Below are 55,723 nucleotides of genomic sequence, written 5' to 3' on the forward strand. Positions count from 1 at the left end.
CAGTACTTCGACGACGAGGCCCGTGAGAACGTCGAGAAGTTCATCCAGGGCGACGTCGAGCGCTGATCGGGCACAGCAGCTCAGTGAGCCGCCCCCGGCGCACGGCGCATTCGGGCAATGCGGCACACCCGGGCCCTCCGGGGCCCTACCGTGGTATTGGTGGCGCGCAGATCTTGCCGTACGCGTACGTGAAGGAGCAACCGCCCATGGACCGTGGCACGCCGGAGCCCGTTCCCGCCCAGCGGCGAGCCCTCCCGGGGCGGATCCCCCTCGCGGTGGCCGTCGTCGGGATGTCCGGGCTGGTGACACACTGGAGCACCGGCGCCCGCAAGCTGTTCGGCACCACCCGGGAGGAGGCCGTCGGCACCCCCGCGGCCGACCTCATGCCCATCAGCGGCGCCCTGCTGGCGGACACCGACGGCGGCGCCCCCGCCCTCGGCTACCCCAGCTGCGGCCGGGCCCGGTTCACCCGCCCCGGTGACGGCCCCGCCGACATCGTCTGGTGGGCCTACCCGCTGGTCGGGCCCGGCGCCGAGCGGCTGCTCGTCCTGGCCTCCGACGCGGCACCGCTGCCCACCGGGGCCCAGGGCCGGGTGGCCCCCGGCTTCGCCCCGCACACTGACTTCCCCGGCGGTGACGCCCTCGCCGGGCGGCTGCCGGACATCCTGCCGGGCATGGGCCCCGCAGCGAGCGGCGCCATAGTGTCCCAGGTCCTCGAACTGGGCTACCTCGTCCTGGAGATCAGCCGGCGCGAGCGGATCCCCGTCACCCCCGACTGGGGCATGCCCAAATACGTCGAGCGCCGCGCCCGGCGGGCAGCGGCGCCGGAAGCCGCCATGGCCGTCCCGCCCGCCGGTGCGGAGAGCGACGCCCCCGACCTCGAACACGCGGCCGTACGCGAGCGCCTGGAGTTCCTCAACGAGGTCAGTGGCGGCATCGGCACCTCGCTGGATCTGGAACGCACCATCCGCGAGGTCACCAGCGCCGCCGTACCCCGCTTCGCCGACTTCGCCGGCACCCACCTGCGCGCGGCGGTCCTCGCCGGCGAGGGCTTCCCCGACGGCCCGCCGAACGTCACCACCGTCTGGCACCGCGTCTGGGTCGAGCACAACGACGAACCGGGCCGCTGGGACGACACCGTGCCCGTCGGCGAGGCCATCGCCTTCCCCGAGCACACCCCGTTCTTCCGGTGCATGGTCAGCGGCGAGCCGGTGCTGATCCCCCGCGTCAGCGAGGAGATGGGCAACCGCATCGCCGCCCAGTTCGAGAAGCGGGACCTGCGGCCCCTCATCAACGGCAGGTCCATGCTGATCGTGCCCCTCAAGGCGCGCAACGTGGTCCTCGGCTTCATGGTCCTCATGCGCCGCGACGGGCGCGAGCCCTTCAACGACATGGACCGCACCACCGGTGCCGAACTCGCCGCCCGCGCAGGTCTCGTCCTCGACAACGCCCGCATGTACACCTACCAGGAGAACGTCGCCGACACCCTCCAGGACAGCATGCTCCCGCAGCTCGCCCCGCGCACGGCCGGCTGCGACACCGCCACCCGCTACCTGCCCGGCTCCCGCCTCGGCCGGGTCGGCGGCGACTGGTTCGACACCATCAAGCTGCCGGGCTCCCGCACCGCCCTCGTCGTCGGCGACGTCATGGGCCACGGCCTGAACTCCGCCGCCATGATGGGCCAACTGCGCACTGCCGTACAGACCATGGCCGCCCTGGACCTGCCGCCCGAACGGCTCCTGCGCAACCTCGACGACCTCGCCCAGCGGCTCGGCGAGCACTACCTCGCCACCTGCCTCTACGCCGTCTACGACCCGATCCGCTCCGAGCTGCGCATCGCCAACGCCGGGCACATCCCGCCCGTCCTCGTCCGCGCCGAGGACGGCCGCAGCGTGCTGCTCGACCTGCCCACGGGCGCGCCCATAGGGGTGGGCGGAGTGGCCTTCGAGGCGGCGACGGTCGCGGTGGCGCCCGGCGACCGCATCATCCTGTGCACGGACGGCCTGGTGGAGGTCCGCGGCCAGGACATCGGCACCGGCCTCGCGGCCCTGTGCGAGTCCGCCGCCCACCCGGCCGCCTCCATGGACGACGCCTGCGACACCATCATCCGCGCCCTCAACACCGACCAGGGCCGCAAGGACGACGTGGCCCTGCTGATGGCCCGCCTCAACGGCGTCCCACCGGAGCACGTCGCCGAGTGGCACCTGCTCCGGGAGCCCGCCGAAGTGGGCCGCGCCCGCCGGCTCGTCCGCGAGCAGCTCCTGGCCTGGGGGCTCGCCGACGCCGTCGCGACCGGCGAGCTGCTCGTCAGCGAGATCGTCACCAACGCCGTGCGGCACACCGAATCCCGGCGGCTGGGCCTGCGCCTGGTCCGTACGGACACCCTGCTGTGCGAGGTCGCCGACGAGGACCACGCCCTGCCGGCGCTGCTCGGCACGGGGCACCATGACGCATCCGGCCGCGGGCTGCGGGTGGTGAGCAGCCTGGCGCAGGAGTGGGGAGCGAGCCACACGGGAAGGGGAAAAGTGGTGTGGTTCGAGCAGACCCTGGGAGCGCGCGCGTGACGGAATGCCGGCAGTACACCGAGGGCTGGGAAGGCTTCTGGCGGGAGACCTCGGACGCCCCGGGCGAGGCCATCTGGGACTCCGACCCGTCGCTGACGGCCGCCCCGCACCTGGCCCTGTTCGCGCCGTACGCCACCGCACCCCTGCCCGTCGTCGACCTCGGCTGCGGCAACGGCACCCAGACGCGCCACCTGGCGACGCGCTTCCCGCGCGCGGTCGGCGTGGACCTCTCGCACGCGGCGGTCGACCACGCCCGGCGCGCGGATCCGTCCCGGACCGCGGAGTTCGAGCAGTTGGACGTCGCGGAGGCGGCGGCGGTCCGGGCCCTGCACGAGCGCCTCGGTGACAGCCATGTGTATCTGCGCGCCGTGATCCACCAGTGCCGGCCCGAGGACAGGCCCGCGGTCGCGGCAGCGGTCGCCGAGCTGGTGGGCAGCGCGGGGCGGGCGTTCGTGGTGGAGCTGACGGGGGAGTCGAAGGAAACGCTCCGCCAGGTCGCGGAACAGCCGGGCGGACCGCCCGAGAAGCTGCGGCGCGTCCTCGCCCACGGGCTGCGGCCCGCGGAGGCGGCACCGGGCGAGGTGGCGGCCCTGCTGAGGGCCGCGGGCCTGCGGGTCCTGGCCGGGGGCGGGACCAGCTTGGCGATGACGGAGACCCACCCGGACGGCCGCCTGATCGAACTGCCGGCGGAGTGGTTCGTGGTGGAACGGGGTCAGAGGTCGGTGCCCTTGGGGGCGCGGTAGCAGCGGGAGTCGACGTCGACCGTGATCAGTTTCGGAAGGTTGCCGGACCTGGTCCTGGCCCACTCGACGCGGATCGAGTGGTGTGTCTTGCGGTTGACCGCCACGATCTCCGGATTCCGGGCCTCTGACTTCGTCAGGCCGTCCTCGGTGATGTCCCAGCCGTGCTGCGGCAGCTTCTCGCGGAGGTTCTGCATCGCTTGCTCGAACGTCCCGGACTTCAGGTCGTAGACGGACCAGGGATGGCTCACGCTGTAATGCGTCGTGAAATCGGGATCGACGGCGTCACAGGTGCCGGCCATGGCCCCGGACTCGGTGACTTTCCCCTTGACGCCCATCCAGTCGAGCAGCTGGCTGGAGATCGCGTTGACCTCCTCCTCGGCCGGTTTGACGGCGCGCACTTCGGGTTCGTAGCCGAGCTTGTCGCTGTCGCTGTTCACCGATGAGCATCCCGTCAGGATCAGTGCGGCCGCCAGGGCGGTGGCCGGCAGGGAAAACCGTCGGGCCGCGAACACCGGCCCGGAGCGCAGCTCACTCAAGTGTCACACCTTTGTAGTCGCCGACGATGACGCGTGCCTGGTTCTTCAGGCTGACGGAGGGGGTTCCCTTGTCGTCCATGTTCCAGTAGCCGCCGTGGTCGGGTGCGTCGGACTTCATCACGCGCCCACCGAACTCCTTGTCCGTGGGAATGACGTTGTCGCCGCCGAGTCCCATCTTCCGGCCGCCCTCACGGACGAACCAGTCGTCGTAATTGTCGGCCTTCTGCGCCCACATGTGGTCCGGCTTGATACCGAGGTCGGCGGCACGGTGGGCCTGCATGCCGGGGCTGCCCGCCGCGATCACGTCGTCGGCGGCCAGCGGGCCTTCCGGCCAGTGGCCGGACTTGGCCCCGTCGCCGATGACGGTGCTGCCGTAGCTGTGCCCGATCAGCGTGGTGTGCGCGGCGTTCCCCGTGGCCGACTGGTGGGCGGCCTTGTTGCCGTCGAGGAACTCCCGGAGATCGGGGCCGCCCTTCGCCGCGTAATGATCCCTCGTGGCGTTGGCGAGGGCGTCCGGGGCGTCGTAGTCGAACCAGGTGATGGTCGCGATGTCGGAACCGGGCTCCAGACGGTTGCTGGCCCGCCACAGCTTCACGCCGCGGTTGAGGTCACCCTCGATGCTTCCCAGGTGCGTCTTCGTGCCCGGCACGTAGAGGGCCGTGTGGTCGGCGGTGTCGGGATTGCCGTTCGCCAGAATGACGCGGCCGTCCCCCTCCGGATGGAAGCCGAGCAGATATGCCTCGGGGATTCCCTCTTTGCCGCCGGTGCTGTCGAGACGCTTCTGGATGGCTGCCATTCCGTGCAGCGCCTGGCGTAATTGCTCCCGCTTGTCCCCGTACTGGCGATCCCATTTCAGCCACTCGGCGCTGGGCCGTGTGATGTCGCGGATCGTGATGAACTTCTCGGGTTCCTTCGGTATCGCATCCAGCTGCTTGCGGTACTGGGCCTGCTTCTCGTCCAGCAGGGTGCGATTGGCCTCATCACGCACGGCCGCGGGAAGGCCGTTCAGCGCGCCGACCGTCGCCGGGTGCACCGATACGTAAGCCGACTTCTCCTGCTCCGAGAGTTTCTTCCACCAGTCGGCGTTGGCCTCCGGGCCGCCGTCCTTGGGCGGGGCCTTGATGTGGTCCAGGTAGGACTTCGCGCCGTCGCGGACGCGGCCCATGTCCGACTGCGCGTCCGTCCAGTCGCCGCCGGAGACCGTCAGGTCGTCGTCGGCCCGCAGGGAGCGCAGCTTCGGAGCCCATTTCTCATCGGCCTCGGTTGCTTCCTTGAGGGCCTCGGAGATCCGGTCGGCGCACTCCTGGGCGGCGGCGAAGTTCGGGTTGGGGTCGAAGTGCGCGGCCTGCCGGTTGATCGCCCGGGCCGTGGCGTCCGTGGTCCCCCTGGCCGTGCCGCCCTTCGGGGTCTTGCCGTCGGTCTTCTCGCCCCCTTCCGGGTAGCTCACCGAACCGTCGGCGCCCACCGTGAACTTCCGGGACTCCGCTTCCTCCACCGCCCGGTCGAGCTTCTTCTTCGCCGCCTCGACATCCGAGGCGAACGCGTTCAGCGCAGTGCTTATCAGACCGCACTCGACCTGCACGTAATGGAAGTTCTTCGCCAGCTCCCGGAGCTGGAACAGCGCCGCGTCGGCGGCCTTGCCCTCCAGTGTCTTCCGCATCGAGGCGGTGATCTGGTTCTCTATGCCGGCCTTGGCCTGGTCGGCCATGTCGCCCGTGGTGCGGTAGGAGTCCGCCGCGTCCGTGTACTCCGACTTCTTGAACGCCTTCAGCGCCGCGTAGTCCATGGGCCAAGATCACCGGCCCCCGGCCCGGCCGCCGACATCCGGGGTGTCCTTGTAGCGGTTCTTCATCTCGTCGAAGGCTTCCATGATCTGCTGGTCGCCCTTGTACTGGTGGTTGCCCGCCTTCTCCAGGCGCTCCTTGAGCGCGGCGCACCGGCCGGCCATCCCGTCCAGGTAGCGCTTCCAGGACTGGTAGACCTCCCGCTGGGCCGCGGCACTGTGCACGCCCTGCGCGCCCGTGCCCTTCTGCCCTTGCTCCAGCGCGGTCAGCGCCTGCTTGACGTTCCCGCCGAGCCGGCCGACGCCGTCCCCGGCGGTGTTCCAGGCGTTCTTGCCGGACTTCACCCCGCCGGAGGCGCTCTTGTCCCAGCCGGGCGTGCCTCCGGTGCCGGCGAGCTGCATCCCGTCACCGGCCGAGGTCTCGTGCTTGAGCTGCGCCCACTCCGACGCGAAGGAAGCCATTGTTCCGGTGCCCTGCTCTTCCTTCTCGCTCTGTGCTCTGACGACAGGGGAACCCTAGGCAGGAGATCTACTCATGAACATGAGTACGAGTACTCATGTTCATGAGATATGGCCCGTCAGGCCGACGGCCACGTCGCACAGGCGCGCAGGCCGTACAGCAGCGGTGCCGAGGCCGTCGGTGGTGGTCACCACGGCCACTCCGCCGGGGTGGGAGGCCATCAGGGCGCGGAAGCCGTCGGGGTCGACGGTGGTGAGGGCGCACGGCCCGCCGGGCGCGGGCAGGGTCCGGTCGGGTGCGGTCGTCATGGTGGAGTCCTCACGTGGTCGCGGTACGGGTGCCGGCCGCGGTGACGGCGATGCCGGCGAGGCACAGCACCGTCACCACCCCGGCGAAGACGCAGGCCGCCGTCATCAGCGTGCCGTTGGCCAGCAGGACGGCCACTCCGATGACCGGCAGGGTCAGGCCCAGGTAGGCGGCGACGAAGTAGCTGGAGACCAGCTCCGAGACACGGCCGGGTGCGGCGTGGGCGGTCACCAGCGCCAGGCCGGACTTGAAGGAGGTCCCCGCGCCCGCCCCGCCGACCAGGGAGCCGCACAGGAAGACGGCGAGCGAGGTGGTGGACAGGCCCGTCACGATCAGGGCGAGCCCCAGCGGCACCCCGGCCATGCCCGCCGTCAGGCCGGTGCGCGGCGGCAGGCGCACCGCGAACAGCTGGGCCGCGCCCGCGGCGCCGAACGCGCTGAACACCACCAGGCCGACGGCGAGGTGGCTGTGGTTGTGCAGGCCCTGGACGAGGAAGTTGCCCGACAGGGAGGCCAGCAGGCCGAGCAGGGCGAAGGACGCGAAGACGGCCACCGCCGCCGCGGCGAAGGGGGCGCGCGCGGCGGGTGGCACGCTCAGCCGCTGCGGGCGGACCCGCCCCTTGCGTGCGGCCACGGTCTCCGGCAGGACGGCCAGGGCGAGCCCCGGCAGCAGCAGGGCGGTGACGACGGCGTACGGCAGCACGGTGGGGGAGGGCGCGTACGCGACGAGCACGCCGGACAGCAGTGACCCGCTGCCGAGGCCGGCCATGTTGGTGACCGAGGCGATCAGCGCGGCCCGGGGCCGGTCGGGGTGCAGCTCGCCCAGATAGGCGGTGGCGGCACCGGTCGTCAGGCCGACGGAGACCCCGCAGAGCAGCCGCCCGGCGAACAGGCCGGGCAGGTTCTCGCACGTCATGAACACGGCGCCGCTGAGGGCGGCCACGGCCAGCGCGGGGGCGAGGGTGGCCCGCCGCCCGATCCGGTCCGACAGCCCGCCGAACACCAGCAGGGCGGCGACGATGCCCACCGCGTAGGCCGCGAAGACCAGGGCGACGACCGGCGGGGACAGGTGCAGCCGCTGCGCGTACAGGGAGTAGACGGGCGTCGGGACGGTGCCGTCGGCCATCACCACCCACAGGACGTAGGTGACGACGGGGACGGCGGCGTGCGGGGCCCGCGCCGCGCCCGGACCGGAGGCGGGGCCGCCCGCCGGGGCGGCCTTGCGCTGGACGAAGGCCCTCACCAGCTGAAGGCCGTCGCGTCGTAGAGGTTGACGCCGAGCGCCGCCTTGCCGAGGTACTCCAGGCACTCGTCCGGCTTGGCCGGCATCACGGAGGCGAACGACGCCTCGCGCAGCAGCCGTTCCAGGGGCATCGACCGGCTCACCGCGGCCGACCCGCAGATGCGGACGGCGTCCTGGGCCAGCGCCGGGCCGACCTCCCCGACGACGTACTTCGCGGCGTGCACGGCCGCGTTGGCGTCCACACCGCCCCGCCCGGCGTCGATCCGCGCGCCCGCCTCGTTGACGAGCGCCCGGGCCGCGCTCAGCCGCGCCGACATCCGGCCCAGCTCCCGCTGGAGCACCGGCGAGGCCGCCCGGTCCGGCGAGGAGGCGACGTGGTCGCGGGTGAAGCGGAAGACGGCCTCGGCGATGCCCAGGTAGGCACCCGTGTAGCCGGAGATCATCCAGTGCGGCTCGCGCACCAGTTTGTACAGCGACATGCCCTCGACACCGAGGAACAGCCGGGAGCGCGGCACCGTCACCGCGTCGAGGACCATGCCCGCGGTACTGGTGCCGTACATCGCCGAGAGGCTGTGCACCTCGCCGAAGCCGACGCCCGCGTCGTCGGCGGCCACCACGAAGTGGGACACCTCGCCGCTGCCTTCGGTCCCCTCGGCGCGGGCCGCGACGACGTAGTAGTCGGCGACGCCGGCCAGGGAGACGAAGGACTTCTGGCCGGTGATGACGTAGGAACGCCCGTCGCCGGTGGGGCGGTAGGTCGTCCGCACGCCCCTGAGCTTGGCGCCGCTGCCGGCCTCCGAGGTCGCGGAGGCGAAGATCTTCCGGCCGTGGATCACCTTGTCGAAGAGCCAGGAGCGGAAGGTTTCCGCGGCGGGCGGCAGCGGGGTGCCGGCCGATTCGCAGAGGGAGCCGATGGCGACGTTGTGCATGTTGAAGCCGAGGGCGGCGGCGCCGTTGTGGGCGCCGAGCACGGCCAGGACCCGGGAGTACCCGGCGAAGCCGAGCCCGGCCCCGCCGGCCTCGCGCGGCACGAGCAGCCCCAGCAGGCCCGCGTCGCGCAGGATCCGGTACGTCTCGTGGCCGGTGGAGCGGCCCGCGTCCACCTCGGCGGCGAGCGGCGCGAGACGCGCGCCGGTCTCCTCGGCGAGGGCGAGCAGCGAGTCGAGGTCGGTGGGCAGCGGCTCGCCGGCCGGTGAGCCGGCGGGCAGCGGTGCGGTGGACAGGGGCAGGGCCATGACGGGCCTTTCGGGGCTCAGTTCTCGACGGGGAGGCCGAATTCGCGGGCGACCCCCACGCGCAGCAGGTCGTTGGGTCCGGCGTAGGTGAGGGCCGCCATCGGGCTGTGCAGGTCGGCGGGCAGTTCGGAGTCGGCGATGAAGGCCCGGACCCCGGAGAGGGCGGTGGCGTGTCCGGTCAGCCGCACGTAGTCCTCCGAGACGGAGATCTTGGTGAGGGCTGCCTCGGCGGACAGCCTGCGGGTGGGCGTCCCCGCGTCGAGCCGTGCCGCCATGCCGTACAGCAGGCTCCGGGAGCGGTGCAGGGCGAGCGCCATGTCGCTGAGCCGTGCGGCCACCTGGTGGCTGGAGCCCATCCGGCGGCCGAAGTGACCGCGCTCGGACGCCCAGTCGGTGACGCGCTGGAGCGTGCGGCGCATCGGGCCGAGGGCGTAGCCCAGCAGCAGGGCCCGCTCCCAGGTGGTGGTGGAGGAGAGGACGGCCAGCCCCGAGCCCTCCCCGCCGATCAGGGCCGACGCGGGCAGGCGCACGCCGTCGAAGACCAGCTCCCCCATGGGCACGCCCGGCAGGGCGGTCTTGGCGAACGGCTCGGCGCGGGTGACGCCGGGGCGCTCGACGGGGAAGAGGAACGCGGAGAGCGCGAACGGCGAGCGCCCCTCGTCGGTCCGGGCGAAGACGAGTGCCAGGTCGGCGACGGGCGCGGCGGTGATGAACGTCTTGGCGCCGTCCAGCACGTAACCCTCGCCGTCGCGGCGGGCCCGGGTGTCCATGGACAGCGGGTCGCTGCCGCCCTTGCGCTCGGTCAGCGCGTGGCACAGCAGGACCCGCCCGTCCTGGACGTGCGCGACGGACTCCCACGCGTCCCGCGGCAGCACGGCGCGCAGCGGGTACTGCATGCCGAACACCTGGGAGGCCAGGGCGTAGACCACGCCCGGGTCCGCGCCGGCCAGGCCGATGCCCTCGATCATGGCGAGGGAGCGGGTGACGGGCCCCGGCGCGTCACCGCCCGCCGGCTCCGGGGGAGCCAGCCGCAGGACCCCCAGGCCGGCGAGGGCCTCCCACTGGTCGCGGAAGTCCTTGCCGGCCGACCGCTCGGCGAGCGGCCGGGCCAGGTCGCGGTACTCGTCCACCACGGCCTCGGTGCCGGCGGGGCCGGTGCGCAGCAGGTGGTCGGTGGCGGTCACAGTGCCGCGCTCGCGCGGATGCCCTCCAGCACCGACCACAGGGCGTTCGGGCTGCGGAAGTTCGCGGCGACGATCTCGGTGTCGGGCAGGACGAGGCCGGCCTCGGAGTCCAGGGCGGTGACGATCTGCATGATGGCGAGGGAGTCCAGCAGGCCCATCTCCAGCAGCGGGGTGTCCGGCTTCAGCTGCTGGGGGTCCTCGCCCCGCCCCCAGGTGATCTTGCTGCTGATCAGGGCGCAGAGGTCTTCGACGGTGTTCACGGGTGGCTCCTTCAGTGGGTGCGCCGGGTCGCGCGCGGGCGTCGGCGGGAGTCAGGCGGTGGCGAGCGTGCGGCGGTCGACCTTGCCGCGGGCGTTGACGGGAAGGGCGTCGGTGGGGACGACGCGGTCGGGCAGCATGCGCAGGGGGAGGGCCTCGCGCAGTCCGGCGAGAACGGCCTCGGCGGTCTCACCGGTGCGGGCGTACGCCCAGATCTCGCCCTGGTGGTCCCCGTCCTTGGCGACGACCGCCGCGGCGGTGACGCCGGGCAGCGCGAGGACGGCGTTCTCGATGTCGAGCAGGTCGATGCGGTGACCGCGCCGCTTGACCTGCGTGTCGCGCCGGCCGCGCAGGAACACCCGGCCGTCGGCGGTGATCCGGCCGATGTCGCCGGTGGCGTACGCGCGGCGGGCGACGCCGTCGCGGAAGACGACGGTGCGGGTGGGGTCGGTGAGGGCCCCGTCCTGGAGGTAGCCCTGGAAGACGGTGGCCCCGGCGACGTGGATCTCGCCGTCGCCGTCGGTGGGGGCGCCGTCCTCGTCGAGCACGTCGACGACGTCGCCGTCGACGGCCCGGCCGATCGTCGCCTCCTGGTCGGCCGTCCAGTCGGCCGGCACCCGGCTGTAGGTGCACACGTTGGTCTCGGTGGGCCCGTAGAGGTTGTAGAAGGGGACGTCGCCGAGGAGGCGGAGGCAGTGCTCCAGCGGGCGCGGTGCGAAGGGCTCGCCGGCGAAGGCCGCGACGCGCAGGGAGGGCGGGACGCGCTCGGCCAGGCCGCCCTGTTCGAGCATCCCCTGGTAGAGCGAGGGCACCGCGTAGAAGGCGGTGATCTCCTGCTCGTGGAGCCAGCCCACGACGTCCCGGGGGAAGGCGCGCAGCACGTCGGGCATCAGGACGGCGCAGGCGCCCGCCGCGGCCGTGCTGAACAGGTCGAAGGTCGTGAGGTCGAAGGTGAGCGACGCCTGCGAGCCGACCCGGTCCGTCTCCCTCAGGCCGAGCTCCGCCGCGGCCCACAGGGCGAAGTGGGCGACGTTGGCGTGGGAGAGCAGCACTCCCTTGGGGCGGCCGGTGCTGCCGGAGGTGAAGAGGACGTAGCCGCCGCGGTCGGTGGGCGCGGGCAGCGGGGCGGGGCGGTCGGCCAGGGGGAGCGTGCGCACCCAGTTCAGGCCGTGGCCGAGGGTGCCTTCGGCCGGTGCGGGGGAGCCGGACGCCTCTTCGGCGGCCCTGCGGCAGCCGGCCAGGGCCCGGTCGGAGGTGAGCAGCAGCGAGATCCCGCCGCCGCGCACCATGTGCGCGGTGCGCGCCACCGGGTCGGCGACGTCGAGCGGGGCGACGACCGCACCGGCGCGCAGCCCGGCGTAGATGCCGAGGACGGCTTCGGGCCCCTTGGGGGCGTGGACGCCCACCCGGTCACCGGGCTCCACGCCGACCGCGACCAGTTGGTAGGCCAACCCCTCTACGGCGGTGTCGAGTTCGGCGTAGGTCCAGGTACGCCCTTGGGTGACGAGCGCCGGCCGGTCGGGATGGCGCTGTGCGGACGCGGTGAGCAGGGCGTCCAGGCGGATGTCGGCGGTGTCGCTCATGGACGTGCCTCCTGGTGCGGCGGGCGCGTGCCGGGCCCGGGGGGTTCGGAGAGTCCGGGGAGTTCGGCGAGGAAGGTGCGGACGGCCTCGATCACGTCGTCGGGCCGTTCCAGGTGCGGGGTGTGGCCGCAGCCGGCGGGCTCCAGGCGCCGCACGGGTCCGGAGACGGCGCGCTCGGCCGCGTCGAGGTGGGCCGTGGTGCCGTACTGGTCGCGGTCGCCCTGGACGAGGAGCACGGGGGCGGTGACCGTGGCCAGGTCGTCCTCGATGTTCCAGTCGCGGAACCCGGGGGAGAGCCACACCCGGCTCCAGCTGTCGAAGACGGTCCGTGGGTCCTGGTGGTAGAAGGCCAGCTCCCGGGCGAGGATGCCGGCGTCGTAGGAGGTGCGGGCGGCCTCGATGCCCTGGAGCGTCTCCTTCTCGACGAAGAGGTGCGGGGCCATCGCGACGGCCGCTTCGACGGGGTGGGCGGCGGCGTGCAGCAGCGCGATGGAGGCGCCGTCGCTGTGGCCGACGAGGACGGGCCGGCGCATCCCGAGCCGGTCGAGGAGCTCGGGCAGGACCTCCTGGGCCTCCTCGTGCAGGTAGCGGGGCGAGCGGGGCAGCCGGGCGGGCCCCGAACCGCCGTAGCCGTGCCGGGAGAAGACCAGGGCGCGGCGCCCGGTGACGGCCGCCAGGCGGGCGGGGAAGCGCCGCCACATGGCGACGCACCCGAGCCCTTCGTGGAGGAAGACCAGGGGGGCCGCCGCGGGGTCGCCGTCGAGGACGGTGTATTCGACGGGGCCGCGCGCCAGGTCGATGGTGGGCATCGGCTACCTCACCCCGCGAGCGGGAGACGGGCCGGGGCGGGACGGGGCGAGGCTCCCGGTGCCCGCCCCCGGCGTGCTGTCGCCGGTGTGCGGGGCCGTCCAGGAGGAGAGGCCGGGGCTCTCGCGGTCGCAGATCCGTCCGGTGCGCAACGGGTCCTCGGGCACGGTGTGTCCTTGCTGTGAGTGTGCTGTGGGCGCCAAGGGAAACGCCGCACTTGGCGCGATCGATGCTTGCTCATGCCATTGGTGTCGTCAACTACTTTTTGTTTGCGTCAAGTTGAGCGAAATGAGGGATGAACGGAGGTAAACTGCGCCGGACTTCCGGAATGCAAAATTCCGTTGCGTCGGGGGTGGTTGTGTCGACCTGGCGAAATGCGGAACCGGGTGTCTCGGGTGCGGCCGCGAGTAAAGAAGTTGCCAAGTTATATGAAAATCAGATGCGTTGGGTGGAGGGGTGCGGAACCCGCCTCGTCTCACCGGCAGTGAAGGGCGACGAGGCAGGTCAGGCGATATGCGAACGGTGACGCCACCCGGGGGTGGTGGTCATTCGGCGGCGGTTGGCGGGGAAACCGCACGTCGTCATGGCCGACGCGGCGGATTCCTCGACGAGGGCCGCGGGATTCCCGGCGTTCACCCGAATGCGACGCGGCCCGGCCGGTCGCGCCTCGCCGGTGGGTGCGCTGAGCAAGGGCCCGGGAAGGGGCCGGGAAGAGTCCGGGAAAGGTCCGGGAAGGGTCCGGGCAGGGGGCGAGGTAATAGCCCCCGGGGAACCGCTCGCGATGAGTCCCGTCAAGGCGGCCGGGGCGTTTGCGGCGGCCCTCCGCGTGACACCGGTGACGGCGGATCCACCGGCGGCGGAAGGGGCCGTTGCGCCACCCGGGTCGACCTTGATGGACGTGGGCCTCCGGAGTTATCCACAGGTCTGGCCGGGGTGTTCGGCGGCGCGTAACGTGACGAGGCATGAAGATCCTCATCTCCGCGGACATGGAAGGCGTCACCGGCGTCACCTGGCCTGCCGACGTGCTGCCCGGCGCGTCGCAGTGGGAGCGCTGCCGACACCTGTTCACCTCCGATGTGAACGCGGCTGTCGCCGGATTCTTCGACGGCGGCGCCGATGCCGTGCTCATCAACGAGGCGCACTGGTCCATGCGCAACCTGCTGCTGGAGAAGCTGGACGAGCGCGCGGAGATGCTCACCGGGAAGCACAAGACCCTCAGCATGGTCGAGGGGGTGCAGCACGGCGATGTGGACGGGGTCGCCTTCGTCGGCTACCACGCGGCGGCGGGCGCCGAAGGCGTGCTCGCGCACACCTATCTGGCGAATTCCCTCACCGGCGTGTGGGTGGACGGCACGCGCGCCAGCGAGGGGTTGCTCAACTCTCTGGTCGTGGCGGAATACGGTGTGCCCGTGGTGCTGGTGACCGGTGACGACCGGACCTGCGAGGACGCCAAGGGGTATGCCCCCGAGGCGCGTTCGGTCGCCGTGAAGGACTATGTGTCGCGGTACGCCGCCGTGTGCCGCACCCCGGCGCGGACGGCCGCCGACATCCGGGCCGCGGCCCGGGAGGCGGTCCCCCTCGCGGTGCGGTACGAACCGGTCCGCTCCGGGCCGTTCACGATGGAGCTGGAGTTCGACGCCGAGCATCTGGCCGGGGCCGCCACCTGCGTCCCCGGTGTCGAGCGGAGCGGGGAGCGCCGGGTCGCCTACACCACGCCGACCATGTACGAGGGCATTCGATGCTTCAAAGCGGTCACGACCGTCGTGTCGGCCGCGGTGGAGGAGCAATATGGCTGACGCCGAGGCCGGGCGGGTGGACGCGCGGGCACTGGACGAGGTGGTGCGCTTCACCTCGGAGCTGATCCGGATCGACACGACCAACGCCGGTGACGGGAACTGCCGGGAGCGCCCGGCGGCGGAGTACGTCGCAGGGCTGCTCGGCGAGGCCGGGGTGGAGCCGCTCCTGCTGGAGAAGGAGCCGGGCCGCACCAGCGTCGTCGCCCGGATCCCGGGCACCGACCCGGGGGCGGCCGCGCTGCTGGTCCACGGCCACCTCGACGTGGTGCCCGCCGAGCCCGCCGACTGGTCCGTCCACCCCTTCTCGGGCGAGGTCCGCGACGGGGTGGTGTGGGGCCGCGGCGCGATCGACATGAAGAACATGGACGCGATGGTCCTGGCGGTCGTCCGCGCCTGGGCGCGGGCCGGGGTCCGCCCCCCGCGCGACATCGTGCTGGCCTTCACCGCCGATGAGGAGGACTCGGGCGACGTCGGGTCGGCCTTCCTCGTGGAGGAGCACCCCGAGCTCTTCGAGGGCTGCACCGTGGGCATCAGCGAGTCGGGCGGGTACACCTTCCACGGGGACGGCGGGCTGCGGCTGTACCCGGTGGCGGCGGGCGAGCGCGGCACGGCCTGGCTCACGCTCACCGCGCGCGGCACCGCCGGCCACGGCTCGAAGGTCAACGCCGACAACGCCGTCAGCCACCTCGCGGCGGCCGTCGCCCGGATCAGCGAGCACCGGTGGCCGGTGCGGCTGACCCCCACCGTGCGGGCGGCGCTGCGGGAGATCGCGCGCCTGTACGGCATCGACGCCGACCCGGAGGAGCCCGGCTTCGACGCCGATGAACTGCTCGCCAAGCTGGGCCGGTCCTCCGCGCTGGTCGCGGCGACCGTCCGCAACAGCGCCGCCCCGACCATGCTGGACGCCGGTTACAAGGTCAACGTCATCCCGGGCCGGGCCGTCGGGCACGTGGACGGGCGGGTGCTGCCGGGTACGGAGGAGGAGTTCCTCGCGACGCTGGAGGAGCTCACCGGCCCCGCCGTCAGCTGGGAGTTCCACCACCGCAACACCGCGCTCCAGGCGCCCGTGGACGCCCCGGTGTTCGCGCGGATGCGCGCCGCAATCGAGCGCTTCGACCCGGAGGGTCACGTGGTGCCGTACTGCATGTCCGGCGGCACGGACGCCAAGCAGTTCGCCCGGCTGGGCATCACCGGCTACGGGTTCTCCCCGCTCCGGCTGCCCCCGGGCTTCGATTACCAGGCGCTGTTCCACGGCGTCGACGAGCGGGTACCGGTGGACGCGCTGCACTTCGGCATCCGCGTGCTCGACCATTTCCTGATGGACCGTCCCAAGGAGGCGTAACAATCATGGTGTCCACGGCGCCCTACGGAGCCTGGCAGTCCCCGATCGATGCCGAGCTCGCCGCGTCGCACGACAGCAGGCCGCAGGCGGTGGGCGCGGTCGGCGACGAGCTGTGGTGGGTGGCGTCCCGCCCCGCGGAGCAGGGCCGCAGCACCCTGGTACGGCGGCGCGCCGACGGCAGCGAGGCATCGGCCCTGGCCGCGCCGTGGAACGTCCGCAACCGCGTCTTCGAGTACGGCGGCCGTCCCTGGGCCGCGGTGGCGCGGGAGACGGGCGGCCCGCTGGTCGTCTTCACCCACTTCGCCGACCAGCGGCTGTACGCCTTCGAGCCGGACGCCCCGGCGGGCCCGGCCCCCAGAGCGCTGACGCCGCTCTCGCCGGTCGGCGGGGGGCTGCGCTGGGCGGACATGGTCCTGCGCCCGGAGCTCGGCGAAGTGTGGGGCGTGCTGGAGGAGTTCACCGGTGACGCCCCCTCCGACGTCCGCCGGGTGATCGCGGCCGTCCCCCTGGACGGCTCGGCGGCCGGTGACCGCGGCGCGATACGGGAGCTGACGGACGACCGGCACCGCTTCGTCACCGGGCCCCGGCTCGCCCCGGACGGCCGGCAGGTGGCCTGGCTCGCCTGGGACCACCCGCGCATGCCGTGGGAGGGCACCGAGCTGAAGACGGCCCGGGTGACCGACGACGGCCGCTTCGAGGGCGCGCGCACGCTCATGGGCGGGCCCGCGGAGTCCGTCGCCCAGGTCGAGTGGGCCGCGGACGGCACGCTGATCGCGGCCACCGACCGCAGCGGCTGGTGGAACCTGCACCGCGTCGATTCCGCCACCGGGACGAGCGTCAACCTCTGCCCCCGCGAGGAGGAGTTCGCGGGCCCGCTGTGGGCGCCGGGCCTGAGCTGGTTCGCGCCGCTGCCCAGTGGCCTGATCGCCGTCGTCCACGGCAAGGGGGCCGCGGTCCTCGGCATACTCGACCCCGAGACCGGGGAGCTGGTCGACGCGGCCGGGCCGTGGACGGAGTGGGCCCCGACGCTCACGGTCAGCGGCACCCGCGCCGTCGGTGTCGCCGCGAGCCCCCGCAGCGCGTACGAGGTGGTGGAGCTCGACACCTGCACCGGCCGGGCGCGCGCCGTCGCCGCCCCGCACACCGACCGGGTGGACCCCGCGTACTACCCGGAGCCGCAGATCCGCACCTTCACCGGGCCCGACGGGCGGGAGATCCACGCCCACATCTACCCGCCGCACAGCCCCGACCACACGGCGCCCGCCGACGAGCTGCCGCCGTACGTGGTGTGGGCGCACGGCGGCCCCACCTCCCGGATGCCCCTGGTGCTCAGCCTGGAGATCGCCTACTTCACCTCGCGGGGCTTCGGGGTGGCCGAGGTGAACTACGGCGGTTCGACGGGGTACGGGCGTGCCTACCGCGAACGGCTGCGGGAGCAGTGGGGCACGGTCGACGTGGAGGACTGCGCGGCCGTGGCGGAGGCGCTCGCGGCGGAGGGCACCGCCGACCGCGCCCGGCTGGCGATCCGCGGGGGCAGCGCGGGCGGCTGGACGGCGGCGTCCTCGCTCGCCGCCACCGGGCTCTACGCCTGCGCCACCATCCGCTATCCCGTGGTCGACCTGCTGACGTGGGCGAAGGGCGGCACGCACGACTTCGAGTCGCACTACCTGGAGAGCCTGATCGGCCCCTTCGCGGAGGTGCCCGACCGCTACCGGGACCGCTCGCCGGCGCAGCGGGCGGGCCAGGTCTGTGCGCCCTTCCTCCTGCTCCAGGGCCTGGACGACCCCATTTGTCCCCCCGAGCAGAGCGAGCGGTTCCTGGAGGCGGTCGCGGGGCGCGGGGTGCCGCACGCCTACCTCACGTTCGAGGGGGAGGGGCACGGCTTCCGGCGCACGGACAGCCTGGTGCGCTCGCTCCAGGCGGAACTGTCCCTTTACGCCCAGACCTTCAAGGTGAGCGCGCCGGGCATACCGGTGCTGGAGCTCAAGGGGTGACCGGCCGCGCGAGCGGCGCGCCGGGCGCTTGAGGGGCGCGTAGGGGCGGTGCCCGTACGGCGGGTGACGGGCCGTCGTGCCCGGCGGGCCGGCCGGCGCGCCCCTGGGCGAGCCGGAGTGTGCGCGGGGGCGCCCCCCTATAGGCAAGAGCCTCAGGTTAGCCTAACCTAAGCCCTATGTTGGTGCCTGCTGTGCGGGGGCTCGGCAGGTCACCCGCCCGCCCGGCCGGGTCCTTCCGGTCGAAACGGTCATGTAAGGTAAGCCTTACCTTACTTTGAATGGAATCGGGGGAACCGTCGTGCAGCAGTCAGAACTCGCCGGCCGCGTCGCGCTGGTCACCGGCGCAGGTCAAGGCATAGGCGAGGCCGTGACGCGCGCTCTCGTCGCCCGTGGAGCACGGGTCGCGGCCCTGGACCGGACCCCGGACGGCATCAAGGACCTCGAAGCCGAATTCGGCTCCGACACCGTCACCGCCCACACCGCCGACGTCGCCGACGCCACCGCCGTCGAAGCCGTCGTCGACGAGGTCGAGCGCACCCTCGGCCCGCTCGCCATCCTCGTGAACGTCGCCGGGGTGCTGCGCACTTCCCCCGTCATCGACATCACCGACGAGGAGTGGAACCGCACCTTCGCCGTGAACTCCACCGGCGTCTTCCACACCTCCCGCGCCGCCGCCCGCCGGATGAGCGAGCGCCGCAGCGGCTGCATCGTCACCGTCGGCTCCAACGCCGCCGGCGTGCCCCGCACCAGCATGGCCGCGTACGCCGCCTCCAAGGCCGCCGCCACCATGTTCACCAAGTGCCTCGGCCTGGAGCTGGCCCGCAGCGGCGTCCGCTGCAACGTCGTCTCGCCCGGCTCCACCGACACCGCCATGCAGCGCGGCCTGTGGGCCGACGAGGAAGCGCCCCGGCGCGTCATCGAGGGCGACCCCGCCAGCTACCGCGTCGGCATCCCCCTCGGCCGCATCGCCGACCCCGCGGACGTCGCCGACGCCGTCACCTTCCTGGTCTCCGACCGCGCCCGGCACATCACCATGCACGACCTCTACGTCGACGGCGGCGCCACCCTGCGCGCCTGACGCCACGTCGCACCGGCGCCCGGGCCCGAGCGCCCGGGCCCACCGCGGCCCCGCACATCGCCGCACGGCGGACCCGCGGCGCCCGGCCCCACCCCGCACCAACCACCCCGCACCACCGCCCGGCGACCGGCCGCCCCACCCGGCCGGCCCGGCCCACCAGGCCCCTTCGCCCCGCGACCCGCGAGCCGCCCCACCCGGCCCGGCCCGCGGAACCCCCTTCACACCACACCCGGTGAGATCCACCGGAGGAACGGAGCAGCAGGTGACCACGGCTCACCCCGTCGCCGACCGGCCGAGCGGGCCCGACGCCCGCGCGGACGGCCGCCCCACCGCGGTACCCGGAGCCCCCCGGCGCGCCGACGACGCCGTCGGTGCCGCGACGCTGCTGCTCGACGCCTACGGCGCCGACCACGCCCGCTTCTTCGCCTCCCCGACCCGCACCCTCCTCACCGACGGCGTCCGGGCCGAGGTGCCCCACGGCGACACCCCCCTGGCCCGGCGCGTCACCGAGACCCTCGACGCCGAGCTCCTCGCCGGCAACAGCTCGCCCGTCGTCGTCGGCGCCGTGCCCTTCGACCCCACCCGGCCCGCCGCCCTCGCCGTCCCGCGGACCGTCCGCTGGGCGCCGCCGCTGGCCGAGGACCCGCTGATCGCCCTGCCCGCCGCCGCCCCCGCCCTGGCGTGCTGGGACATCCGCCCCGTCCCCGAACCCGGCGTCTACGGTGCCGCGGTCGCCGAGGCCGTCCGCCGCATGAGACGCGGCGACTTCAGCAAGGTCGTCCTCGCCCGCACCCTGGAGCTCACCTCCGACCGCGACCTCGACCTCCCCGCGCTGCTCCAGCGCCTGGCCCGCCGCGACCCCTCCGGCTACACCTTCGCCGTGCCGACCGGCCCCGGCCGCACCCTCCTCGGCGCCAGCCCCGAGCTCCTGGTATCCCGCCGCGGCGGCACCATGACCGCCAACCCGCTCGCCGGCTCCACGCCCCGCAGCACCGACCTCGCCGAGGACGTCCGCCGCGCCGCCGCCCTGCTGGAGTCGGAGAAGGACCTCCACGAGCACGCCGTCGTCGTGGACGCCGTCCGCGAGGCCCTCGCCCCCTTCTGCCGCACCCTGAACGTGCCCGAGCGCCCCACCCTGGTGCGCACCGCCGCCATGTGGCACCTGTCCACCACCGTCACCGGCGACCTGGCCGACCCCGCCGTCTCCGCCCTGGAGCTGGCCTCGGCCCTGCACCCCACCCCGGCGGTCTGCGGCACCCCCACCCCCACCGCCCGTGACGTCATCGGCGAGCTGGAGCCCTTCGACCGCGGCTACTTCACCGGCATGGTCGGCTGGGGCGACGCGAGCGGCGACGGCGAATGGGTCGTCACCATCCGCTGCGCCGAGGCCGAGGAGCGCACCCTGCGGCTGTACGCGGGCGCCGGCGTCGTGGCCCAGTCCTCGCCGGAGGCCGAGACGGCCGAGACCGGCGCGAAGTTCCGTACGTTCCTCCACGCCGTCGGCGCGGACCACCAGGAGGCCGGCCGATGAGCCCCCAGCAGCACACCCCCGACGCCGTCGGCTACCCGGCGGAGTTCGCCGAGCGCTACCGCGAGGCCGGTTACTGGCGCGGGGAGACCTTCGGCCGGATGCTCCGCGAGCGGGCGCTCGACCACCCGGACCGGATCGCGATCGTCGACCCGGCGGGCGACCCCGCGGGCGGGATCCGCCGCTGGACGTACGGCGAGCTGGACGACCGCGCCGACCGGATGGCCGCCGGCTTCCTCGCCAAGGGCATCCGCAAGGGCGACCGCGTCGTCCTCCAGCTGCCCAACGTCGCCGAGTTCTTCGAGGTCGTCTTCGCGCTCTTCCGCATCGGCGCCCTGCCGGTCTTCGCGCTCCCCGCGCACCGCGAGAGCGAGATCCGCCACTTCTGCGCGTTCACCGAGGCCGTCGCCTACGTCATCCCCGACACCGAGGCGGGCTTCGACCACCGCGAGCTGGCCTCCAAGGTCAAGGCGAACGTGGACACCCTGCGCCACGTCTTCGTCGTCGGCGAGCCGGGCGAGCACACCGCCCTGCGCGACGTGCCGTGCGACCCGGTCGCCGTCCCCGACGCCCCCCGCCCCGACGAGCTGGCCTTCCTCCAGCTCTCCGGCGGCAGCACCGGCGTGCCGAAGCTGATCCCCCGCACCCACGACGACTACATCTACTCCCTGTGGGGCTCCAACGAGATCTGCGGGGTGGACGAGCACAGCGTCTACCTCTGCGCGCTGCCCGCGGCCCACAACTTCCCCCTGAGCTCCCCGGGCACGCTCGGCGCGCTCTACGCCGGCGCCCGCGTCGTCCTCGCCCCGCGCCCGAGCCCCGACGTCGCCTTCCCCCTCATCGAGAGCGAGGGCGTGACCATCACCGGGCTCGTGCCGCCGCTCGCCCTGGTGTGGACGGAAGCCGCCGCGACCACCGGCCACGACCTGTCGAGCCTCCAGGTGCTGCTCGTCGGCGGGGCCAAGTTCAGCGAGGAGGCCGCCCGCCGGGTGGCCCCCGCCCTCGGCTGCACCCTCCAGCAGGTCTTCGGCATGGCGGAGGGCCTGGTGAACTACACCCGGCTCGACGACCCGGAGGAGGTCATCGTGACCACCCAGGGCCGCCCGATCTCCCCCGACGACGAGGTCCGGGTCGTCGACGACGAGGACAACGACCTGCCCACCGGCGCCACCGGCCACCTCCTCACCCGCGGCCCCTACACCATCCGCGGCTACTGGCGGGCGCCCGAGCACAACGCCGCCTCCTTCACCGCGGACGGCTTCTACCGCACGGGCGACATCGTCCGCCGGACGGAGACCGGCCACCTGGTCGTCGAGGGCCGGGCCAAGGACCAGATCAACCGCGGCGGGGAGAAGGTCGCCGCCGAGGAGATCGAGAACCACATCCTCGCCCACCCCGCCGTGCACGACGCCGCCGTCGTCTCGATGCCCGACGACTACCTGGGCGAGCGCACCTGCGCCTACGTCGTCCTGCGCGCGGGCGCCGGCCCGGTGAAGTCCCTCGCCATCAAGAAGTTCGTCCGCGAGCGCGGACTCGCCGCCTACAAGGTCCCCGACCGGGTCGAGTTCGTCGAGGAATTCCCGCAGACCGGCATCGGCAAGGTCAGCAAGAAGGACCTCCGCGCCGCCATCGCCGCCCGGCTCACCGCCGCACAGCACTGACCAGCCGGCACCGAGACCAGAACACAGGAAAGGCCGTCACCACCATGGCGCTCCCCGCCATCGCCCCCTATCCCATGCCCACCGCGGACGCCCTCCCGGCGAACAAGGTCGACTGGACCGTCGACCCGGACCGCGCCGTGCTCCTCGTGCACGACCTGCAGAACTACTTCCTCGGCGCGTTCCAGGCCGACGCCTCGCCCGTCACCGAGCTCCTCGGCAACATCGCCGCGCTGAAGAAGGACTGCGACCGCCTCGGCGTGCCCGTCGTCTACTCCGCCCAGCCCGGCGGCCAGAGCGCGGCCGAGCGCGGCCTCCAGCAGGACTTCTGGGGCCCGGGGCTGCCGGACGACGAGCACGCCAAAGCCATCGCCGACGCGGTCGCCCCGACCGGCGGCGACACGGTTCTGACGAAGTGGAAGTACAGCGCGTTCGTCCGCACCGACCTGGCCGAGCGGATGGCCGCGCAGGGCCGCGACCAGCTGATCATCGTGGGGGTGTACGCGCACATCGGTGTGCTGATGAGCGCCTGCGACGCCTGGATGCGCGACATCCAGCCCTTCCTCGTCGCCGACGCCGTCGCCGACTTCTCCGCCGAGGACCACGCGATGGCCCTGCGCTGGGCCGCCGCCAAGTGCGCCGTCGTGACCACCACCGACCGGCTCTTCGAAGGGGCGTGACTCCCATGGCACTCACGATCGAACAGATCCGGGCCGACGTCGCCGACGTGCTCGGCGAGGACCCCGCCGACATCCCCGACGACGAGAACCTCGTCGACTACGGGCTGGACTCCGTCCGCATCATGACCCTCGTGGAACGCTGGCGCCGTGACCACGGCACCGAGGTCACCTTCGTGGAGCTCGCCGGGCAGCCGGCCATCGAGCAGTGGGCCCCCCTGCTGGGGGCCCGGACATGACCGTCCGCTCCCCGGGCCGGGCCGGCCGGCCCGGCCCCGCCGGCGCGCGGCCCGCGCCCGCGCCGGCGGGGCTGCCCCTGACCTCGGCCCAGGCGGGCCTGTGGCGCGCCCGGGCCCTCGCCCCCGGCAGCCCGGCCCTGAGCACCGCCGAGTACATCGAGATCCACGGCGAGGTGGACCCCCTCCTCTTCGCCGACGCCCTGCACCGCACGGTCGGCGAGTGCGACGCCCTGCGCGTCGGCCTGACCGACACCCCCGAGGGCCCCCGCCAGGTGCCCCTGGCGATCGAGCCGCCCGGCCGCGGCTTCCCCCTCCACACGGCGGACCTCCGCGACCGGCGCGACGCGGACGCGAGCGCCCGCGCCTGGATGTGCGCCGACCTCGCCGAGCCCTTCGACCCGGCGGCCGGCCCGCTCTTCGCCCACGCCCTGTTCCGCGTCGGCGACCGGCGCTGGCTGTGGTACCAGCGCGTCCACCACGCGGTCCTGGACGGCTACGGCTACTCCCTCGTCGCCCGCCGCGTCGCCGAGGTCTACTCCGCCCTCGCCGCCGGCACCGACCCCGGCCCCAGCCCCTTCGGCCGGCTCGCCGCCCTCGTCGAGGAGGACGCCGCCTACCGCGGCTCCGCCGCCCACGGCCGCGACCGCGCCCACTGGCTGGAGCGGTTCGCCGACCGCCCGGAGGCGCCCACCCTCGCCGGCCGCGCCGCGCGGCCCTCCCGCACCTCCCTGCGCAGCACCGCCCACCTCGCGCCCGAGTCCGCCGACCGGCTGCGTGAGCTCGCCGCGTCGGTCCGCGCCACCCGCACGGACGTGCTCCTCGCCGCCCAGGCGTGCTACCTCGCCCGCGCCACCCGCAGCGAGGACGTGGTGCTGGGCCTGCCCGTGATGGGCCGCATGGGGTCCGTGGCCCTGCGCGTCCCCGGCATGGTCATGAACGTGCTGCCGCTGCGGCTGCGCGTCACCTCCGACACGACCTTCGCCGAGCTGACCCACCAGGTCGTCCTCGGCATCCGCGACGCCCGCCGCCACCAGCGCTACCGCCACGAGGACATCCGCCGCGACCTCGGCCTGCCCGCCGAGGGCCGGGCCCTCGTCGGCCCCCTCGTCAACGTCATGCCCTTCGATTACGGGCTCACCTTCGCCGGCGCCCGCTCCGACGCGCACAACCTCGCCCCCGGCCCCGTGGACGACCTCACCGTCAGCGTCTACGACCGGGCCGACGGCGGCGGCCTGCGCATCGACTACGACGGCAACCCCGCCCTCTACGGGCAGGACGAACTCGCCGCCCACCAGCACCGCTTCCTCGACCTTTTGGCCCGCCTCGCCGCGTGCGACCCGCACCACCCGCTCGCGGGGCTGTCCCTGGCCACCGACGAGGAGCGCGAGCAGATCCGCACGGAGTTCAACGACACGGCCGTCGCCCTGCCGCCCACCACGCTCATCGGGCCCGTCGAGGCGCGCGCCGCCCGCACGCCCGGCGCGACCGCGCTCGTGTCCGGCGGGGAGAGTCTCACCTACGCGGAGCTCAACACCCGCGCCAACCGCCTCGCCCGCCACCTGATCACCCTCGGGGTCCGGCCCGGTGCCCTCGCCGCCGTCGCCGTGCCGCGCTCCACCGAGCTCGTCGTCGCCCTCCTGGCCGTACTCAAGGCCGGCGGCGCGTACCTGCCGCTGGAGCCCGGCCACCCGGCCGAGCCGCTCACGGGCATGCTCCGGGACGCCGCACCCGTCTGCGTCCTGACCGACACCGCGGGCCGCGCCGCCCTGCCGGACACCGGCCTGCCCGTGCTCGCCCTGGACGACCCGGACCTGGCCGCCGCGCTCGCCGGATATCTGCCGACGAACCCCGGGCGCGCGCTCACCCCGCAGCACCCCGCGTACGTCCTCCCCACCTCCGGCACCACCGGGCGCCCCGAGGGCGTCGTCGTCCCGCACTCCGCGATCGACAACCGGCTGCGCTGGATGCAGGGCACGTGCCCGCTCGCCCCGGGCGACCGGGTGCTGCACAAGGCCCCGGCCGCGTCCGACGCGTCCGTGTGGGAGCTCTTCCGGCCCCTGCGCGAAGGCGCGACGCTCGTCGTCGCCGGGCCCGACGACCACCGGGACCCCGCCGCCCTGGCCCGCACCCTGCGCGAACAGGGCGTCACCGCCGCCCACTTCGCGCCCTCGGAGCTCCGCCGCTTCCTGGACACGCCGGGCGCGGAGCGCTGCACCGGCCTGCGGCACGTCTTCAGCGGCGGCGAGGTGCTGCCGCGCGCCACGGCGGACGCCTTCCACCGCCTGCTGCCCGGCGTCCGGCTGCACCATCTGTACGGGCCCACCGAGGCGGCGACCGACGTCACCCACCACACCTGCGAGCCGGGCGAGACCGGGCCCGTGCCCCTCGGCAGGCCCGCGTGGAACACGCGCCTGCACATCCTGGACCGGGCCGGCACCCCCTGCCCGCCCGGTGTCACCGGCGAGCTGTACGTCGCCGGTGCCCAGCTCGCCACCGGGTACCTGGGGCGCCCCGAGCTGACCGCCCAGCGGTTCGTGGGCGACCCCTTCGCCGCCGCCGAGGGCCGGCCCGGCGAGCGCATGTACCGCACCGGCGACCTCGCCCGCCGGCGCGCCGACGGCACCGTCGAGCACGCCGGCCGCGCGGACCGCGAGGTGGAGCCGCACGGCCGGCGCGTCGGCCCCGAGGCCGTCGAGGCCCTCCTGGCCGCCGACGAGCGCGCCGCCGCCCGCGCCGTGGTGCGCGAGGGCCGGCCCGGCGACCGCCGTCCGGTCGCCCATGTGACTCCGGTCCCGGCGGATGCCGCCGCCGGGACCGGTCCGCTCTACCAGGCCGAGGTGGCCGGCGGTAGCCTGATCGACCGTGACCTCGGCCGTCTGCACGCGCAGATGACGCTGCCGGGGCCGATCACGGAGGCCGCCGAGGCGGTGGCCGGGCACCTGGGGGAGAGCGGCTGATGCACACCGTCGGGGCGCTCCGGACGCTCGGTCACGACCCGCTGCCCGGGGCGTGGGCCGGAGGCCCGCCGCAGGTGTGGCTGCTGCGGATGTCCGGGCGCCCCGCCGAGCCGCCGCAGGTGTACGAGCGCGTCCTCGACCCCCGGGAACGGGCCCGCGCCGCCGGCTTCGTCCGCGACCTGCACCGGCAGCGCTACGTCGCCGCCCACCTGGGGCTGCGCCACCTGCTCGGCGCGTACCTGGACACCGATCCGGCGGCGGTGGAGCTGACGCGCGAGCCCTGCCCCGGCTGCGGCGGGCCGCACGGCCGCCCCGCCGTCGCCGGGACGCCGCTGCACTTCAACCTCTCGCACGCCGGTGACCTGGCCCTCTTCGCCTTCGCGGCCACGGCTGTCGGTGCGGACGTGGAGGAGGAGCAGCCCGCTTCCGTCGTCGCCGAGGTGGGGCAGGCGCTCCACCCCGGCGAGGTCGCCGAACTGGGCGCGCTGCCGGAGCGGGCGCGCCCGGCCGCGTTCGCGCGCTGCTGGACGCGCAAGGAGGCGTACCTGAAGGGGACCGGTACCGGCCTGTCCGAGGACCCCGCGGTGACGTACGTGGGCACGGGCACCGTCCCGGCGTCCCCCGCGGGCTGGGCGCTGAGCGATGTCCCGGTGGGAGCTGGGTACGCGGCGGCCGTCGCGCTCGCCTCGCCCGGGACGCGCTGAGCCCGGCCGCCGCCCGTCACCGGTCCGCGCGGCGGAGGCGCTGAAGAGGCAGCGGCGGGGCTGCCCGCCGGGCGGGGCCCACGGGCATCAAGGGGCGTGTACGGCCCCCCTGGTGGCGGGCGTTTCGCAGTAAGGGGGCGTGAAGTGGTGAACGCCTGCACGGGCGGCGCTCGGCTCAATTGAATCAACGGAAGAACCTATAGCCTGATTTCCCTGCGGGTGGCCGTGATGCAACGGGGGGAATCATGCCGACCTCAGCCTCGATCGTTCTTTTCGTTTTCGGCGGACTCATGGTCCTGATCTCGCTGCTGGGGAGCGGGTTCTCGGTCCGGGAAATATCCTTTCCCCGCATCAGCCCGGTCATTCGCTCGACGGCGGCCCTCTTAGGCGCCGGGCTCGTGGTGACGAGTCTGGTGCTGCTCAGTAACGCCTCGCCGGGGCCCGGCCGTGAAAATCCCACGGCCCACTCGTCCACCGTGCCCCCCGCGCCGGGACCGGTCACCACCTCGCCCGCCCCTCCCGTCGCTACCCCTCCCGTCAGCAGCCCGTCCGTCCAGCCGCCCGGCACGGCGCGGACCGGGCAACCGGCCGGCGACAGGACAAGGGCGCTGCTGGCCCACGTGCCGCAGTCGATTCGCGGCAGCTGTTCCGGCGGGGACGCGGCGAAATTCCCGCCGTCGGTGGTCGCCGTGGTCGCCTGCCGGCCGGCCGACGGATTTCCGGTGGTGTACCTCCAGTTCGTCGACGGCGTCAGCACGAGGGGCGGATTCGACGTTCTTCTGAAAGACGTCCGGATATCGCGTAACGCGTGCGGACCCACTGTCCCGCTGAACGGCAGGACGACCTACAGCGCGGCCGGCCGGGATGCCGGATCGGTGGCGTGCCACGGCGGCTCCGACGGGGACACGTATCTCACGTGGAGCAACGAAAGCCTCGCCATCGTCGCGCGGGCCAGTGCCCCGCCCGCGGAATACGGCGAGCTCCTCGAATGGTGGCGGACGGCGGGCCCGCCGCCCGGATCCGCCGTCTGACGGGCGCGGTCCGGGCGATGGGGGCGGAAGGCGGGCCAAAAGGCCCGCAGAAAGCGGAAAAAGAGGGGGAGAAGGGTGAAGACTTTTGAGTTACCCCTGGCAGGGGGCGGGATCGTCGTCGTGGAGCGCACGGACAGCGCCCCCGCGTACGACGGGGTGGTGACCCGCGGCCCGTCCGTCCAGGCCGCCGTGGAGCGGGTGGAGCAGACCTTCGAGGCGGCCCTCGGCACCGTGCGGGCCGTCGCCGAGAACGTCGTCTCCCAGCTCGCCGGGCTGCGCGTGCGGCCCGACACCGTCACCGTCGAGTTCGGGGTGGCCCTGGCCGCCAAGGCCGGGGCGATCATCACGGCGGGCGGCTCGTCCCACCTCCAGGTCACCCTCGTCTGGCAGGGCTCCGACCGGGCCGCCCCGCTCCCCGGGCCGCCGCCCGGCGCCGCCGGGGAGCTGTGATGAGGGAAGCGGGCGATTTCGTCCTGGAGATCGGCAGCCAGGGGGACCGGTACGCGGTGACGGTCTCATCCCCCGCCGGGGAGGACACCGTTGAGGTCGGCCTGGACACGTACGCCCTCAGCGCGCGCCTCGACGAGCTCCAGTCCGCCGTGCTCGCCTCGTCGGTGACCTCACGGGCGGCCGCGCTGGGCCTCGAAGTGCCCGTCCGGCAAGTCGGGTCACAGCTGTTCGACGCCGTCTTCGGCGGCCGGGTCCGCGACCTGTTCCTGTCCAGCCGGCAGCGCGCCGCCGACCACGGCGAGGAACTGCGCGTCGTGCTGCGCATCCGCGCACCCGAACTGGCCGTGCTGCCCTGGGAGCTGCTCTACGACGAGGGCCTCGGCGGCTACCTGTGCCTGCGGGAATCCCTCGTGCGCTACGTGGACATGCCCGAGCCGGTCACCCCGCTGCACGCCGACCCGCCCCTGCGGATCCTCGGCATGACCTCCCTGCCGGGCAGCGCCGCCGCGCTGGACGCCGAGGCCGAACGGGCCGCCCTGACGGTCGCCTTGCGCCCCCTGGTGGAGCAGGGGCTCGTCGAGCTGGACTGGGTGGCGGGCCAGACCGCGGAGGACCTCTCGCGCAGGCTCCTCAAGGGCTGTCACATCCTCCACTTCATCGGGCACGGCTCCTACGACACCGCCCGCCAGGAGGGCATGATCTCCCTGGCCGACCAGGACGGCCGGGAGCACCCGCTGCACGCCTCCGCCCTCTCCGCACTCCTCAGCGTGGCCCGGCCCAAGCCCCAGCTCGTCGTCCTCAACAGCTGTCAGACCGGCATGGGCAACGCCGACGACCTGTTCTCCAGCACCGCCGCCGTCCTGGTCCGCAACGTCCCGGCGATCATCGCCATGCAGTTCGCCGTCACCGACAAGGCCGCCACCCGCTTCGCGGCCTCCCTCTACCAGGCGCTGGCGCACAACCGCACCGTCGACGAAGCGGTCCGGATCGGGCGGGTCGCCCTGCGGGTCGGCAAGGACGACAGCCTGGAGTGGGCCACCCCCGTCCTCTACCTGCGCGGCGGCAACGCCCGCCTCTTCGACCTGACCCTCCCGGACGAACCCCGCCCACCCGCCGCTGAGGAGCGGGAGGAGAGGGGGGAGCGGGACGAGCCCGCCGGACCCCACAGCACCGATTCCCAGCACCCGGCGATCACCGCGCGGGTGCTGCCCGCCCGGCAGTGGGTGCACTCCGTCGCCTTCCACCCCGGCGGCCGGCTGCTGGCCACCGGCTCCCGCAAGCGCGTCCGGGTCTGGGACGTCCGCACCGGCAACCGCATCTGGGAGCAGCCCATCGGCGGCTGGCTCTCCACCGTCCTCGCCACCGCGTTCAGCCCGGACGGCCGGTGCCTGGCCACCGGCGGCGCCGACAGCACGGCCCGGCTCTGGGCCGCCGACGGCGGTGAGCAACTGCTGTGCGTGCGCCACGAACACGTCGTCTTCGGCGTGGCCTTCAGCCCCGACGGCCTCCGCCTCGCCACGGCCTCCGCCGACCGGACCGTGCGCCTGTGGGACTGCGTCAGCGGCGAGCCGCTGCTGCGCATCGCCCACGACCAGGTCGTCTCCGACGTCGCCTTCTGCCCGGACGGCCTCCGCCTGGCCACCGCCTCCGCCGACCGTTCGGTGCGGATGTGGTCGGTGGGCGGCGACGCCCTGCTGCGCCTGAGACACGACCACCCGGTCCGGACGGTCGCGTTCAGCCCGGACGGCCACCTGCTGGCGACGGCGGGCGACGACGGCTGCGTCCGCCTGTGGGACACCCTCAGCGGACACCAGGTGTTCCTCGTCCGCCACGGTGGCGCGGTCAAGGACGTCGCGTTCAGTCCCGACGGCCGCCGGATCGCCACGGCGGGCGCGGACCGCACGGTGGTCCTGTGGGACGCGGGCGACGGCAGCCGGGTCATGCGCATTCAGCACCACCACGTGGTCTTCTGCGTGGCGTTCAGCCCGGACAGCCGCTGGCTGGCCAGCGGCAGCGAGGACAAGACGGTGAAACTGACGTCCCTGCCGCCGTCGTTCGCGCCGCGGGCGGCGGCCGCCTGGTAGGGGCCCGGCGAGCCCGGCTCCCCCTTCTGTACCTACTAGTATGTACACTCCCGGCATGGAGACATCGGAACGCCTGATCGAGAGCACGCGCCGGCTGCTCTGGGAGCGCGGATACACCGGCACCAGCCCGAAGGCCATCCAGCAGGACGCCGGGGCCGGGCAGGGCAGCATGTACCACCACTTCCGCGGCAAGCCCGACCTCGCCCTCGCCGCGATCCGCCGCACCGCCGACGAGATGCTGGCGAAGGCCGAGGAGCAGTTCGCCGGGCCCGGTACCGCCCTGGAGCGGATCTCCGCCTATCTGCTGCGCGAGCGCGACGTCCTCAAGGGCTGCCCGATCGGACGGCTCGCCCAGGACCCCGACATCGTCGCCGACCCCGAGCTGCGCCGGCCCGTCGACGAGACCTTCGACCGGCTCCGCGGCCGGCTCGCCGAGGTACTGACCGAGGGCCGCGAACGCGGCGAGCTCGGCGACACCCTGGACCCCGAGGACACCGCCTCCACCGTCGTCGCCGTCCTCCAGGGCGGCTACGTCCTCGCCCGCGCCGCCGGCTCCACCGAGTCCTACCGGCAGGCCGTCCAAGGCGTGTTGGGGCTGCTCGCCGCGCACGCCGCCGCGTGAGGAGCCCCGCCGTGCACATCACCCGGACCCGGCCCGACACCGTCGCCGCCCCCGCCGAAGCGGTCACCGGCAGCGCCTGGATCGACGAGATCGCCGTCCCCGCGGGCTCCCGGCTGCGCGTTTCCAGTGTCCACTTCGCCCCCGGCGCCCGCACCGCCTGGCACCGCCACCCCCACGGGCAACTCCTCCTCATCACCGAGGGCTCCGGCCTCGTACAGCGGCGCGGCGGCCCGGTGGAGACCGTCCGGGCGGGCGAGCGCGTCCGCGTCGAAGCCGGCGAGTGGCACTGGCACGGCGCCGGGCCCACCACCTTCATGACCCACCTGGCCGTCCAGGAAGCGGCCGAGGACGGCACCGAGGCCGAACTCGGCGCCCACGTGTGAAAGGCAGCCCCGTGTACGCCAAGCAGTACGAGATCACCCTGCCCGCCGACTACGACATGCGGATCATCCGGGACCGCGTCGCCAAGGGCGGCCACGTCCTCGACGACCGGGCCGGACTGGGCCTCAAGGCGTACGTCGTCCGCCACCGCGGCGTCGACGGCTCACCCGTCAACCAGTACGCACCGTTCTACCTCTGGCAGGACACCGGTGCGATGGCGCACTTCCTCGTCGGCGGGGGAGGCTTCCACAACATCATCCGTGACTTCGGCCGCCCCGTTGTCCGCCACTGGACGGGCCTGGCCTGCGAGGCGGGCCCCGCCCGGGACGCGGCGCGGCCGAAGGCCGCCTCCCGCCGCCTGAGGCACCTCCCGGCGGACGAGTCCCCCACGGGCCTGGCGGAGGCCGTCGACCGGGAGCTGGCCGCCCTGCGCGCCCTGGCCCGGCGGGACGGCGTGCACACCGCCGCCCTCGCGGTCGATCCGCATCACTGGCAGCTCATGCGGTTCGTCCTGTGGGAGGAGTCCGTACCGGAGGCGGAGGAGGCGACGGAGCGCTACGAGGTTCTGCACGTGTCGGCCCCGCACCTGTCCGCCCTCCCGGCCGGCCGGGCCTGGTAGCCCTGCGGGCGGCGCTCAGCGTCTGCGCCCCCACCAGTTGTCGGCGGTCGCCAGCAGGGTGGGTTCCTCCCCCGGGTCGGGGAGGAGCGCCGCGTAGCCCGTGAACCGGCGGGTTCCGCACCCGGCGGCGCACGTGGCGTGGGCGCCGTGTGACCGCCAGCCGGCGGGGTGGGCGCAGTGCCGGACGAGGCGGCCGAGCCAGCGGACGGTCATGAGTGGGCCAGCCGTTGATGGCGCCCCATGGTCGCGGTCCAGGAGCGGGCCTCGTCGAGGTCGCCGACGCGGGTGGCTTCGCGGTGCCGGGCCTTGATCTCCTGGCACTCGGCGCAACGGTCGTGGGTGGCGAGGCGGGGGCGGCCGGAGGGGGTGATGTCGTCGGGTGCGGCGTTCCACTCGGTACCGCCGCCGAGGGGGCGGAGTTGGTAGTGGGAGCCGGTGCGGTCCATGACTTCGCCGAGGCGCTGGCGCGCGCTGTCCCAGACGAGTTCGCCGCGGGCGGGGGCGTAGGGGTCGGACGGACGGGTATGGGCCATAGGGCAACCTCACGTAACCGGTTCGCCCACATGGGGCGTGTTCACTGTGTGTGCCTCCAGGGTTGTCGCTCCGCTCGTACGCTGACCAGGGTCTAGGTCACCCCAACGGGACTGGGGTGAAGGGGGTTTGGCATGACGGACGACCTGGGTGATGACAGTCCGCAGACGGGCGCGGCGTACTTCGGCGCCGAGGTGCGCGTGTGGCGCACAGAGCAGCAACTGAGTCAGCGGGAGCTGGGTGAGAGGGCGTCGTACGGTCAGCAGTACGTGGCCAAGGTGGAGGCGGGGGAGCGGCTCGCGAGCCCGGAGTTCGCCGTGGCGTGCGACAAGATCTTCGGTACGCCGGGGATGTTCACGCGACTGCGGAGGCGTGCGGCTCATCGCGGGTACCCGGATTGGTTTGAACCCTACGTGCGGCTTGAGCAGCGCGCGACGACGATCCTGGATTACAGCCCAAGCCTGATCATGGGATTGCTCCAGACCGAACAGTACGCACATGCTGTCTTCCGCAAGGCGCATCCCCGTGACGAACTGGAAGCGACGGCGGAGAAGGTTGCCCGGCGACTCAAGCGGCGACAGGTGATGGACGTTGAGAAGCCGCCATTGCTCTGGGTCATCCTGGACGAGGCTTGCCTTCGGCGAGTGATCGGCGGTCCGCAAGTCATGCGTGACCAGCTTGCTCGTCTGCTGCAAGAGACGGAGTCTCCGCACGTGACACTTCAGGTACTGCCGTTCGAAACAGGTGCCCCGGCCTCGCACCTAGCGTTCAACGTACTGAAATTCGGGGACGATGAACCGGACGTTTTCTACGGGGAGAGCCCGGTGTCGGGCCAGGTCATCGACTCCCCGGCCAAGGTAGCGATTGCCAACGTGATCTACGATCGGCTGCGCGCCGACGCGTTGTCTCCAGAGGCGTCGCTGCGCCTGATTCGCAAGGTGATGGAGGAATGGACCTCATGAGTACACCCGATATATCCGGCGCAGTCTGGGTGAAGTCAAGCTACAGCGGTGGGAACGAGGGGCAATGCCTGGAGTACACCCGTGGCTTCGTCACGGATGGCGTCGTCCCCGTGCGGGACAGTAAGCGCCCGGGTGGCCCGGTTCTCATGCTCCCCGCCGTCGCCTGGGCCGAGTTCGTCGCCGCTCTGGAAAGGCACCCGTAGGGGATCATGTGCGGGTGACCACCCGCCTTCGCACCCCCGCCGACCTCCCCGCCTGCGCCGCCGTCCTCGCCGACGTGCACCGCACCGACGGCTATCCCGTCAACTGGCCCGCCGACCCGGCCGCCTGGCTCACGCAATCCGCGCTGATAAGCGCCTCGGTAGCGGAGCGCCAAGGCCGCATCGTCGGGCACATCGGGCTCGCCCGCAGCGCGGTCGGGGACGCGGCGCCCGGTCTGTGGAGCGCCCGCGAAGGCGTGCCCGTCGCGTCCACCGCCGTGATCAGCCGCCTGTTCGTCGACCCCGCCTCGCGCGGGCACGGAATCGGCGCCCTCCTGATGGCGCGGGCGGCGCGCGAGGCGCGGGAGCGCGGCCTGCACCCCGTCCTCGACGTCGTGGCGTCCGACACGGCCGCGGCCGCGCTGTACGAGCGCCTCGGCTGGGAACGCCTGGCCACGGTGGAGCAGCGGTGGGGGCCGGACACGACCGTCACCGTCCGCTGCTACGCCGCACCACGCGACTGACCGGAACCTGTCCGTTCATGTCGGACAGTTCATGGGAAAGCTCCACGGGACCGGATGCGCGGGCACGCGGGGGAGCGGCGAGTGGAATGGCACGCCTTCGGGCCCGTCGGAGACACCGCCTTCCGGGCCCTGTTCACCGCCGTCGTGCTGCTCGCCGCGCTGGAGCCCATCAGAGGGCTGAGCGGCGGAGCGACCTGGCGACCGGGCACGGTGGGGGCGAAAGTGGGCGGCCGGGTCACCCGCGCCCGCCCCGCCCTCGCGGCCGGGCTGCTGCTCTCCGGGTGCGCCTTCACCGCCAATGTCCTGCCGGTGCCCGCGGCCGTGGTCATGGCGGCGGTCTTCCCGCTCCTCACCTCGGTATACCTGTCGCGGGAGTTCGCCGGTTACGTGACCGAGGACGACGACGGCACCCGGCACTTCAAGGTGCACCACCACCTGCACCTGGTGGGGATGGCGCTCCTCGGGACGGCCGGTGCGGGGCTCGCCGCGGTCGCCACCCGGAACATTGACGTCACGTTCTGGCTGGCGCAGGGCCTGTGGGGCGCGGTGGCGGCCCACTACTTCGTGTCCGCCGTCTCCAAGGTCCGCAAGCGCGGCATGCGCTGGCCGGACCGCAGGCTCTTCCCCTTCTACCTCACCCTCTTCGCCCGCTTCCGGGCGGGAGACGGCGAGACGGTCCGGGAGACCGGCCCCGGGTGGCTGCTCGTGCGCCGGCCGCGCTGGGGCGTGCTCGTCCTCTGGGCCGCGCTGCTGCTGGAATTCAGCACGCCGCTCATGCTCCTGGGGTGGTGGCCGAGGGCGGTGATCGGCCTGGGCCTCGTCCTCTTCCACCTGTGCTCGCGGTGGCTGCTCGCGGTCGACTTCCGGGAGAACGCGATGCTCGCGGGGCTGGCCGCGCTGCCGCTGCCGTACGCGACGGGGTCCGGTTTCGGACCCCAGTGGCCCGCCGTGGCCGTGTTCGCGGTGTGCGGGGCGCTGTCGCTCGTCCTCGACGACAGGGTCTATCCCTTTTCGAACCTGCCGATGTTCGCGGACGCGTACCGTCCCTCGCCCGTCGTCACCCTCCGGTCGGGGGACGGCAGCACACTTCACGCCACCCCGCAGGCCCTGGGGTGCTCCACGGCCGGCCTGTCTCGCGAGTACGCCGCGGCGGACGACCCGGCCGCGTTCCGCGCCGAAGTCCGGCGGCGGGCGGCGGCCGCCGGGACCGTGCTCCCGGCCGGTATCACGCTCTGGGTCGAGACCGTGGACGTCACGCCGACGGGCGAGGTCCGCACGGCACACCGCAGGCTCGGAACCCTCGCCTCCGCGAACTGAGCGCGGCTCAGGGCAGGCGGCGGCCCATCTTCGCCGACCGCCGGTTGTGCGCTTTGGTGTCCCACCACTCTTCCAGCAGGGTGCGGACGAGGTGCACGAGCAGCCCGAGACGCTCGGGGTCGGGGGCGGGCGAGGTGAACACGTCCGCGAAGGACTTGTCGTCCCAGGGCAGCGTGAACTCCCAGCGCTCGTCGGGATGATCCCGGCGCGCCACGGTGAGCCGGTACGTCAGCGTCACGCTGCGGTCGTCGTGGTGGTCAGCGGACAGATCGGACACGGTGAAGGTGACCTGCCCGTCGCCCGTGGTGTACGAGCGGGCGAGAGCACGCTCGGCCGGTGACCGTGCCGGCATGGCTCTCACCCGCCCTTTCGCCTCGTTCAGTGGCAGCGACCTACTTCTAGCACTTGGCGGCGAACGTGTTGACCGTGTAGGCGGTGAGGAGGTCACGCGCGCCGGCCGGTGTCCCGATGATGGTGCGGAACTTCTCGACGCTGGGGCACTGCGCCGTGTACGTCGAGTACCCGCCCCGGCCGTTGGGGGCGCCGGACCAGATCGCCGTGCGTATCTTTTTGTCCATGGTGTTGTTCCAGCCGTGCCGCAGCTTGATGTGCTTCCAGCCCCACGTCTTGGTGCCGCAGCGCAGCGTGTACCGGCCGGGTCCCCGGAAGTACTCCCGTACGACGTAGTTGCGGCTGTGGGTTCTGCAAGTGGCGTCGATGCTGTCGGCAGAGATTTCGGTGGCGGCTGGAGCCGCGGCGGTCGCGGAACCGGCCGCCGGGATGATCAGCGCCGAGGTGGCGACGGCGGTGGCCAGCGCCGCCTTGACGGTGCGGGATGAGCTCAGACGCATGTGCTTTCTCCCCCTGAGGCATTGCCTGTGATCGGCGGGACCCGCGGCGTGTCGGGCCGCTGCCCCGCGTCCGTGGGCAGCACCCCACCACGCCTCGTGGGGCCGGTCAAGGAGATGCGCGCGGCGGGTCAGCCTCCGGATCCGGCACCGCGCCCCCGGGCCGTCCGCAGCGCCCGGCTTCCGGCGGAGCGCTCAGCAGCGGGAGGCCCACGTGTGCGAGCTGCCCTTGTCGTTCGCGTTCTGGTTGTACCCGACCTCCTGCCCGGGAGCCAGGCAGAGGGTGACGTGTCCCAGCAGCTTCCGGCCGTCGTACACCTTGACGTGGTCCTTGACCCCCGGCCCCGAGACGCCGTGGTTCACCCACGAGGAGTCCTGGTTGCTCATGTTCCCCTCCCACCAGTGGTCGTCGCCGCTGTGCTCGATCTTCATGCCGTCGAAGTTCGCGTGCGTCCAGACGCAGAAGTAACCCCTGCGGCAGTCCGCCGCCTGGACGTCGGCCGAGGTGGCCAGGACGGTGCCGGCGGAGAGCAGGGTGGCCGTGAGGAGGGTGAGGAGGCGCTTCGTCATCGTGGTTCTCCTGTGGGTGGTCGGTCGCCGCGGTCGATCAAGGCACCGTCACCCTCTCCACCGGCCGCCCGACTATGCGTCATATCACCTGAAAAGGTGATCGCGATGCAGGATGTGCGATTGTCGCCTCGCCGATCGACCGGTCGGCCGGTCGGCAGGTCAGCAGACCCGCAGGTGCCGGTCGAAGAACGCGCGCACCGCGCCGCGCACCGCGGGGATCGATGTGCGCGGGGCGAGCTTTCCGACCAGGGCGGTCCGGGCCTCCGCCGACATCAGCCCCGCGGTTTGGAGTTGGGGAGCCGTCGCGGCGTAGTCGCTGAACACCCAGTGCGCGGCGCCGTCCAGCACCCGCCGGTGGGCGCGGCCCCGCGAGCGGGCCAGGACGGGCGCCCAGGAACGCTCCAGCGCCTGCCGGTCGCTGAAGTCCCCCGAACCCAGCAGGAGCAGCGGGCGGTCCGCACCGTGCTCTGCGATCGGGAAGAGCTCTCCCGCCCGGCCGGGTACGGCCGGTGTGTGGTCCAGATAGCCCTCCATGGTGACGGCGGCGTCGATCCTGCGGTCCTCGTACAGGGCCGCGGCCACCGTGGTGCCGCCCGCCGAGTGGCCGTAGGCACCCACCCGCCGCAGGTCCAGAGCCCGGCCGAGGTGCTTCGGCAGCGCGCGCCCGGCCGCGTCGGGGTTGCGTCCGGCCGCCAGGGACTCCAAGCGGTCCAGGACGAAGCGGGTGTCGGCGACCCGGGTCTCGATCGCGGTGCGGAAGAAGTCCGCGTGGGGCCGGGGGTCACCGCGGAAGACGGTCTGCCGGACCTTCTCCCGGTACGCCGTCGCGCCGGGGAAGTCGACCTCGCCGGCGTCGCCCGGGTGATCGATGGTCACCACCACATAGCCGTGGCTCGCGAGTTCCTCGGCCGTGCCGGTGCCGAGGGTGCGCGGGTCGCCGCCGCCCGGGCTGTACAGCAGCACCGGCCGGGGCACCGGCCGTGCGGGCGCCCCGGCATGCGCGTGAGTCACCGTGGCCGCCCAGTTCACCCCCGTCTCCGGCAGCTCGCGGCGCACCCGGTGGCCGGTCTCCAGGAACGACGCCGCGGCGTCCGCGGTCATCTGGGGCGCGACCGGGAATCCGGCGACGGCACCGGCCGGGTAGAACACCGTGACCATCACTTCCCGGACGGGAATGGCGCTGTCCCACGGGTCGCGCCGGTGGCGGTCGACCAGGTGCAAGGTGGTGACCCCGAGCCGGTGCGGACCGGTGGGCGCGGGCAGCCGCACGGTGACACCTCCCGCGGTCCGCGCCTGCGCGGTGCGGGTGCCGTCCAGAAGCAGGAGGCCGGCCAATGCGGCGGCGGACTTGGCGACGGTGCGCCGGTCCACTCCGGCCCGGTCCACTCCGGCCCGGTCGTCTCGGGCCCGGTCGTCTCTGGTGGCGGACATGGTTCTCCTCATGCTCGTGTGACACGGGTCCTTGTGCCTCCCGCCGGACCCTTGAGTGAATGGGCGGGGCACGACCTGGAGCCTGCCGCGCGGGAACGGTTCCGGCGATCCTTCAGGCGCTGCCCGAAACGATGGCGCGACGGCACCCGGGGGCGTAGTGATCCGCATCCACCTCACGGCAGCCGACTTCGCGCGGATCCGCTTCGCCCCCCGGCCCGCCCCGCTGCAAGAGCTGAACGTGGCCCTGATGACGATGTGCCGCGATGACGACCAGTGGTTCTTCGGCCGCTGGAGACGGCGGGTGCTGCACTCCCTGCCGGGCGCCGTCCGGCCGCTGCGGGACCTGGTCCCCGGCGCGCGGGCGCCCCGCTTCCTGGACATCGTCAGCGACTCGGTGAGTGAGGGGCTGGAAACCGTCCGGGCCACGCCACCGGCCCTGGTCCGCTCCGAGATCGAGCGGGTCTACGCGGACCACCCGGGGCCCGCCCCGCTGTGGGTCCGCGGCCTCTACGAGGGTGACGCCGGAGCCTGGCACGTCATGCGCCGCGCGCAGCGAGCGGCCTTCGACTCCGTACTGGGCCCGGTGTGGCCCCTGGTGCAGGACCTGCACCAGGGGGAGTTCGTGCGCCATGCCCTCGTCCTCGCCGAGCACGGCATCGCCCCGGCCCTCGCCGCCGCCGTCCCCGGCAGCCGGCTGCGGGGAAACGTCTGGGAGTTCGCGGGGCCCGACCCGCTGGAGATCGAGCTGGACGGCCGCGGCCTGACGCTCGCGCCCACCTTCCACCGGACCGGCCACCCGCTCCTCGCCCAACTGCCCGGCCACCCCCTCGTCGTGACCTACCCGGCCGGACCGGGCCTGCCGCTCCCGCCGCCCGGGGCGGGTGACACGGACGACGCGCTGGCCGCCGTAGTGGGACGCACCCGCCTCGACACCCTGCTCCTGCTCGCCGACGAACACACCACCAGCGGACTCGCCCGGCGGCTGAACGTCAGCAACGCCACGGCCTCCGCCCACACCGCCGCGCTGCGCGGCGCCGGCCTGATCACCACCACCCGCGCGGGACGGGCCGTCCTGCACCGGCGCACCGCCCTGGGCAGCCTGCTGGTCCGCCGGTGGAGCGGCGCCACGGGCGCCCGCCCCGCCGACCACCGGTGACCTGGGCGTATCCGGACGGCGGCGGACGGTCCGGCGGGCGGTCCGGTGGTCATGCCGGCGGTCGTGTCGGCGGTCGTGTCAGTGGCCGACCGTACGATGAAACGGTGCTCGACCGACACGAGGCGTCCGACGCCGACGACAGCCGCTACCTCGCCCGGGGACCGCGCGTGGCGATCCGCGCCGTCACCCGTGAGGACGGCGCCGAGTTCACCCGCCTGGTGCGCGCCAGCGCCGAGCTGCACCACCCCTGGCTGTCGATGGCGACGACGGACGCCGGCTTCGCCACGTACCTGGACCGGCTGGAGAGCGGCCCCCACCTGGGCCTGCTCGTCTGCCTGCCGGAAGCCGGCGACGGGATCGCCGGCTTCGTCAACCTCAACAACATCGTGCGCGGCGGCTTCCAGAGCGCCGCCCTCGGCTACGGCGCCTTCGCCTCCACCGCCGGGCGCGGCTACCTGCGCGAGGGCCTCGGGCTCGTCCTCGACTACGCCTTCGGCCCCTTGGGACTGCACCGCCTGGAGGCGAACATCCAGCCGGGCAACGCCCCCTCCATCGCCCTGGTCAAGCGGCACGGCTTCCGCCTGGAGGGATTCTCGCCGGACTTCCTCTTCATCGACGGCGCCTGGCGCGACCACGAACGCTGGGCCGTCACCGCCGAGATGCGGGCCCGCCCGTGACGTGGGCCCGGCCCGCCCCGGCCCCCCTGCCCGTACCGGTGACCGCCCCGATGCTGATATCGATACGGGAGCCGAACCCGTCACCCGTCCGCGACGCCGCCCCGGCCCGGCCCGCACCACCAGGGGCGAGAGAACGAGGTAGCCGTGCCCACGACCACGACCATCCGACGCGTCGTGCTGTCCCTTCCCGCCGCCCCCCTGGGCCCCGAGAACCCGCTGCCCGCACTGCTGCCACCCGGTAAACCACACCACCTCGACGCCCGGCAACGAGCCGCGCTGCCCGCCCGGATGGCCCGCCAGGTCGGCTACGCCCCGCTGCGCTCCGTCCTCCCCGTCCGCCTGCGCGACGGCTACACCCGGCAGCGGACCCCCACCGACGTCGACGCGATCGTCATCGAGAACGACCGGCTGCGCGCCACCGTCCTCCCCGGCCTCGGCGGGCGCGTGCACTCCCTCGAACACAAGCCGTCCGGGCGGCAGCTCCTCTACCGCAACCCCGTCCTCCAGCCCGCCGCGTTCGCCCTCAACGGCGCCTGGTTCTCCGGCGGCATCGAATGGAACATCGGCGCCACCGGCCACACCCCGCTCTCCGTCGCCCCCCTGCACGCCGCGCGGGTGCCCGCGCCCGGCGGCGGCGAGATGCTGCGCCTGTGGGAGTGGGAGCGCCTGCGCGACCTGCCGTTCCAGGTCGACCTGTGGCTGCCCGACGGCTCCGACTTCCTCTACGTGGGCGTACGCGTCCGCAATCCCCACGACCGGCCCGCGCCCGTGTACTGGTGGTCCAACATCGCCGTCCCCGAGGGCGGCGGCAGCCGCGTCCTCGCCCCCGCCGACACCGCGTGGCGCTTCGGCTACGAGCGCTCCCTGCGCCGCGTCCCCGTCCCGGAGTGGGAGGGCGCCGACCGCACCTACCCGCCGAACAGCCCGCATGCCGCCGACTTCTTCTACGAAGTGCCGGACGGCGACCGCCGCTGGATCGCCGCCCTCGACGCGGACGGCCACGGCCTGGTGCAGACCTCCACCGACCTGCTGTGCGGCCGCAAACTCTTCGTCTGGGGGTCCGGGCCCGGCGGGCAGCGCTGGCAGCAGTGGCTGACCGAGCCCGGTACCGGTGGCTACGCCGAGATCCAGGCCGGGCTCGCCCGCACCCAGCTGGAGCACGTACGGCTCGACGCGGGCGGGGAGTTCGCCTGGCTGGAGGCGTACGGGCCCCTGGCCGCCGACGCGGCCGCCGTGCACGGCGCGGACTGGGCGGCCGCCCGGGGCGAGGTCGCCTCCCGGCTGGAGGCCGCGCTGCCGCGCGCGGACGTCGACGCGGCGTACGCCGCGTGGCGGCCCCACGCCGACCTCGACCCCAAGGAACGCCTGGCGACGGGATCCGGCTGGGGCGCCCTCGAAGTCGAGCGGGGCCGCTACGAATTGCCGGGCACGCCCTTCGATCCGTCGACGCTGGGCGCCGAACAGGAACCGTGGGCGGAGCTGTTGCGCACGGGCTCCCTGCCTCCGCCGCCGCGGGCCCTGCCGCCCCTGCCGACGCTGGTGTCGACGTACTGGCGCGATCAGCTGGAGACGGCCGAGGTCGGTGACCCCGACGACCACCTCCGCTACCACCTGGGCGTCGCCCGGTGGCACGCGGGCGACCGGTCGCAGGCCGTCCGCAGCTGGGAACAGACCTCCGAGGGCCACTGGCCGTCGATGCGCTGCCTGGCCGTCGCCGACCGCGAGGACGGCCATGTGGAGCGGGCCGCCGACCGCTACGTGAAGGCGTACGACAGCGCTCGCGCCGAGGGGCGCGAAGGCGCGGGGTGGACGGCCGTGACGACCGCCCTGGCCCGCGAGACCGTGGAAGCCCTGCTGGCCGCCGACCGCGCCGAGGAGGCGGGCCGCGTCCTGGACGCCTTGCGCCCCGCGATCCGTGACCGGGGCCGCTTCAAGCTGCTGCGCGCCCGCGCCCTGCTGGCCCGGGGCGAGGCGGCGGCCGCCCGCGCGATCTTCGACGAGGGCTTCGAGGTCGACGACCTGAGGGAGGGCGATGAAACGCTCGCCGACACGTGGCAGGCGATTGCGGAACGGCTGGTGGCAGGGACGTCCCCGGTGACGGAGGAGACACGGGAACGAGCCCGAAGGGAACATCCGCTGCCGGGGCGGTACGACTTCCGGATGCGGCCTGCCTGACGGCGGCGGCGGGTTGCGAGGGGGCTGAGGCCGGTCGGGCACCGCCGGTCGCCGGTCGCCGGTCGCCTGGCGGCGGGCTGGTGCGACGGGGTGCGGGCGGGTTGGCACCGCCTCCCGCCTGGCGGCGGGCCGGTGCGGCGGGCTGCGCGTGGGCTTGGCACCGCCTCTCGCCTGGCGGCGGATTGGTGATGGACCGCGGGCGGGTTTGGCACCGCCGGTGGCCGTGTGGGTGGTTGTTCGCCGTCGCGGCGGAGAAGAGGTGCCGCTGTCGCGGCGGGACGGCTTGCGCGTGCCGCCTGGCGGCGGGCTGGTGTGACTCTCGCCTGGCGGCGGGCCCGGTGTGACGGGGTGCGGGCGGGTTGGCACCGCCTCTCGCCTCCCGCCTGGCGGTGGGCTGGTGTGATGCGCTGCGGGCGGGCTTGGCACCGCCGGTGGGCGTGTGGGTGGTTGTTCGCCGTGGCGGCGGAGGAGAGGTGCCGCCTGTCGTGGCGGGGCGGTTTGCGCGTGCCGCCTGGCGGCGGGCCGGTGCGGCGGGCTGCGCGTGGGCTTGGCACCGCCGGTGGGCGTGTGGGTGGTTGTTGGCCGTGGCGGCGGCGAAGAGATGTGCCGCTGTCGCGGCGGGGGCGTGTCATGGGCCGTGGGCGGCTGCGGTACCGCCGGTGGGCGTGTGGGTGGTTGTTCGCCGTCGCGGCGGAAAGAGATGCCGCCGTCGCGGCGGGAAGAAGTGCCGCTGTCGCGGCATGACCGCCCCCCGCCGCGCCCTCTCCCTCACCCCGCCTTGCGGTCCACGTACTCGAAGACCGTGCCGTCCGGGTGCCTCGCCACCAGGTTGCGGCCGATCGGGGTCGGGACCGGGCCCGCGATGATGTCCGCTCCCACCGAGCGGAGGTCGTCCAGTGCCTCGTCCACATCCGTGACGGCGATCGTCGCCGTGATCTTCCGGAGGATCGACAGCTCCCTCTCCGGCCCGCTCATCAGGAAGAAGCAGCCCACCGCCGCGACGGCGACCCCGCCGCGCCGGAAGCGCAGCGCCTCCGCGCCGGTGAGGCGTTCGTAGACTCCGATCGCCCCTTCCAGATCGTCGACACACACCCTCAGCGAAGTCCCCAGAATGTTCATGCGACCAGGCTAGTTGGGGCCGCAACCGCGCCCCCCTGCGACAGTCAAGATCATCAAAGTGCCGGCACCGTGTGCCGGGAACGCTCCGAAAGGCCGTGCCCATGTCCTTGAGCCGTACCCCGCTGTACGAGACCCTCGACGAACGCTTCCGCACCGGCCACTGTGCCAACGGCGACGAGCAGCTGGAGAAGCTCTACGAGGGCTGCCGCTGGGCGGAAGGGCCCCTGTACGTGCCGGCCGGGCGCTACCTCCTCTGGAGCGACATCCCCAACGACCGCATGCTGCGCTGGGACGAGACCACCGGAGCCGTCGGCGTCTTCCGCTCGCCCGCCGGCTACAGCAACGGCAACACCCTCGACCGGCAGGGCCGGCTGATCAGCTGTGAGCAGGGCAATCGCCGGGTCACCCGGACGGAGCACGACGGCTCGGTCACCGTCCTCGCCGACCGGTTCGACGGCAAGCGCCTCAACAGCCCCAACGACGCGGCCGTGAAGTCCGACGGCTCCATCTGGTTCTCGGACCCCGACTTCGGCATCACCAGCGACTACGAGGGCCACCGGGCCGACAGCGAGATCGGCGCCTGCAACGTCTACCGCCTGGACCCCGCCACGGGCGAGGTCCGCCTGGCAGCCGACGGCTTCCAGGGGCCCAACGGGCTCGTCTTCTCCCAGGACGAGCGCCGGCTCTACGTCTCCGACACCCGCGCCAACCACATCCGCGTCTTCGACGTCCGCGCGGACGGCACCCTGTCCGACGGCGAGGTCTTCACCGACTGCGGGGACGGCATGTTCGACAACATCCGCTTCGACGACACGGGCCGGCTCTGGGCGGCGGCCTGCGGCGGCGGGGTGCACTGCTACGACCCGGACGGCACCCTGCTCGGCCGGCTCCACGTGCCCGAGACCGTCGCCAACATCACCTTCGGCGGCGCCAAGCGCAACCGCCTGTTCCTCACGGCCGGCACCTCCCTGTACTCCCTCGTCATGTCGGTCACCGGCGCCCCGCCCACCCTGGCCGCCTGAGCCCCGGACCGGCGGGACGACAAGGACGATAAGACGCAATGCTGCTTTAGCGCTCTTTCGGGTGGTGGCACCCAGCTCGGCGCGTAGCCCGGCCGCAGCGGGACAGCATCGGATCGCGTGCGGGTTTCCGCACCGCCGCAGGCCGCGATCCGAGGGGGATCTTCCATGGAGCAGCTCGACGGCTACGAGCCACCCGCCGTGGCGGAGGTCGGTGACTTCGCCGAGCTCACCCGCGGGATGCCCCTGGGGCAACGGCGCGACTGGCCGCCGGACCCGTACGCCTTCTACCGCCCCGAGGGCGCCTGAGGCCGACACCCCGTGACCGATGAAGTGTGGTTCGCGGCCCTGCCGGACGGCGAGGCGGGGCTGGCCGCGGCACATGTGCTGCGGCCCTGGGCGACGCGGCTGATCTCGCACGACTCCGGCCGGCCCTGGCTGCTGGGCTGCTGGCCCGACGGGCATGTGACGGTCGGTGGAGCCGGGGTGGGGAGGCTGGCGGTGATCGGGCGCTGCCCGGTCACCGCCGGTGAACTCTCCGCCCGGCTGAGCAGGATCCGCGACCTCGCGGACACGGAGCGGGCGGTCGCCGGCCTGGCCGGCAGCTTCCACGTCGCCGCGTCGATCGGCGGCCGGGTCCGGGTGCGGGGCAGCGCGTCCGCCGTGCGGCGGATCTTCCACGCGCGGGTGGTGGGCGCGACGGTCGCGGCCAGCCGGGCCGACCGGCTCGCCTCGGCGATCGGGGCGAGTCCCGACGAACGCTTCCTGGCCCTGCAACTGCTCTCCTCGCCCCCGCCCTACCCCCTGGCCGACCGCTGCGTGTGGCGCGGCGTCGAGGGGCTGCGGCCCGAGGACAGCCTGCTGATCGAGCCGGACGGGCGCGCCCGCGCCCAGCGCTGGTGGACGCCGCCCGAGCCGGCGCTCTCCCTGGCCGAGGGCGCCTACGGCGTCCGCGGCGCCCTGGCCGCCGCCGTGGAGACCTGCACGGCGGACGGCGGCACCGTCAGCTCCGACCTCTCCGGCGGCATGGACTCCACCAGCCTGTGCTTCCTCGCCGCCCGCGGCACGGCCCGCCTGGTCACCCTCCGCTGGCAGGGCCTGGACCCGGGTAACGACGACGCGATCTGGGCCGGCCGCGCCACCGCCGAACTGCCCGGCATCGAGCACGTGGTGCCCGAGTTCTCCCGCTCGCCCCTGTGGTTCAGCGGCCTCACCGACCTGCGGATGACGACCGAGGAGCCGGGGGCGTGGGTGCGCGACGGCGCCCGGTTCCGGGCGCTCGCCGAGCTGATGAAGAGCCGGGGGTCCCGGCTGCACATGTTCGGCGGCGGCGGTGACGAGCTGTTCACCGCCTTCGCCCCGCACCTGCACGACTACGTCCGCAGCGACCCGCTGGCGGCCTTCGCCCGCATCCGCCGGCAGCGGGCCTTCCAGCAGTGGCCGCTGTGGCCGGTGCTGCGCGGCCTCGCGGACCGCCGCACGTTCGCCCAGTGGCTGGCCGCCTGGGCCGATCACCTCACCCAGCCACCGCCGGCCCGCGCTCACCGCGCGCCCTCCGTGGCCTGGGGCACCGAGCTGCGCCTGCCGCCGTGGGCGACCCCCGACGCGGTCCACGCCGTCCAGGGCCTGCTCCGCGAGGCCGCCGGCGCGGTGGAGCCCCTCGCTCCGCAGCGCGGCCAGCACGCGGCGCTCTCCCACGTCCAGGGCGGCGGGCGCGGCGCCCGGCAGATGGATCAGGTGACGTCCGGCATGGGCCTGGAGTACGCCGCCCCCTATCTGGACGACGGCGTGATCGAGGCGGCGCTGTCGGTGCGCGTCGCCGAGCGCAGCGCCCCCGGCCGGTACAAGCCCGTCCTCGCCACGGCGATGCGGGGCATCGTCCCCGACACCGTCCTGGCCCGGACCACCAAGGGCGAGTTCGGCGCCGACTTCTACGCCGGCCTGCACCGCAACCGCACCGCGCTCGTCGAGCTGTTCGAGGACTCCCGGCTGGCCCGCGCCGGGCTGATCGACGCCGGAGCCGTGCGCGCGAGCCTGCTCGGCTTCCACCCGAGGCCGGACGCGCTGCGCTCCCTCGACCCCACCCTGGGCTGCGAGCTGTGGCTCCGCTCCCGCCCCGACCGCCGGGCCGTCATGTCCGCCGCGCTGACCGGAGGAGCGCCGTGACCACCGTGACCGAGCAGCCGCGCCACCCGGGGGCGGTGCGCGGGTGAGCCAGCCGATGACCCCCGCCGCGCGGGACCCCCTTCCCCTGCGCCGCCGCCCGGCCGTACTCCTGGCCACCGCGGTGGCCAGGCTCGTCGTCCTGCTTTCGCCCCGCCGCATCCGGCGGATCCTGTCCTGGGTCCGCCGCGGCGCCGGCCCCGCCACCGCCGAACAGGCCCTCGCCGCCCGCCGGGAGGTCGTCGCGGCGAGCGCCCGCTGCGCGGGGGAGGGCTGCTTGCAGCGCTCGGTGGCCACGGCCCTGCTGTGCCGGATGCGCGGGGTGTGGCCCGACTGGTGCACCGGGGTGCGGACGGCGCCGTTCCGGGCCCACGCCTGGGTGGAGGTCGACGGCCGCCCGATCGGCGAGCCGCACCAGGACGACTACTACCGCCGCCTCATGGTCGTCCCCGGCCTGCCCGTGGAGCGGCCACCGGGCCGGTGAACCCGGCGCGCGCTCACCCGGCCGGCATCCGGTAGACGACCAGTGCCTCGTTCTCCTTGCCGAGCACCAGCGTCCCCGGCGCCGGCGCCACTTCGCCGTCGTACGCCAGGTGGGTGTCGCTCCCGAGGCCGCTGACGCGCAGGTGCCGCACCCGGGCCGACTTCAGCACCGGCGAGTGCTTGAGGTCGCCCGTCAGCGCCGCCAGGAGCAGGCGGGTGCGGGCCAGCCGCCCGCCGGTGACCATGCGGACGTCCAGCACCCCGTCCGCCAGGTCGTGCCGCCGCACGGGGGCCAGGCCCAGCCCCCGGTAGGTGCAGTTGCCGGCGAAGAGCAGCCACAGCTGCCGCGGCTTGCCGTTGACCGTGAGCTTCAGCGGGCGGGCGGTGCGCAGCACGTGCACGGCGGCGGCCACTCCGGCCGGCCACGCCCCGATCCGCGGCGCCCACTGCTCGCGCACCCGCACCAGCTCCGGGTACGCGCCGATGCTGAAGGTGTTGAGGAACCAGCCGCCGCTCTCCCCGTCGCCGCCGTCGAAGCGCACCATGTCGACGGCCACCGCCTCACCGGTCTCCACGGCCTGGCAGGCGTCGGCCAGGGACTCGATGCCCAGGTCGTACGCGAAGTGGTTGTATGTGCCGCCGGGCAGCACCGCCAGCGGCAGCCCGTACCGCTTCGCGACCGCCGCCGCCGCGTTGACCGAGCCGTCACCGCCGAACACGCCCAGCGCGCCCCGCAGGTCGCGGGCCCGCGCGGCCGCCGTCTCCAGCGCCGCGTCCAGCCCCTCGTCCGGCCCGTCGCCCGGCTCGTCGTCCGGCCCGCTGGAGGGCTGCCCCCAGGCGATGACCTCGGAGCCCGGCAGCGCGTCCCGCACCACCTGGGCGGGGTCCGCTCCCCCCAGGGCCCGCTGGCCGGAACCGGCGTTGGCCACCACGATCAGGCCCTTGCCGCCGGGCAGCGCCGGGGCGTCCGCCCGCGGCCGGGCGGGCGGCGCGAGCTGCGCCCGGGTGGGCACCAGGCCCCGGACGGCGAAGGCCGCCCCCGCGCCCAGCGCCGCACCCGCCAGCACGTCCCCCGGGTAGTGGACCCCGGTGTAGACGCGGGAGAAGCACACCGACGCGGCGATCGGCGCCAGGGCCAGCCCCCACTTGCGGTTCTCCAGGGCGACCCCCGTCGCGAAGGCCACGGCCGACGCCGAGTGCCCCGAGGGGAACGACGTGGTGATCGGCTGCCGGGAGAGCCGGCGCACCAGGGGAACGGTCTCCAGCACCGGCCGCACCCGCCGCACGGACCGCTTGCCGATCGTGTTCACCGTCGCCGACGCCACGGCCAGCGACGCCACCCCGCGCAGCGCCGCCCGCCGCGCGGGCCGCCCGCCGACCACCACCGCGCCGGCCGCCAGCCCGAACCACAGCAGCCCGTGGTCGGCGCTGCGCGACAGCCGCGGCAGGACCCGGTCGCCGCCCGGCCAGTGCCGTGCCGCGACCGTCAGGAACGCCGCCTGGTCCCAATGACCCCATGTCTTCCGCTTCCGCATGGGCACCATGTACCCCCTCGCAGGCGTCCGACGCGGCCCCATTTCACCGGTTTGCGGCAGGGCCGGGGGCGTCCGCACCGCCGCGGCCGGCCCGCGGCGCCCGGGGTACCCCGGGTACCCGGGGTACCTCCCGGCGGCAGCCGGAGGAACGCGCCCGGTACGAGGCCGGCCCGCCGCCTCGCGATCGCCCGCACCGGGCGTCGCGGGCCACGCCCGCCGGGCGTACGGCGCGATGTCGCGGGCCCGCCCTAGTGCACGTCAGAGGCGCTGACCACGCCCATCGGCCGCCCGTCGACCACGACGGGCAGCCTGCGGACGGAGTACTGCCGCATCAGCCCCACCGCCGTGGACACCTTGTCGTCCGGGTGCACCGTCACCGGCTCGGCCGTGCACACCGACTGGCAGCTGACCGTCAGCGGGTCCACGCCGTCCGCGACGGCGCGCAGGGCGATGTCCCGGTCGGTGAGCACCCCGAGCAGCAGGCCCCCTTCGGCGACGATCACATCGCCGACGCCCTGGGAGCGCATCAGCTGCGCGGCCTCGACCAGCGAGGCGTCGGGGTGCACGGACACGATCGCCGGAGTCATGACGTCCCTCACAAGCTGTGCCATGTCAGTTCGCCTTCCCTCGTGGTGTCCTGCCCGCAGTACCCGGGGCGGGCACGGCTATGCCCCGCGGACCCGGACGACCGCGCTGCGGTCGCAGCCCGCCGGCCCCGTACCGACAATGGCGGCATGACACCCCGCACCCTGCTCACCCGGCACGGCGAGGCCCTGGACCTGTTCACCGAGCGGGTGCACGCCGTCCGGCCCGGCCAGTGGGACGACCCGACGCCCTGCACCGAGTGGACGGTCCGCGACCTCGTCAACCACCTCGCGGCCGAACAGCTGTGGGTGCCCCCGCTGCTGGAGGGGGAGTCCCTGGAAGACGTGGGCGCCGCGCTGGACGGCGACGTGCTCGGCGACGACCCCGCCGGCGTCTGGGACGGCGCGGCGGACGCCGCTCGTACCGCCTTCGGCGCGCCCGGCGCCCTGGAGCGGACCGTACGGCTGTCGATGGGGCCGACCGCCGCCGACGCCTACTGCTCCCAGATGACGGCGGACGCGGTCGTGCACGCCTGGGACCTCTCGCGCGCCATCGGCGCGGACGAGCGTCTGCCCAAGGCCCTCGTCGACCTCACCCGGCGTGAAGTGGAGCCGTACGCGGACTCCCTGGCGGCCTCGGGCCTGTTCGCCGAGCCGGTCCCGCCGCCGCCCGGCGCGGACGCCCAGGCCAGGCTCCTGGCCCTGCTCGGCCGGCGGCCCTGACCCCTCACGCCGGCCGCCCGGAGGACAGGGCGGCCGGCAGCGGTACGGGCGCCCAGGCGCCCGGCGCGGGCCGCCGCGGTACCGTCGCGCCGGCGCAGTGAGCGTCCCGGACGAGCCGGTAGCCGGGGACCTGCACGGCGGCCAGGAGCCGTGCCCAGGCGGCCGCGTTCGCCTCGACGTCCCGGGCCGCCGCGCGGAACCGCTCCGGGCTCCGCGCCCCGGCCAGCCGGCGCGCGTGCTCCCAGGCGTTCTGCCGCCAGATCACGAGCAGCTCGTGCGCGGTGAGACCGGCCACCGGGTTCCACCGGTCGTCGGCCAGGGCGACCAGAGGGTCGTACCGGCGGGCGATCTCCCGCACCGCGGGACCGTAGGCCCGGTCCAGGACGGCCTGGACCCGGTCGTAGTCGTCCTTCCGCGAGGTGCCGTCCGCACGGACGAGACCGTGCTCGGCCAGCACGTAGGGCATGTCGCGCTGGATGTGGGCGTTCACACCCAGCAGGGCGTCCTGCCCGGCGTTGACCTGGCCGGTGCGGGCCGTCTCGAAGGCGATGCGCCAGGCGGCCGGCACCGGGCGGCCCGCCCGGTCGTCCTCGTAGGCCGTGAGGTAGCGGTCGACGAACGCGCTGTTGAGGTCGCCGGCCAGCCACGACGGTTCGGCGAAGGGCTTCGACGCGAGGGACTCCCGCAGGAAGCCCTGGCTTTCCGCGTACAGGGCGGCGAAGGGCGCCCGGTGGTCGCACCCCAGCCGGTCACGGAGCGCCGCGAGCGTCCGCTCCGCCGCCGCCACGCAGGCCGGGGCCGGCTGATGGCAGCCCGCCCGCCCCGACGGCGACTCGGCCGCTGCCGGCCCGCCCGTCCACAGGACCGCCGCCGCGATCGCCGCGGCCGTCGCTCGCATGGACCTGATCCTGAGCACGTGTCAGCCTCCGGCGGGGAGAAGCGGGCATTCTCCCCGGCCCAACGACGCGCGCTCCCGCGGGTGACGAAACCGCCGCCCTACCGGCCGAACTCGGTCAGGAACGCCTCGCAGAACGCCTTGAGGTCGTCCGGCTTACGGCTGGTGATCAGGCTGTTCGGCCCGCCCGTGCAGACCTTGACCTGCTCGTCCACCCAGGTGGCGCCCGCGTTGCGGAGATCGGTGCGCAGGCTCGGCCACGAGGTGAGGGTGCGGCCGCGCACCACATCGGCCTCGATCAGCGTCCACGGCGCGTGACAGATCGCCGCCACCGGCTTGCCCGCGTCGAAGAAGCCCTTGACGAACGCCACGGCCTTCTCGTCCATCCGCAGCGCGTCCGGGTTGGCCACCCCGCCGGGCAGCACCAGCGCGTCGTACTCCGCCACCGAGGTGTCCGCCACCGTGGTGTCCACGGGGAAGGTATCGGCCTTGTCCAGGTGGTGGTATGCCTGCACCGAACCGGAGGACGTCGAGACCAGACGGGGGGTGCCGCCGCTCCGCTTCACCGCCTCCCACGGGTCGGTCAGCTCGACCTGCTCGATGCCTTCCGGTGCCACGAGAAACGCCACGTTCATGATGCGGTCCTTTCCAGGTGCTGTTCCAAAGAGGTGTTGTCCGCGGGCGGATATCCGACCGCGGTCTTCTTGCGCCGCTTGCCGCCGCGGAGGCAGCGCCACAGCTCCTCCGCGTACGGCAGGGCGACGAACCCGCCGACGGCCAGGGCGATCCCCGCCAGGTAGCGGCGGGGCAGCGGCCTGCGGCGCAGGACGAACCGCCAGGCGTCGGGATCGCCGCGCCCGCCGCGCAGCAGCGACCGCACCTGGTCGGAGTGCAGGCACATCAAGGAGGCCAGGCCCGCGAAGGGCAGCGACTCCAGGAAGCTGTGGATGTGCTGCTCGATGGGCTTGACCTCACGGTCGCTCTTCACAGCCGTCCGGACGTCCCACAGCGCCGTCGCCTCATGGGCGCCGGCGGCGCCGAGCTGCACGCTGAGCAGCAGCGGGTTGACCTCGCACACGAGGGTGAGCGCGATGGGCAGCCCCACCTCGGCCATCATCAGGGAGTGGATGAGGGACTCCTTGGTGCCGGAGGTCTCCTCGATCCGGGTGCGGCGGTGCATGGCCCAGTCGGCCACCCCGGGCACGAACCAGGAGGGCAGCAGCCCGTACATCAGGTACCGGGTGGTGACGTCCTGAACGTCCCTGCCATCGCTGCCGTTCTTCATAGGTGCTCCGTTCGGGATGGGGGTGTGCGGGGAATCAGTCCTCGCCCTCGCGGGCCGGGTCACCGTCCTGCCCGGGCGGTCGTTTGGGGCCGCCGGGCAGGAAGTCCTGCACCTTCGCCTTGATGCCCTGACGGACCATGGCCCGGCGGTCCGCGTCGCCCTTGAGGACCGACGCCGCCGTCGCCTCGATCTGGTCCCAGTCCGCGTGCGGCGGGATCGGCGGCACCGCCGGGTCCGTCACGAACTCCACGACGGCCGGGCCCTCGGCGGCCAGCGCCTGCCGCCAGGCGCCCTCGACGTGCTCCGGCTTCTCCACCCGGATGCCCGTCAGCCCGATCGAGCGCGCGAAGGCCGCGTAGGAGACGTCGGGCAGCTCCTGCGAGGGCAGGAACTGCGGGGAGCCGCTCATCGCCCGCATCTCCCACGTCACCTGGTTGAGGTCGTGGTTGTTCCACACCCCGAAGACCAGCCGCGGATCGTCCCACTGCGTGTGGTACTTGGCGGCGGTGATCAGCTCGGCCATGCCGTTCATCTGCATCGCGCCGTCCCCGACCAGTGCCACCACCGGCCGGTTGGGGTGCGCGAACTTCGCCCCGATCGCGTACGGCACCCCGCACCCCATCGTCGCGAGCGTCCCCGACAGCGAGCCGCGCATCGTGCCGCGCATCCGCACATGCCGCGCGTACCAGTTGGCGACCGAACCGGAGTCGGAGGTGAGGATCGCGTTGTCCGGCAGCAGCGGGGACAGCGCCCGCGCCACATGCTCGGGGTTCACCGGATCCGCGCTCACCGCGGCCCGGCGGGCCATCACCTCCTCCCACCGCTCCATCGACGCGATCACCCCGTCCTGCCAGTCCCGCCGCTCCTTGCGGCGCAGCAGCGGCAGCAGCCGCTGGAGGGTGGCCCGGGCATCGCCGATCAGGTTCACCTCGTACGGGTAGCGCATGCCGATCAGGTGCGGGTCGATGTCGATCTGCACGGCGCGCGCCTGCCCGTACTCCGGCAGGAACTGGGCGTAGGGGAAGCTGGAGCCGATCGTCAGCAGGGTGTCGCAGTCGCGCATCAGCTCGTACGAGGGGCGGGTGCCCAGCAGCCCGATCGACCCGGTGACGAAGGGCAGTTCGTCGCTCAGCGCGTCCTTGCCCAGCAGGGCCTTCGCCACTCCGGCGCCCAGCACGTCCGCGACCCGCTCGGTCTCCGCCCGGGCCCCGGCCGCGCCCTGCCCGATGAGGATCGCCACCTTCTCCCCGGCGTTGAGGACCTCCGCCGCCCGGCCCAGCGCCTCGTCCGACGGCACCGCCTGCCAGCCGCTGCGGTCCAGACTAGAGGGCACCATCTTGAACGCGTGCGACGGCGGCGTGTAGTCGAGGTCCTGGACGTCACCGGGGACGATGACCGCGGTGGGCGCGCGGCGCGCGTAGGCGGTGCGGATGGCCCGGTCGAGGACGTTCGGCAGCTGCTCGGGGACGTTCACCGTCTCCAGGAAGTCCGAGGCCACGTCCTTGAACAGCGCGTGCAGGTCAACCTCCTGCTGGTACGCGCCGCCCATCGCCGACCGGTGCGTCTGGCCGACGATCGCCACCACCGGCACGTGGTCGAGCTTCGCGTCGTAGAGACCGTTCAGCAGATGGATCGCGCCGGGGCCCGACGTGGCCGTGCACACCCCCAGCCGCCCGCTGAACTTGGCGTACCCCACCGCCTCGAACGCGGACATCTCCTCGTGCCGCGACTGGATGAACCGGGGCTGGTTGCCGGCCCGCTCCCAGGCGGCCAGCAGTCCGTTGATGCCATCACCCGGATAGCCGAACACCTGCTCGACGTCCCACGCGCGCAGCCTCTCCAGAATGAAGTCGGACACCTTCTGCGCCATCGTGTGTGCTCACCTGCCTCACGGCCGTCTCACGGCTCCCCTGGATTACGGGCCTGGAGACGGGTAACCGATCACCGGGCGGCGAAACCCCGGTTTACCCCCGGCGGCCCCGGGCACGCGCCCCATGTGCTTCGGACCGGAGGCACGCCCGTGGGAGCAGTCGGCGTGCTCCGGGCGTGCCCTGCCCGGGCCCGTCACGCCCCGTCGCCCCCGCGGTCATCGTCCACCGTTCAGGGAGACCGGCACATGACCCTCGCGACCCTGCCCACCGTCACGATCCCCGCGCCCCGCTCCCCTCGCAGGCACCCGCACCACGACGCCCCCGACACCCGGGCCGAGTTCGAACGCATCGCCGCCCTCCCGGACGGGCCCGCCCGGGACGCGCTGCGCCAGCAGGTCGTCCGCGCCTGGATGCCGATGGCCGAGCGGCTCGCCCTGCAGTTCCGCAACCGCGGCGAGACCGTCGAGGACCTCCGCCAGGTGGCCCTGCTCGGCCTGGTCAAGGCCGTACGCCGGTACGACCCCGAGCGGGGCACCGCCTTCGAGTCCTTCGCCGTGCCCACCGTCGTCGGCGAGATCAAGCGGCACTTCCGGGACCACATGTGGGACCTGCACGTCCCCCGCCGCGTCCAGGAACTCCGCAACCGCGTACGGGCCGCGTGCCACGAACTGGCCCGCACCGCCGACGGCCGGCGCCCGGCCCCCGCCGAGATCGCCGCGCACACCGGCATGACCGAGGACGAGGTCGGGGCCGGCCTGGAGGCCCTGGAGAGCTACAACACCCTCTCCCTCGACTCGGAACTGCCGGGCGCCGACGACGGCTACACCCTCAGCGACACCCTGGGCACCACCGAGCCCGGCTACGACCTCGTCGTGGACCGCGAGTCCCTCAAACCGGGGCTGCGGGCGCTGCCCGACCGGGAACGCGAGATCCTCTACCTGCGGTTCTTCTGCGACATGACCCAGAGCCGCATCGCGGACCGGCTCGGGATCTCCCAGATGCACGTCTCCCGGCTGATCACCCGCACGTGCGATCGGCTCTGCGAGCAGGCGGGAGGGCGGGGGGCGGCGGCTTGAGGTTGTGGCGGTTGCGGTTGCGCCTGCGGCTGGGCGTGCGGTGTGGTGGGTGGCTTCGGGCCGGCGGCGGGACTTCGGCTGCGGGCCGTCGTGTGCCGCCTGCGGCGGGAGCGCCCTGCGGGCGCGTCCTCAATCTCCCCCAGCTACCGCTGGGAGGTGCCCCCAGACAGGCTTTTCAGCCTGTCCGGCGATTGAGGACACCGCCGCGCAGCGGTGGTGCACCCCACACCCCCGACGGAGTCACCCCGCTCAGGGCCCCAGCGCCAGTGCCACATGACGCGACATCCGGTCGACCGCCCCCGCCTCCGCCATCGCGAACGCGCGCCGCGCGCCCGTGCGGAACAGCGTCAGCGCACCCCGCACCGGCGTCTGCCGCGACACCCGCAGCGGGACGCACAGCAGCGACGTCACCGCCGCCCGCACCAGCACCGGGGCGCCGTCCGCGTCCCGGCCGAACAGCTCCGCGTCGTCCGGGCGCACCTGGAACGCGGGCGTCCCCGCCGCCGTCGCCTCCACCACCAGAGGGCAGTCCGCCGGATCCTGACCGGCCAGCGCCGCGGCCAGGCCCGAATCCCCGTCCCGCCCGTCGGGGCCGAACACCGCCACCCGGCGCAGCGTTCCCCCGTCGTTGAGGTCCGCGATCACCCAGTCCGCGAACCGCCCGTGCGGCACGGCCGCCGCCCGCTCCAGCACCTGGGCCGGGGAACACCCGCGCGCC

The 55,723-nt window shown here is 73.8% G+C and carries 55 protein-coding genes (1 of these 55 cut by a window edge); 31 read left to right on the forward strand and 24 right to left on the reverse strand.

Going from position 1 to position 55,723, the window contains the following annotated elements; translation table 11 throughout:
- The first annotated feature begins 206 nt into the window (after nt 1-206).
- Both ABZ951_RS04760 and ABZ951_RS04765 read left to right on the forward strand, forming a co-directional pair.
- Complete coding sequence (locus ABZ951_RS04760; protein WP_344096060.1) at nt 207-2,564, forward strand: SpoIIE family protein phosphatase; 2,358 nt, start codon at nt 207-209, stop codon at nt 2,562-2,564.
- Nucleotides 2,561-3,307, forward strand: coding sequence for a class I SAM-dependent methyltransferase (locus ABZ951_RS04765; RefSeq protein WP_344096062.1), 747 nt, complete (start codon nt 2,561-2,563; stop codon nt 3,305-3,307). Before ABZ951_RS04760 ends, ABZ951_RS04765 begins: the two co-directional genes overlap by 4 nt.
- Here the strand turns inward: ABZ951_RS04765 and ABZ951_RS04770 are convergent.
- The 10 genes from ABZ951_RS04770 to ABZ951_RS04815 all read right to left on the reverse strand — a co-directional run bounded on the left by ABZ951_RS04770 (nt 3,277) and on the right by ABZ951_RS04815 (nt 12,703).
- On the reverse strand, nt 3,277-3,843 hold the full coding sequence (locus ABZ951_RS04770; RefSeq protein ID WP_344096064.1) for a hypothetical protein: 567 nt from the start codon (nt 3,841-3,843) through the stop codon (nt 3,277-3,279). The genes ABZ951_RS04765 and ABZ951_RS04770 overlap by 31 nt on opposite strands.
- Nucleotides 3,836-5,629 carry an alpha/beta hydrolase gene (locus tag ABZ951_RS04775; RefSeq protein ID WP_344096066.1) on the reverse strand — a complete coding sequence of 598 codons (1,794 nt, stop codon included), beginning with the start codon at nt 5,627-5,629 and terminating at the stop codon, nt 3,836-3,838. The genes ABZ951_RS04770 and ABZ951_RS04775 overlap by 8 nt, the downstream gene beginning before the upstream one ends.
- A 9-nt stretch (nt 5,630-5,638) precedes the next feature.
- Entirely contained in the window at nt 5,639-6,088 is a 450-nt protein-coding gene (locus ABZ951_RS04780; protein ID WP_344096068.1) for a hypothetical protein, read from the reverse strand.
- Between the two features lie 99 nt (nt 6,089-6,187).
- Nucleotides 6,188-6,394, reverse strand: coding sequence for a hypothetical protein (locus ABZ951_RS04785; RefSeq protein ID WP_344096070.1), 207 nt, complete (start codon nt 6,392-6,394; stop codon nt 6,188-6,190).
- A gap of 10 nt (nt 6,395-6,404) precedes the next feature.
- A complete protein-coding gene (locus tag ABZ951_RS04790; RefSeq protein WP_344096072.1) occupies nt 6,405-7,634 on the reverse strand; it encodes an MFS transporter in 1,230 nt (409 codons plus the stop codon).
- Complete coding sequence (locus ABZ951_RS04795) at nt 7,631-8,869, reverse strand: acyl-CoA dehydrogenase family protein (RefSeq protein ID WP_344096074.1); 1,239 nt, start codon at nt 8,867-8,869, stop codon at nt 7,631-7,633. The genes ABZ951_RS04790 and ABZ951_RS04795 overlap by 4 nt, the downstream gene beginning before the upstream one ends.
- Nucleotides 8,870-8,886: 17 nt before the next feature.
- The gene (locus tag ABZ951_RS04800; protein ID WP_344096075.1) at nt 8,887-10,053 is read right to left on the reverse strand and encodes an acyl-CoA dehydrogenase family protein; all 1,167 of its coding nucleotides are present in this window, start codon (nt 10,051-10,053) and stop codon (nt 8,887-8,889) included.
- A complete protein-coding gene (locus tag ABZ951_RS04805) occupies nt 10,050-10,313 on the reverse strand; it encodes an acyl carrier protein (RefSeq protein ID WP_344096077.1) in 264 nt (87 codons plus the stop codon). The genes ABZ951_RS04800 and ABZ951_RS04805 overlap by 4 nt, the downstream gene beginning before the upstream one ends.
- A 51-nt stretch (nt 10,314-10,364) precedes the next feature.
- Nucleotides 10,365-11,894, reverse strand: coding sequence for an amino acid adenylation domain-containing protein (locus tag ABZ951_RS04810; RefSeq protein WP_344096079.1), 1,530 nt, complete (start codon nt 11,892-11,894; stop codon nt 10,365-10,367).
- Nucleotides 11,891-12,703, reverse strand: a complete 813-nt coding sequence (locus ABZ951_RS04815) for an alpha/beta hydrolase (protein ID WP_344096081.1) — start codon at nt 12,701-12,703, stop codon at nt 11,891-11,893. The genes ABZ951_RS04810 and ABZ951_RS04815 overlap by 4 nt, the downstream gene beginning before the upstream one ends.
- Before the next feature lie 960 nt (nt 12,704-13,663).
- On the opposite strand from ABZ951_RS04815, the gene ABZ951_RS04820 reads away from it, so the two are divergent.
- The 16 genes from ABZ951_RS04820 (at nt 13,664) to ABZ951_RS04895 (ending at nt 31,861) form a co-directional block, all read left to right on the forward strand.
- Complete coding sequence (locus tag ABZ951_RS04820; RefSeq protein WP_344096084.1) at nt 13,664-14,497, forward strand: M55 family metallopeptidase; 834 nt, start codon at nt 13,664-13,666, stop codon at nt 14,495-14,497.
- A complete protein-coding gene (locus tag ABZ951_RS04825) occupies nt 14,490-15,839 on the forward strand; it encodes a M20/M25/M40 family metallo-hydrolase (protein WP_344096086.1) in 1,350 nt (449 codons plus the stop codon). The genes ABZ951_RS04820 and ABZ951_RS04825 overlap by 8 nt, the downstream gene beginning before the upstream one ends.
- Nucleotides 15,840-15,844: 5 nt before the next feature.
- Complete coding sequence (locus tag ABZ951_RS04830; protein ID WP_344096088.1) at nt 15,845-17,833, forward strand: prolyl oligopeptidase family serine peptidase; 1,989 nt, start codon at nt 15,845-15,847, stop codon at nt 17,831-17,833.
- Nucleotides 17,834-18,131: 298 nt separating this feature from the next.
- Nucleotides 18,132-18,911, forward strand: coding sequence for a 2,3-dihydro-2,3-dihydroxybenzoate dehydrogenase (locus ABZ951_RS04835; protein ID WP_344096091.1), 780 nt, complete (start codon nt 18,132-18,134; stop codon nt 18,909-18,911).
- A gap of 382 nt (nt 18,912-19,293) precedes the next feature.
- Nucleotides 19,294-20,442 carry an isochorismate synthase DhbC gene (gene dhbC, locus ABZ951_RS04840; RefSeq protein WP_344098063.1) on the forward strand — a complete coding sequence of 383 codons (1,149 nt, stop codon included), beginning with the start codon at nt 19,294-19,296 and terminating at the stop codon, nt 20,440-20,442.
- Nucleotides 20,439-22,100: a (2,3-dihydroxybenzoyl)adenylate synthase gene (locus ABZ951_RS04845; RefSeq protein WP_344098057.1), complete on the forward strand. Its 1,662-nt coding sequence runs from the start codon at nt 20,439-20,441 to the stop codon at nt 22,098-22,100. Before dhbC ends, ABZ951_RS04845 begins: the two co-directional genes overlap by 4 nt.
- A 44-nt stretch (nt 22,101-22,144) precedes the next feature.
- Nucleotides 22,145-22,777, forward strand: a complete 633-nt coding sequence (locus ABZ951_RS04850; protein WP_344098059.1) for an isochorismatase family protein — start codon at nt 22,145-22,147, stop codon at nt 22,775-22,777.
- Nucleotides 22,778-22,782: 5 nt separating this feature from the next.
- Complete coding sequence (locus tag ABZ951_RS04855) at nt 22,783-23,013, forward strand: phosphopantetheine-binding protein (protein ID WP_344098061.1); 231 nt, start codon at nt 22,783-22,785, stop codon at nt 23,011-23,013.
- Nucleotides 23,010-25,970 (forward strand): amino acid adenylation domain-containing protein, encoded by a 2,961-nt coding sequence (locus ABZ951_RS04860; RefSeq protein WP_361278975.1) that lies wholly within the window; start codon nt 23,010-23,012, stop codon nt 25,968-25,970. Before ABZ951_RS04855 ends, ABZ951_RS04860 begins: the two co-directional genes overlap by 4 nt.
- Nucleotides 25,970-26,674 carry a 4'-phosphopantetheinyl transferase superfamily protein gene (locus ABZ951_RS04865; protein WP_344093818.1) on the forward strand — a complete coding sequence of 235 codons (705 nt, stop codon included), beginning with the start codon at nt 25,970-25,972 and terminating at the stop codon, nt 26,672-26,674. The genes ABZ951_RS04860 and ABZ951_RS04865 overlap by 1 nt, the downstream gene beginning before the upstream one ends.
- Before the next feature lie 680 nt (nt 26,675-27,354).
- Nucleotides 27,355-27,705, forward strand: a complete 351-nt coding sequence (locus ABZ951_RS04870; protein ID WP_361278978.1) for a hypothetical protein — start codon at nt 27,355-27,357, stop codon at nt 27,703-27,705.
- A gap of 75 nt (nt 27,706-27,780) precedes the next feature.
- Nucleotides 27,781-28,155 carry a CU044_2847 family protein gene (locus ABZ951_RS04875; RefSeq protein ID WP_344093823.1) on the forward strand — a complete coding sequence of 125 codons (375 nt, stop codon included), beginning with the start codon at nt 27,781-27,783 and terminating at the stop codon, nt 28,153-28,155.
- Nucleotides 28,155-30,239, forward strand: a complete 2,085-nt coding sequence (locus tag ABZ951_RS04880) for a CHAT domain-containing protein (RefSeq protein WP_344093826.1) — start codon at nt 28,155-28,157, stop codon at nt 30,237-30,239. Before ABZ951_RS04875 ends, ABZ951_RS04880 begins: the two co-directional genes overlap by 1 nt.
- Before the next feature lie 55 nt (nt 30,240-30,294).
- Nucleotides 30,295-30,861: a TetR/AcrR family transcriptional regulator gene (locus ABZ951_RS04885; protein ID WP_344093828.1), complete on the forward strand. Its 567-nt coding sequence runs from the start codon at nt 30,295-30,297 to the stop codon at nt 30,859-30,861.
- Nucleotides 30,862-30,872: 11 nt separating this feature from the next.
- Nucleotides 30,873-31,244, forward strand: coding sequence for a cupin domain-containing protein (locus ABZ951_RS04890; protein WP_344093830.1), 372 nt, complete (start codon nt 30,873-30,875; stop codon nt 31,242-31,244).
- An 11-nt stretch (nt 31,245-31,255) separates the two neighbouring features.
- Nucleotides 31,256-31,861: a DUF4865 family protein gene (locus ABZ951_RS04895; protein WP_344093832.1), complete on the forward strand. Its 606-nt coding sequence runs from the start codon at nt 31,256-31,258 to the stop codon at nt 31,859-31,861.
- Between the two features lie 15 nt (nt 31,862-31,876).
- Here ABZ951_RS04895 and ABZ951_RS04900 read toward each other — a convergent pair whose 3' ends face one another.
- Entirely contained in the window at nt 31,877-32,074 is a 198-nt protein-coding gene (locus ABZ951_RS04900; RefSeq protein ID WP_344093836.1) for a DUF6255 family natural product biosynthesis protein, read from the reverse strand.
- Nucleotides 32,071-32,394 carry a hypothetical protein gene (locus ABZ951_RS04905; RefSeq protein WP_344093838.1) on the reverse strand — a complete coding sequence of 108 codons (324 nt, stop codon included), beginning with the start codon at nt 32,392-32,394 and terminating at the stop codon, nt 32,071-32,073. The genes ABZ951_RS04900 and ABZ951_RS04905 overlap by 4 nt, the downstream gene beginning before the upstream one ends.
- A 132-nt stretch (nt 32,395-32,526) precedes the next feature.
- Between ABZ951_RS04905 and ABZ951_RS04910 the strand changes: the two genes are divergently transcribed.
- The 4 genes from ABZ951_RS04910 to ABZ951_RS04925 all read left to right on the forward strand — a co-directional run bounded on the left by ABZ951_RS04910 (nt 32,527) and on the right by ABZ951_RS04925 (nt 35,395).
- Complete coding sequence (locus ABZ951_RS04910) at nt 32,527-33,354, forward strand: helix-turn-helix transcriptional regulator (protein WP_344093840.1); 828 nt, start codon at nt 32,527-32,529, stop codon at nt 33,352-33,354.
- On the forward strand, nt 33,351-33,557 hold the full coding sequence (locus ABZ951_RS04915) for a DUF397 domain-containing protein (protein WP_344093842.1): 207 nt from the start codon (nt 33,351-33,353) through the stop codon (nt 33,555-33,557). The genes ABZ951_RS04910 and ABZ951_RS04915 overlap by 4 nt, the downstream gene beginning before the upstream one ends.
- Nucleotides 33,558-33,571: 14 nt before the next feature.
- Entirely contained in the window at nt 33,572-34,078 is a 507-nt protein-coding gene (locus tag ABZ951_RS04920) for a GNAT family N-acetyltransferase (RefSeq protein WP_344093844.1), read from the forward strand.
- An 81-nt stretch (nt 34,079-34,159) separates the two neighbouring features.
- Nucleotides 34,160-35,395: a hypothetical protein gene (locus ABZ951_RS04925; RefSeq protein ID WP_344093846.1), complete on the forward strand. Its 1,236-nt coding sequence runs from the start codon at nt 34,160-34,162 to the stop codon at nt 35,393-35,395.
- Nucleotides 35,396-35,402: 7 nt separating this feature from the next.
- On the opposite strand, the gene ABZ951_RS04930 is transcribed toward ABZ951_RS04925, so the two are convergent.
- From ABZ951_RS04930 to ABZ951_RS04945, 4 genes are all read right to left on the reverse strand, one after another.
- Nucleotides 35,403-35,747, reverse strand: coding sequence for a hypothetical protein (locus tag ABZ951_RS04930; protein WP_344093848.1), 345 nt, complete (start codon nt 35,745-35,747; stop codon nt 35,403-35,405).
- A gap of 46 nt (nt 35,748-35,793) precedes the next feature.
- Nucleotides 35,794-36,246 (reverse strand): hypothetical protein, encoded by a 453-nt coding sequence (locus ABZ951_RS04935; protein ID WP_344093850.1) that lies wholly within the window; start codon nt 36,244-36,246, stop codon nt 35,794-35,796.
- A gap of 192 nt (nt 36,247-36,438) precedes the next feature.
- Nucleotides 36,439-36,813, reverse strand: coding sequence for a peptidase inhibitor family I36 protein (locus ABZ951_RS04940; protein ID WP_344093852.1), 375 nt, complete (start codon nt 36,811-36,813; stop codon nt 36,439-36,441).
- A gap of 159 nt (nt 36,814-36,972) precedes the next feature.
- Nucleotides 36,973-38,244 (reverse strand): alpha/beta hydrolase, encoded by a 1,272-nt coding sequence (locus ABZ951_RS04945; protein WP_344093854.1) that lies wholly within the window; start codon nt 38,242-38,244, stop codon nt 36,973-36,975.
- Nucleotides 38,245-38,401: 157 nt separating this feature from the next.
- On the opposite strand from ABZ951_RS04945, the gene ABZ951_RS04950 reads away from it, so the two are divergent.
- The 3 genes from ABZ951_RS04950 to ABZ951_RS04960 all read left to right on the forward strand — a co-directional run bounded on the left by ABZ951_RS04950 (nt 38,402) and on the right by ABZ951_RS04960 (nt 42,252).
- Nucleotides 38,402-39,400, forward strand: a complete 999-nt coding sequence (locus ABZ951_RS04950; protein ID WP_344093856.1) for a helix-turn-helix domain-containing protein — start codon at nt 38,402-38,404, stop codon at nt 39,398-39,400.
- Between the two features lie 104 nt (nt 39,401-39,504).
- The gene (locus ABZ951_RS04955) at nt 39,505-40,077 is read left to right on the forward strand and encodes a GNAT family protein (protein ID WP_344093858.1); all 573 of its coding nucleotides are present in this window, start codon (nt 39,505-39,507) and stop codon (nt 40,075-40,077) included.
- Nucleotides 40,078-40,221: 144 nt separating this feature from the next.
- A complete protein-coding gene (locus ABZ951_RS04960) occupies nt 40,222-42,252 on the forward strand; it encodes a DUF5107 domain-containing protein (protein ID WP_344093861.1) in 2,031 nt (676 codons plus the stop codon).
- A gap of 768 nt (nt 42,253-43,020) precedes the next feature.
- On the opposite strand, the gene ABZ951_RS04965 is transcribed toward ABZ951_RS04960, so the two are convergent.
- Nucleotides 43,021-43,371: a VOC family protein gene (locus tag ABZ951_RS04965; RefSeq protein ID WP_344093863.1), complete on the reverse strand. Its 351-nt coding sequence runs from the start codon at nt 43,369-43,371 to the stop codon at nt 43,021-43,023.
- A gap of 101 nt (nt 43,372-43,472) precedes the next feature.
- Between ABZ951_RS04965 and ABZ951_RS04970 the strand changes: the two genes are divergently transcribed.
- The 4 genes from ABZ951_RS04970 (at nt 43,473) to ABZ951_RS04985 (ending at nt 47,037) form a co-directional block, all read left to right on the forward strand.
- The gene (locus ABZ951_RS04970; RefSeq protein WP_344093865.1) at nt 43,473-44,393 is read left to right on the forward strand and encodes an SMP-30/gluconolactonase/LRE family protein; all 921 of its coding nucleotides are present in this window, start codon (nt 43,473-43,475) and stop codon (nt 44,391-44,393) included.
- A 165-nt stretch (nt 44,394-44,558) separates the two neighbouring features.
- On the forward strand, nt 44,559-44,699 hold the full coding sequence (locus tag ABZ951_RS04975) for a lasso RiPP family leader peptide-containing protein (RefSeq protein ID WP_344093867.1): 141 nt from the start codon (nt 44,559-44,561) through the stop codon (nt 44,697-44,699).
- Between the two features lie 12 nt (nt 44,700-44,711).
- A complete protein-coding gene (locus ABZ951_RS04980) occupies nt 44,712-46,556 on the forward strand; it encodes an asparagine synthase-related protein (RefSeq protein WP_344093869.1) in 1,845 nt (614 codons plus the stop codon).
- A 43-nt stretch (nt 46,557-46,599) separates the two neighbouring features.
- Nucleotides 46,600-47,037: a lasso peptide biosynthesis B2 protein gene (locus ABZ951_RS04985; protein WP_344093871.1), complete on the forward strand. Its 438-nt coding sequence runs from the start codon at nt 46,600-46,602 to the stop codon at nt 47,035-47,037.
- Nucleotides 47,038-47,050: 13 nt separating this feature from the next.
- On the opposite strand, the gene ABZ951_RS04990 is transcribed toward ABZ951_RS04985, so the two are convergent.
- Nucleotides 47,051-48,571 carry a phosphatase PAP2 family protein gene (locus ABZ951_RS04990; RefSeq protein WP_344093873.1) on the reverse strand — a complete coding sequence of 507 codons (1,521 nt, stop codon included), beginning with the start codon at nt 48,569-48,571 and terminating at the stop codon, nt 47,051-47,053.
- A 248-nt stretch (nt 48,572-48,819) separates the two neighbouring features.
- Nucleotides 48,820-49,182, reverse strand: a complete 363-nt coding sequence (locus ABZ951_RS04995; protein WP_344093875.1) for a CBS domain-containing protein — start codon at nt 49,180-49,182, stop codon at nt 48,820-48,822.
- A 123-nt stretch (nt 49,183-49,305) separates the two neighbouring features.
- Between ABZ951_RS04995 and ABZ951_RS05000 the strand changes: the two genes are divergently transcribed.
- Entirely contained in the window at nt 49,306-49,878 is a 573-nt protein-coding gene (locus ABZ951_RS05000; protein WP_344093877.1) for a TIGR03086 family metal-binding protein, read from the forward strand.
- Nucleotides 49,879-49,882: 4 nt separating this feature from the next.
- Here ABZ951_RS05000 and ABZ951_RS05005 read toward each other — a convergent pair whose 3' ends face one another.
- The 4 genes from ABZ951_RS05005 to ABZ951_RS05020 form a co-directional block, all read right to left on the reverse strand.
- Entirely contained in the window at nt 49,883-50,776 is an 894-nt protein-coding gene (locus tag ABZ951_RS05005) for a DUF5995 family protein (RefSeq protein ID WP_344093879.1), read from the reverse strand.
- A 98-nt stretch (nt 50,777-50,874) separates the two neighbouring features.
- Nucleotides 50,875-51,408 carry a type 1 glutamine amidotransferase domain-containing protein gene (locus tag ABZ951_RS05010; RefSeq protein ID WP_344093883.1) on the reverse strand — a complete coding sequence of 178 codons (534 nt, stop codon included), beginning with the start codon at nt 51,406-51,408 and terminating at the stop codon, nt 50,875-50,877.
- On the reverse strand, nt 51,405-52,058 hold the full coding sequence (locus ABZ951_RS05015; protein ID WP_344093885.1) for a diguanylate cyclase: 654 nt from the start codon (nt 52,056-52,058) through the stop codon (nt 51,405-51,407). The genes ABZ951_RS05010 and ABZ951_RS05015 overlap by 4 nt, the downstream gene beginning before the upstream one ends.
- Nucleotides 52,059-52,092: 34 nt before the next feature.
- Nucleotides 52,093-53,928 (reverse strand): thiamine pyrophosphate-requiring protein, encoded by a 1,836-nt coding sequence (locus ABZ951_RS05020; protein ID WP_344093886.1) that lies wholly within the window; start codon nt 53,926-53,928, stop codon nt 52,093-52,095.
- A gap of 246 nt (nt 53,929-54,174) precedes the next feature.
- On the opposite strand from ABZ951_RS05020, the gene ABZ951_RS05025 reads away from it, so the two are divergent.
- Entirely contained in the window at nt 54,175-55,005 is an 831-nt protein-coding gene (locus ABZ951_RS05025; protein ID WP_344093888.1) for a SigB/SigF/SigG family RNA polymerase sigma factor, read from the forward strand.
- 249 nt (nt 55,006-55,254) lie between these two features.
- On the opposite strand, the gene ABZ951_RS05030 is transcribed toward ABZ951_RS05025, so the two are convergent.
- Nucleotides 55,255-55,723, reverse strand: the 3' portion of a protein-coding gene (locus ABZ951_RS05030; RefSeq protein ID WP_344093890.1) for a PAS domain-containing protein. 686 nt of this gene lie beyond the right edge of the window; 469 of the gene's 1,155 nt are visible here — the last part of the coding sequence; the start codon falls outside the window, past its right edge — the gene reads right to left on this strand; its stop codon occupies nt 55,255-55,257.

Origin of the sequence: Streptomyces sp. NPDC046215, from assembly GCF_040646215.1 — a bacterium.
In the GTDB taxonomy this organism is placed as follows: Bacteria; Actinomycetota; Actinomycetes; order Streptomycetales; family Streptomycetaceae; genus Streptomyces; species Streptomyces stramineus.

Excerpts from the sequence above, each read along its gene's own strand:
- ABZ951_RS04760 (WP_344096060.1), top strand. The coding sequence starts at position 207 with ATGGACCGTGGCACGCCGGAGCCCGTTCCCGCCCAGCGGCGAGCCCTC.
- ABZ951_RS05020 (WP_344093886.1), bottom strand. The coding sequence starts at position 53,928 with ATGGCGCAGAAGGTGTCCGACTTCATTCTGGAGAGGCTGCGCGCGTGG.
- ABZ951_RS04995 (WP_344093875.1), bottom strand. The coding sequence starts at position 49,182 with ATGGCACAGCTTGTGAGGGACGTCATGACTCCGGCGATCGTGTCCGTG.
- ABZ951_RS04825 (WP_344096086.1), top strand. The coding sequence starts at position 14,490 with ATGGCTGACGCCGAGGCCGGGCGGGTGGACGCGCGGGCACTGGACGAG.
- ABZ951_RS04775 (WP_344096066.1), bottom strand. The coding sequence starts at position 5,629 with ATGGACTACGCGGCGCTGAAGGCGTTCAAGAAGTCGGAGTACACGGAC.
- ABZ951_RS04785 (WP_344096070.1), bottom strand. The coding sequence starts at position 6,394 with ATGACGACCGCACCCGACCGGACCCTGCCCGCGCCCGGCGGGCCGTGC.
- ABZ951_RS04885 (WP_344093828.1), top strand. The coding sequence starts at position 30,295 with ATGGAGACATCGGAACGCCTGATCGAGAGCACGCGCCGGCTGCTCTGG.
- ABZ951_RS04910 (WP_344093840.1), top strand. The coding sequence starts at position 32,527 with ATGACGGACGACCTGGGTGATGACAGTCCGCAGACGGGCGCGGCGTAC.
- ABZ951_RS04795 (WP_344096074.1), bottom strand. The coding sequence starts at position 8,869 with ATGGCCCTGCCCCTGTCCACCGCACCGCTGCCCGCCGGCTCACCGGCC.
- ABZ951_RS04880 (WP_344093826.1), top strand. The coding sequence starts at position 28,155 with ATGAGGGAAGCGGGCGATTTCGTCCTGGAGATCGGCAGCCAGGGGGAC.
- ABZ951_RS04940 (WP_344093852.1), bottom strand. The coding sequence starts at position 36,813 with ATGACGAAGCGCCTCCTCACCCTCCTCACGGCCACCCTGCTCTCCGCC.
- ABZ951_RS05005 (WP_344093879.1), bottom strand. The coding sequence starts at position 50,776 with ATGCGAGCGACGGCCGCGGCGATCGCGGCGGCGGTCCTGTGGACGGGC.
- ABZ951_RS04975 (WP_344093867.1), top strand. The coding sequence starts at position 44,559 with ATGGAGCAGCTCGACGGCTACGAGCCACCCGCCGTGGCGGAGGTCGGT.
- ABZ951_RS04965 (WP_344093863.1), bottom strand. The coding sequence starts at position 43,371 with ATGAACATTCTGGGGACTTCGCTGAGGGTGTGTGTCGACGATCTGGAA.
- ABZ951_RS04945 (WP_344093854.1), bottom strand. The coding sequence starts at position 38,244 with ATGTCCGCCACCAGAGACGACCGGGCCCGAGACGACCGGGCCGGAGTG.
- ABZ951_RS04860 (WP_361278975.1), top strand. The coding sequence starts at position 23,010 with ATGACCGTCCGCTCCCCGGGCCGGGCCGGCCGGCCCGGCCCCGCCGGC.
- ABZ951_RS04905 (WP_344093838.1), bottom strand. The coding sequence starts at position 32,394 with ATGGCCCATACCCGTCCGTCCGACCCCTACGCCCCCGCCCGCGGCGAA.
- ABZ951_RS05010 (WP_344093883.1), bottom strand. The coding sequence starts at position 51,408 with ATGAACGTGGCGTTTCTCGTGGCACCGGAAGGCATCGAGCAGGTCGAG.
- ABZ951_RS04970 (WP_344093865.1), top strand. The coding sequence starts at position 43,473 with ATGTCCTTGAGCCGTACCCCGCTGTACGAGACCCTCGACGAACGCTTC.
- ABZ951_RS04815 (WP_344096081.1), bottom strand. The coding sequence starts at position 12,703 with ATGCCCACCATCGACCTGGCGCGCGGCCCCGTCGAATACACCGTCCTC.
- ABZ951_RS04915 (WP_344093842.1), top strand. The coding sequence starts at position 33,351 with ATGAGTACACCCGATATATCCGGCGCAGTCTGGGTGAAGTCAAGCTAC.
- ABZ951_RS04930 (WP_344093848.1), bottom strand. The coding sequence starts at position 35,747 with ATGCCGGCACGGTCACCGGCCGAGCGTGCTCTCGCCCGCTCGTACACC.
- ABZ951_RS04990 (WP_344093873.1), bottom strand. The coding sequence starts at position 48,571 with ATGCGGAAGCGGAAGACATGGGGTCATTGGGACCAGGCGGCGTTCCTG.
- ABZ951_RS04855 (WP_344098061.1), top strand. The coding sequence starts at position 22,783 with ATGGCACTCACGATCGAACAGATCCGGGCCGACGTCGCCGACGTGCTC.
- ABZ951_RS04780 (WP_344096068.1), bottom strand. The coding sequence starts at position 6,088 with ATGGCTTCCTTCGCGTCGGAGTGGGCGCAGCTCAAGCACGAGACCTCG.
- ABZ951_RS04865 (WP_344093818.1), top strand. The coding sequence starts at position 25,970 with ATGCACACCGTCGGGGCGCTCCGGACGCTCGGTCACGACCCGCTGCCC.
- ABZ951_RS04850 (WP_344098059.1), top strand. The coding sequence starts at position 22,145 with ATGGCGCTCCCCGCCATCGCCCCCTATCCCATGCCCACCGCGGACGCC.
- ABZ951_RS05000 (WP_344093877.1), top strand. The coding sequence starts at position 49,306 with ATGACACCCCGCACCCTGCTCACCCGGCACGGCGAGGCCCTGGACCTG.
- ABZ951_RS04820 (WP_344096084.1), top strand. The coding sequence starts at position 13,664 with ATGAAGATCCTCATCTCCGCGGACATGGAAGGCGTCACCGGCGTCACC.
- ABZ951_RS05015 (WP_344093885.1), bottom strand. The coding sequence starts at position 52,058 with ATGAAGAACGGCAGCGATGGCAGGGACGTTCAGGACGTCACCACCCGG.
- ABZ951_RS04830 (WP_344096088.1), top strand. The coding sequence starts at position 15,845 with ATGGTGTCCACGGCGCCCTACGGAGCCTGGCAGTCCCCGATCGATGCC.
- ABZ951_RS04935 (WP_344093850.1), bottom strand. The coding sequence starts at position 36,246 with ATGCGTCTGAGCTCATCCCGCACCGTCAAGGCGGCGCTGGCCACCGCC.
- ABZ951_RS04900 (WP_344093836.1), bottom strand. The coding sequence starts at position 32,074 with ATGACCGTCCGCTGGCTCGGCCGCCTCGTCCGGCACTGCGCCCACCCC.
- ABZ951_RS04810 (WP_344096079.1), bottom strand. The coding sequence starts at position 11,894 with ATGAGCGACACCGCCGACATCCGCCTGGACGCCCTGCTCACCGCGTCC.
- ABZ951_RS04845 (WP_344098057.1), top strand. The coding sequence starts at position 20,439 with ATGAGCCCCCAGCAGCACACCCCCGACGCCGTCGGCTACCCGGCGGAG.
- ABZ951_RS05025 (WP_344093888.1), top strand. The coding sequence starts at position 54,175 with ATGACCCTCGCGACCCTGCCCACCGTCACGATCCCCGCGCCCCGCTCC.